Here is a 53,112-nt window from a genome sequence, read left to right as displayed (position 1 = left end):
GAGGTAATCTTTAGAGTTATAACATTTATACTAATTAAAAATTAATTTATTAATTTTTAATTAGTATAAATGTTATAACTCTAAAGATTACCTCAAGTTTGTGTATTTTTACTTTTATATTTAGAGGTTCCTTGTGTTCTATTTATTTTTTTTAATTCCTCTAAAGGATTACTATGCGCAGAGTTTAAGTCAATTTATACACTATAAAAAGCTAAGACTTTTTTTATTTTTTAATAATAGTTTTTATTATAATTTAACATTTTGTTATATAAAAATTTTAAGCATCCAAATACTTTTAAAAAAAATTTCAAATATTTCTTTTGATTCATGCTGGGATACATTATGTACTTATAAGCTTTATTAGCACTCATTATTTTTTAAATTATTAAATTATATTTAAACTTATGTTACAAATTTATCTCCACCTATAATTTCTATTAAATTTGGGTGGAATATTCTTTGTTATTTTTTTGCTAAAACCTCTGGTAATACAGACATTATTACGATTATTCCAATAATCTATATTGAACACAATATAATACAATATTAATATTGTATTATATTGATATTGAGTTATATTTAATATTAAATTATAGTTAATATTGTATTATATTAACTATTAGATTAAAGTAAGGAGAATATTTATTATGAAATACAATATAATTGTAAGCATGCTTGCTTTTCTATTTTTAATTGCTTGCAATCCAGATTTTAACACCAATCAAAAAGATGTGAGGTCTTACTATAGTAAAAAGAGATTAAAATCTAATATAAAAAATTTAAAATCCGACCAAAAAGGACTAAACCCTAAAACAGAAGTAGACCAAAATAAAGAAGTAGACCAAAATAAAGAAGTAGACCAAAATAAAGAAGTAGACCAAAATAAAGAAGTAGACCAAAATCAAAGAACAAAAAACATACTGCTTGATGATTTAAGAAATTTAATAGAAAAAGTTAATAAAGATAGAAAAAAATATATAAAAAGATCAGAAGAAGAGCCTTCAGACCAATATGGAATATTGGCTTTCAAAGAACTGTCTTGGAAAGACACAAAAGAAAACGCAAATGCTAATATCGAGAGAGCTAAAATATATAGACAACGAACTTATTCTGTCTTAAATGATATTGATACTAATGAATTTAAGAAATTTTCAGAAATTATAATATTATCAAAACAAACACAAAGTTTACTTAACTCCTTTAACTCGTTTGGAGCTACTATTGAAGACACATTTGTTTTTTTATTAAATCCCAACAAAAAAGATAATATAGAAAAACTAGAAATTTCAGATTTAGAGAATCTTAAAAATTCGATTGAAAAACTCTTATCTATAAAAACAATGATCTCAAAAACTTTAACCCAATTATTATTGGATTATGAAAATAATAATAATTCTATACAAACAGATAGCTCAAAGCTTAACTCTTATGTAGCTACAATTTCTAATCAAATTGAAGAACAAAATAAAGAAGCAATAACGCTAAAAAATGACATATTTTCAATAGAGAATTTCTAAGTCATATTAAAATTATTAACAATGCATAAGCCTATCTTTATTAAAGATAGGCTTTATTTTTGACTAAGATTACAAAAAACTTTTGAACTATGGTTTACATAAATTTTAATTTAAAATAAGTAAACTACTTTTTCTATAATTTTTAATTTAATAATAGTGATTAGAAATAGATTTATATTATTCTTAAAATATACTTTAAAAGGGGTATATTTTAAAAATTTATTAGCATAATGATAAATGCTTAATAAAATTAATATGATTTCTAAAGTTTGTTTAATAAATAAAAAGATACTAAACACTATAAAGTCAATCAATCCCCAGTTTATCTTTTAATAAGTCTAATTTTTTAGAGTCCATACTAAGCTTACTTAAATCCAAAGCATTGATAATTGCTATTATCTCTTCACGAGAAAATCTCTTTCCTTTCAAACAATGATTTTCAAAACTGTTATAAGAGATAGGAACAATTTCTTTTACTATACTTATTAATGCTTTAGCATATTCGCGCATTTCTTTTGGTGAATTTTCTTTAATTTCTTTTGGATTGTCTAAAGCTAATCTCAATTTAATAAAATGGAAAAGATTGTTTAAATCAATTTGCCAATACCATTCAGTATATAAACTTAAGGGCAAAACTATCCTTGAAAGTTCTTTTGGAATATTAGAATTAACCATATCTTGATAAAGTTTATAAGAATATTTTTGATGATTCTTTACTTTAGCTGAAAAACTGCTTTCCAAAGAATCCAATTCTCCTTTAGGTTGACCATTGCTAGAAATTTGATACTCCAAATCTTCCTCCAAGGGAACATAAAATTCCTCTCTTGCCAAGCTGTAGCATCCAGAAACTTCATTAATTCTTGCTGTTCTATGCCTCATCCATTGCCTTGCAATAAATATTGGGGCTTTAACATGGAATGTGAAAACCACCTGCTCCAATGGACTTGTATGCCCATTTCTTATTAAATAATCAATAAGTTCCTCATCTTTCCTTTTAACGCTATCTCCTCGATAAGAAATTCTTGCGGCCTCAACTATTCTTTTATCATCTCCCATAAAATCAACAAGCTTTAAAAACCCATTGTCCAAAACTTTGTACTCTTTACTCAAAAATTGATACTCCTTGCTTAAAAGATAAATTTATTAACTTTTTTCAGAATGAAAATATTTAGAATGCGAACATTATATCATAAAAACAGCCTTAATAGGGGCTTAATTTTATTGCAAAAATAGAAAATAAAAAAAGGCAGAAACTAATATAATTAGCCTCAAACCTTTTCCTTTAACCTTTAATTATTTATAAAATAAATAATTAACTATCTCATATATAAAGAAATGGTCATTACTTTTGTAAGATCTCTTGCACCCTGAGCTACCTTAACAACATTAGAAATAGCCTTTGCAACATCTTTTTTTGCTACTGCTTGATCTTTATTTGACGGATTAAACCCATTAACGGTGTTTAGAACTTTTTGAGCCTCTTGAACTGTTTTATCTAAAGCTTTTTCAGAAGCCATTAAAATTTCTTTAACTTGTTCTACTTTGGCAGATTCTTCTTTTGTCAATTCTAATTTCTTATTACTTGGAGATTTATTTGACATTATTTGCTTTTCTATTATAAACATTGCTTCTCCTGCAACAGAAACAGCTTTTTGAGTTTCTTGAACGGCCTTTTTGGACATTTCAACAACCCTGTTTGCATCCTCAGCAACTATACCGGAACACTTAGCTACAATTGTTGCTTCTTCTGATGCAACAACAGCTCCCTTAGCAACGTCAGAGATTAAAGACATTGAACCTACAAACTTTTTCACTACACCCGCATCATTTGATTCTACCAGCTCAAGAGATGACTCTCTAACTTCTTCTAATTTACTAGAAACATCCTCTGTCACCTTATTAATAATCTCTAGAGCTTGATTAACTTGATCTTTTTGATCTAATTTTTTATCACCATCTTGACTCGATTTTTCACCACCATCTTGATCTGATTTTTTATCACCATCTTGACTTGGTTGATCTAAAACGTTGGATTGGGACTGAAGAATATTTACATTGTTAGAATCTGCAAACACATTTAAATTTACAAATCCAAACAATAATCCATTAATTATTAAATTACTAAATATTTTCATTGTTAATTCTCCTTATTTAAAATAATTTATTTTAAATATTTTAAAACATAACTAAATTAGAATCAATACATATTTGTATATAAACAAATAATTAATCTTTTTAATTAAAAAATAATTTTAAAATAAAGGCTTATAATAAAGATTAAAAAACTTAAATTTTACATTAAAATGGGGAGAACGGTGTTATTTTATAATCGTTAGATTTTTATTATAAAATAACACATGAAAAATATACTGCAACTATTAGTAAAAATAAAGCTACTAACAAAAATTTTTAAAATTAATATAACTTCAAAATACAACATTAACATCAATGTTGATTGCATTACCAACAAGTTAAAACCCCTAGCTAAAAATTTTAATTTTTTTTAAAAAAAATTATTTTAAAAGGTTAATTTATTATCTTTTATTTTAAATAAATAAAACAAGCATTGAAAATTAAACGAATTGAAATATATTTATATTAGAAATATTGAACTTGCCAAATGAGATTAACGATTTTAAAGGATTACGTCTTGAAAAAAAACATAATTTATAAAGTATTAAAGCTACTTAAAATAACTTTACTGGCCTCATGTTCTTTTTATTCTGAATCAAACGACACAGAAGCAATAGAAGAATTGCAATCAAACTACATTGAATCTAGTACAGATAGCATTGCTAATGAAAAAAATCTTGAAAAGATTTTAAATCTAGAACAATACCAATTCCCAAAAAATGAAAAAGAAAATGTAATTAAAAAAATTATACAAAGATTTAATGAAAACGAAAAATACATTAATCAAATAGGACCTATTGTAGCAATATTTTCTCAAAAAATACATAAAGATATTCAAAAAACAGAGCCTATTGACCAATTCGGAATAAATAAACAAAACTTCCAAGAAAAACAAGACTTAAATATTGATTATATGTTATCAAATAATCTGTTTAGAAGATTATTTTATTCATCCCTAAATTATGATGAAGATAAAATAAAAAAATTAGTCAAAATCCTTGCAAAATTATCAAGTTCAAATGGCTACCATTACCGTCTTATTGGCTTATTTCTTTGGACAGGAGTTAAAATCCAAGAAGCATTTGAAAAAGCTATTAATCTTTTAAATAAAGATGCACAAAGACGCTTATTGTTCAATTTTAAAACAAAAACGGTAAAAGATGTTCAAAAAAATTTTGAAAAATTAATACAAAAAAGAAATGCCTGGATAACAACCATAGAAACCCTTCTTAGAGAATATAACATGTATCCAAATGTTAGAGCTGACAGCATAGTTTTATCAGAATTCGTACGCAATGGATACGAGGATAAGCTTAGTTCAGATGAAAGTATGCAAATTATATTAATAGACATTAGAACACTACTAAGAGCCTGTTGTGACCACATACACTACTAGCTAGTGGTGTATGTGTAATAAAAAAATTCCAAAAAAGTTGTTTTTGATATTAAATGGTGTTATTATTTAATAACAATTATAATATGATAATTGTACTGTATTGTATTAAAGTTAATAACTTTTGATTTTAATTTATAAGGAGAGTATTTTGATAAACACCAAACTAAATATAATTAAACTTAGTATAATCACATCAATACTACCCTTAATCTTCATCTCCTGTACACCCGATAATCAAGTCAATCCCGACCTAAAAAACAACACCAATCCAGAAATTGCACAACGTTTTAAAGATAAATTTCAAGAATTTACAGAACCTGTGAATTCATATCAAGAATATCAAGACCTCAAAATTGAAATTGAAAAACATCGAGGAAATACAACCTCAAAATTAAAAGCACTGCAAAAGCATATGGAAAATCAAAAAAAGAAAGAAACCGAAGAGGTTGCTAAAGTTGATGCAGAAATAGCTAAAATTAGCACACAATCTGATTTCATAAAAACTTTTACTACTAATTCAAATTATGCTACTTCCGATACAGACCGACTATTAATGAAAAGAATGATTTACTCATCTTTGTATTACAACACAACAAGAGTAAAAAAATTATACGAAATTCTTGAAAAACTTAATGCAAGCTCCCAACACAAAGACATAATTACAAACTTACTTTATCAAATAGCACTGGGTATTCAGATGAGACTAGACAATCATTTAGAAACAATAACAAAAGATGAACTACCCCTTCCAAACCAAACAAAATCCGAAAAAGAAGAAGAACTACTAGAATCTACAAGTAATGACTTAAAGAAAAAAGACAATGTTGGAAAAGCTCTAAATAAGACTATTAACGATTACAACAGAGATTTTAACAAAATTAAAACTGATGTAGAAAAACTAGCAAACTACATGAATAAACAATTCCCAAGACATGATTTTAAATAAATCATCAATGACTAATTAAAACAAAAAATAATATGTTGCACTTGATATTTTTTAAAAGAGAAGTTAATTCTTCTCTTTTTTTTTATTTACTTAATCTAAACCCTAGCTGAACACAACAATGTCAAATAATATTAAATAATACTTGTTATTTGACATAACAATACTATATTTACAATATTATTATGTATTAAAGTTAATAAGTATTGACTTTAATTTATAAGGAAAATATTTTGACAAACACTAAACTAAATATAATTAAGCTTAGTATCATTACAGCGATATTAACTTTAATTTTAATATCATGCGCACCCGTTACTAAAATCGATCCCAATCTAAAAGAAAACACCCATAATTTTGAAAATGCATCTCAAGAATCTCAAGATCTTGGGCCTTTAAAAAAAACGAACCAAGAACTCGAGCCTTCAAATCAAAAATCTAGAAAAACTATAATCTCAGAATTAGAGGCGATTGGTAATACACTAAAAGATCAAGACAAGCAAGACAATGTACAAATAGCTAAAATTGCTGCAGAAAAATATGATTTTCTAGATACTTTTAAAGCTGATCCTGATGAAATTATTGAAAAAGATACTCAACTAAAAATAAAAAAAATAATTTACTCATCTTTAAATTACGAAACACAAAAAATAGAGATATTAAAAGAAATTCTTGAAAAACTTAAAACAAATCCTCAACACAAAAAGATAGTTGAAACATTTATTTATCATTTATCATGGCCTATTCAATTTAAAATAGACGATTGCTTAGAAACAATAAATAAACAATTACACATTCTAGATAAAGAAAATTCTGAAATGCTGCTAATTTATTTAAATGACAGATTAAAGCTAAAACAAAGATTTGCAAAAACTTTAAAAGCAACTATTGATGATTACAATAACGATGTTGGAAACATTAAAACCAATGAGGAAGAACTAGCAAACCATATGGATGCAAATTACAAAGACTTTGGTTCTTTAAATCCCATTGATGACTAAAAAACAAAAAATAGTATGTTGAGCTTAATATTTTTATATTTTGAAAAAATGATTTAATATTAACTAATATTGATTATTGACTTTAATTAAAAGGATAGCATTTTGAAAAAAATTAAACTAAATATAATTAAGCTTAATATTATTACAGCGATATTAACTTTAATTTGCGCCTCATGCGCACCAGATAATCATATCGATCCCTACCTAAACAGCAGTAATGATATAGAAAAAATGATCCAAGATTATGAAAATAGATCTCGTGAATTTGAAAATAGATCTCGTGAATTTAAAAATCTGGGATTTTCAGACCCAAGATATCAAGAGCTCAAGCTTAAAATTGAAAAAGAAAAAGCTAAAAAAAGTAAAGAACCAAAATTAAAAGCACCTAAAGCTAGTACAAAGAGTCAAGCAAAAGGGAAAATCAGAAAAAAATAGCTAAATACTGAGCTTGCAAATTTGATTAAGTCAATAATCGACAGAGGATAAATTTTTGTTTAAAATCCTCTAGAAATTGCTGTTCTTGACATATATAAAGAAAAGATGATCTTATCGACTTTAATAGCAAAGAAAAATTAAAAGATATTAAAAATAAAATTAATAAAATTCTAGCAATGAAACAACATATGACAACATATTAAAGCCGGACTCAAATGAAATTTACGATTTAATAATAGAAATTGAAAAGGACTTTCAAGAAAACTTATAAAGATATCACAATAAAAAAAGAACAAAAGGCGCTGCTCTTTTTTATTTATACCTGTTGATTATTTTTTAATTTGAACTAAGTTTTTATTAATTAGTAATTAATTTTAAATTTTAATTAATTTTGATTATTAAAATTCATTAAAAAGAAACCGAGGAATAATATTTTGAAAATTAAGTCATTAATATATTTAAAGTTCATGGTCTTGCTTTTATTTTCTTGTACAGTTGATGCTAATCTAACCGAAGACTATAAAACCAAAGTAAAAGAACTTCTCAATAGAACAACAAATGATAAAGCAAAAACAAATATTAACACAAACCCAAATGCTGTACAAAGTCACACAAACACTAATAAAGTAGCTGGGTTACAAAAACAACCACAAGCAGCAAAAGCTAAACAGCCGCAAATCTTGCAAAATCAAGCAAATCAAGCTCAAGCAAGTCAAGCAAGTCAAGCAAATCTGAGACACTTATTAAATCTAGTAAATTCACCACAAGGAAATCTAAAAAATACACAGGTGAAAATACAAGTCACACCGCCAAAACAAATAGCACAACTAGCACAACTAGCAGCACCTGCTCAATCAGTTAAAAATGTGCAAAAAAGTATAAAAATAAATACAAAAACTCAACGCAAAAGAATCCAAAAATTACCACCAAGACAAGAATATGCCTTTAATGATGATTACAATTTGCGTCAAGCAATAAACTATACAAATTTTGGCTTACAGAAAAACAATAATTCTTCTACAGCTTATGACAAAGTTCAACTAGGCCTTAATCAAAGATCTTTTAGCAATCATTCACAAACATTAAAAAATGACCTTATTAGAAAGGTAAATGCAGAAAAAACTAAAACAAACAACAATAATGGATTTAGAGAACCTTACGATCAATTTAAAATGAAAGATTTTGCATTTGATCTACTGGATGTTATTTCAAAAACTTCGGTTTACGATAGAAGTTACGCGCCACAGCTTAACTCTAACACACCAGAAGCAGAAAATGAAAGATATAAATTCTATGCGATTTTGAATTTTGATCAATCCAAAGCCGAACAATTTGGATCAATAATGGAAATCCTTTACGGTGAAGATCAAAATCACAGCTTAATCAGATCATTAATAATATCAGGACTTGGAATACAAATTTCTTTCGAACTTGCACTAGAAGAAATAGAAAGTAAAATTGAAATCTTTAGCCAAAAGCTATTAAACAATACAATTGACAGCTTTAATTTTGACATTCAGATGCAAGAACTTAGCTTGAAGCTTAATTCAATATTAACTGAAAGAAAAGAATGGTCAAAACACGTTGACTCCCTTATTGCAAATGTAAACTCCAATGCGAGCCTAAAAAATCCTCAATCTTTGGCACAATACATTGAAAACAGGTACTTAGATAAAATGCAAAATGCTCGCCAAACTGTTCTTGATCTATACCTTAGCATAACGGAACTTAAATAGTTTATTTAAAAAACGAAAATAAAATTTTTTATAACTATTTTAAAAAAAAGAAGAGAATCTATCTCTTCTTTTTTTATTGTTCAATTTAAAATTTGAACTAAATTTAAATAATTAAGTATTAATTTTAAATAATTAAAATTACTTAAAATTTTTATTAAAGGATCAAATTTTGAATAAGAAAAAATTTTTAATATTTATAAAATTGGGGCTAATAGCATTTTTTTCTTGTAAGCTAAACTATGAAGATAGTCCAAGCAAAGTAGCAAGTTTTAAAGAAACAAAATTAGATGAATTAACCCTTAAAAAAGAAATAAACAAAGGGCTCAAAAGCACAACAAAAGACTTAAATGCTCTTAAAGGCAACAAAAGCAATAAAGTCAACAAAGATTTAATTGACAAACTCCTTGAAATCTTAAAAAAAGAAATGGCAATAATAAAAAGAGACAAACTCCAAACAGAAATACCTAGCCAATTTGGACTAGCAAATAACATGTTTGAACTAATCAATGTTTACAAAACAAACTCTGATGGGGTAAGACTACAAGAGAAAATGAACTCAAGCCTAGGGGAATCTCAAAAAATGAGGAGACAATTTTATTCATCACTAAGCTACAACACTACCGACATTTTTAATTTGGCAGAGATTGTAAAAAAGCTCTACAATAACCCAAAAGCCCACGACACAATAAAAACAATATCACGGGGCATACAAATTCAACAAAGATTTGAAGTTGCGCTTGAAGATTTATCAATTAACATGGAGACACTAAAAGAAAATACTTTTAGTAAAAAAACTTTAGAAGAAATTTATACTGTAATTGTTGATTTAGTAAAAACAAAAAAAGAATGGCTTAATACAATAGAAACACTAATTAAAAGTTCAAACGCAACCTTAGAGCTACAAAACAATATAGAAAAACTAAAAAATCACATAGAGCAGCTATATAAAGATAAAATAATTTCTCTTTGCTTGAAATCCGAACAATTATTAATTGCCCTAGACACATTATTTAAAAAAGATAATAATTAAAAAAAATTTTCAAAACAATAAAATCTTGAACCTAAAGAGAGCGTAAGCTCTCTTTTTTCTTATTTTTTTTTGTACAATAACAATTTTGAATTAAAGTTATTAATTGGGTAATTAAAATTATTAATTAATGATTAATTACTTAAAATTTTTATTGAAGGATAACATTTTGAAAAATAATAAATTAATTGCAATATTTTTATTGCATACATTAACTGTGCTAATTTTGCTCTCTTGCTCGCTAGAAGTCAAAGACAACACTGAAAATGAGGAAAATAAAAAAGCAAAGACAAAATCAGCCAAAAGCGCAAATGGCTCTCTAGGCATTAAAAAAATGTCTAAAAAAGCTAAAACTGGTGAGAAAGCAATGGACAATCTATTTGTTGCCATTAATACTCTAAAAAATCCGCCAAAAGTTACAGCTAATAATAAAAAAAAATCAAATTCATTAGCCTTAAAACAATCTAACAATGCCAATGCTCCAAAATTAGACCCTGAGTCTCAAGAGTTAATAAACAAAATATTAACCAGATCTGAGAGTATTATTAAAACAAGCGAAATTGATTCTAACAAAGGTGAGCCTGATGACCAATTTGGAATGAAAACAGAAATATTTAGTAAAATATTTTTCAATGCAGGTTCAACAGTTCCTTTTGACGAGAACGAATATTTAAATGAAAGAAGAATGCTTTACACATCCTTACATTTCGACGAAAACGTAATTACAAATTTTGGAGAAGTTTTATCAAATCTCAGTCAAGATTCAAACTACCGAAACTTAGTTAAAGAAACCCTTATAAACAGGGGATTTAGCATTCAATTAGCAATGGAAGAAATCAGTTCAAACATACTAGATGTAAAAGACAAGCTACAACAACTAAACAAACCTAATTTGAAATCACTCTTTTATGATTTCAATAAACTTCTAACACTTAAAGACAAATGGCTAAAAGATGTAGATGACATTATTAATGACTACAATACGAATCAAGAATTACAAACTAACATTTCAAAATTATATGAAAATATACGCTCAAAAAATTCAAGAGCTCAATTCGCAGAAATTCACGATTTAATTTTAAATTTAGTAAATACAACTACCAATATTCTTGCCCCAATTAAGTAATATTGGTCTGTGATCCAAAAGGAAGGAGAGATTGTTGACAATCCTCCCTTCTTTTTTATATTTAATTTTTCTAATAATTGTTTATTTGTATTCTAAATTAATCTAAAACTAGACTTTATTACTTTTTAATTGCCTTCATAGATTGTTTATTTGACTTCATAGGTTTTTCTTCTGGCATTGGAGCTGTAACTTTTGAATCTTCATCGCTAGCATTTTCCATTTCATCTGAAATTCTTGTAGTTTCGCAAGCAATAAATAATATCGCACTTAAAAACATAGCGTACATTAATTTTGTCATTATTTAATTCTCCTTGTTTAAAATTTATACTATATTAAAATAAAATTTTAAAATAATCAATATTAATTAGTTTTTTATTTCAAAAAAAAATATTATAAAATAAGTTATAAACTATTGATAAAATATGTATAAAATGATATCATATATAAATAAATTTGGACTGAGGAATAATTAAATATTTATGAGTGCAACTTTAAATATTTTAAAAAAGAATTTAAGCAATTCTAATATTACAAAAGATGATATGAATGCATTTAAAAATAATCTAATTTACAAAAGTAATTTTACAAAGCCTTTTAATCCTATTCTTTATGCACAATTTTATATCAGAACCTACAATGTAGATTCAAATGCAACAATTGAAATAAAATCAGAAGCACAATATTTAGACCAATACGATAAAATTGCACTCACAAAAGGTAAACTAAAATCAATAAGCATCTTGGCTCACAAAAATACTATGAACAAAAAAGGTTTGCAAAACCTGATTCAATTAAAAAATCATGAGGATTTTATTTATTTTTTTGAAAATAATTACATACGATGTTGTTTAAATTTCGAAGATAAGCAAAAAAGGGAAATCAATTTAATGCCTTTGTTTCATTACCACAGCTTGTTAAGCATAAACAAAGCAATCCTAAGCACAGAAAAATCAGGCAATTTACAATTTGGAAGCTCATTTTATGTATCAACCAATTACAGCTGGAAATATCTTAACTTTACCAAATTCCAAAAAAGCCTAAGCAAAATCAAAATTATCTATTCTCCTTATTCTAATAAAAAATATTACATTAAATTAAGTCAAAACATTTACGATACACTCAAAATATTAACCAATGCTTCAAGATTAAAAGAATTCATCAAATAGCTTAAATAAAATTTAATTTATTAAACACTTCCCACACACGTTTCAAAGAGGCGCTCCGCCGTGAGTCCTCTTTGTATAAATTTATAAAACTTTAAAAAAATTCATCTTTTAAAATGTGAGCTATACTTAAACTAACTACAAAGCTATGCCAAAATTATAGCTTGTTAAAGCAATATAAAATTAATACTACTTTTAACTACCTCCAAAGAAGTTCTTTTATTGCGTTGAAGAACTTCTTTTTGCAAAAATAAATACCTGCTATTTTTTAAAAATTTTAATCTAATATTGTTTAAAATAACTTATTAATAATCATTAATGGTGTATAATAAATACATAAAGGATAAGGAACAATAAATGGTTAAAAGGATAATTTTGATATTATTAGGATTTGCAATATTATCTTGCGATTTGTTTACAACTAAAAGCCCAAAAAATTCACGAACGGTTTTAGAGCCAAAAAATCCAGAACAAAAAACTAAAGAACAAAAACCTGCAGCAAAAATAATTCCCACAGTATCAATTCAAAGTGTAGAAATAAGACAATCAAATAACATCCCAACAAGCATTGAAAATTACTATAAACAAGCTTACCCTATTCAAACATTTTCTATTGATTTTAGCATTAATAGAGAAAAGGAATTCCAACAAACAGAAGATAAAATCTTATCTACACAAGGAGTAGTAGCATCTCTGAGCATCTTAATACAACAAAAATTGTTAGACTTTAAACAGCCAAAAAATTCCACTTTCAAAACATTTAAAGAAATTCAAAATATTGAGAATTTTTTCCAAAATCAAGATCTCTTATTTGTTTTAAACCTTAAACCTAAAAATGGTAAAAATATTATTAATATTATGCTCAATCCCCCAAACGACATCGGTAAACCCAAAAATCATGTTTTACTAGGCATTAAAGATATAATTAAAAATGGCATAGGTGAACAGAACTTAAATCCTATTTATAGATTTCAAATAAAAAACAACAAAGATTACCATTCAATAGACTACAACAAAATATCTATTACCGAAAACAGCGTAGAATTAGACCTATTACCGCACAATCAAATCTTTAAACTAAATAAAAATTTCACGCAAATCCTAGAAATACTAACAGACATAAATAAGCTAAAATCATTAATTCAAAAAGAATATATCTAAAAATATATTAAGCTTTAAAATTATATTTATTTAATTGATAAATATAATTTAATAATATATAATTACACTTAAATTGCTTAGGTTAGAGGAATGATTAAATGGTTAAAAAAATAATGTTTATTTCGTTTTTAGTATTTATGATGTCTTGCAACGCAATTGGTCGTGGGGTTTTAATAGATTCTATTCTTAATAAAGTGATAAAAGACTTTGCTAAAGAAGAAGAAGAAGAAGAAAAAGAAAATTCAAACTCAAAGCCCTCAATTAACGAAAATGCTGATGACGATTCTGAAGAAGAAGAAGAAGAAGACATCGAGTAGAGTAAATCAAACATTTTATTTGAAAACACTTTATTAGATTAATATTTAAAATTTTAAGCTCACATTTTAAATATATTAATATATTCAAAGGAACATCGATTACACCCGATGTTCTCCTTTATTAATAAATCTGAAAAATTTGAAGTATGCTATACACTTAGTACAAAGCAAATCCTTTGCATCAATACAAAGAGAAGAATGGTGCTGATGTTTTATTTAAAAAATAAAACCGCGCCACTACTTCGACACCAAATTACAAATAAACCAAAGGCTAAAAAGTATTAAATACTAATTTCTACAAAATAAAAAATGAAAATTTAAAAAATAATGGTATAAAATCTATGATACCCCCTTAAAATCCCCTTAATAGGGGATTTTTTATTTAAAATTAAAATCTAATAAATAATGTGGTATAATATTTGTCAATATTCTTTTTAAAAGGAGTGCAAGGCTTTGAAAAGAACACTTAGAAAATTTTCAAACAAATTCTTAGTACTTGCGTCATGGCTGCTGATTATTAGTTGTAATGCTAATATGAATGCAAATGACAAAAACAAAGCCTTAAACGAACATAAATTAACAAATATTTCAGAAGTTATTAAAAATAGCTTCCAAATTGAATTGGACTTTAAAAAAGAACTCGAAGCAAACACCAATCAAAATACACCCCCCATTTTAGAAATTGAAAAAATTGAGCCTGGAAAACAAGAATTTCTCTTAAAATCTGAATCTGGTGGCGAAAGCTTAATGCCGATAGAAACACCAGAAGAAACAAACATGGCAAAATCAGAAGAAGAAATTGCAAAAATACAAGAGAAATTGTTGTTAATCGGAGCTTCTGATGAAATTACAGAACAAGCACTAGACCCAAATATGCAAAAATCTTTACATCCAACTACAATAGAATTCAAAATTTCAAGAACCCCTGACGGACAAACAATACTTAATCCAATTGACCCAATTGAAAAAGAAGAGATTAATACTAATATGGAAGGTAAATTTTTTGACCCGAAAGAAGAAAATAACCCCTTAAAAGAAAATACAAAAACCCAAAATCAATTCCAAAACCAAAAGATATACCTTAGTAAAGGTGAAAACTTTATTGCAAAAGAATACGCAGAAGAAGTTAGAAAATCTCTAGATAAAGCACTAAATGCAATAAAAAATTTAGAAAAGTCTAAAGAGATTGAATTCGAGTTTGAAATTGAAATTGAAAATTTATCAAAGGCTCTGGGAAACTCTGCAAACACAACAGACAGCTTGACTGTAAACAATAATAATATAGAAAAAACAAAAAATAAATTGCTTGAAGATCTAGAAAAAAGTGAGCTTATTTTTGAAGAGATTAAAGATCCCCTGGGAACAAGCACCATTAAACAAGTAATAGACGCTGCTATCAATTGGAAAGAAAAAGAAAATTTAAGTCAAATAAACTGGGACTTAGGATCTAAGTTTCATCCAAACCCAAAGCTTTACAACAAACAAGTAGCTCAAATATATAAAGCTTTGGCTGAAAAATTTACTAAAGTAAAAAATGAGTATAAAAATACAAAAGAACAACTAAAAGTTCAACCTAAATTGACAACCGCCAACATCAAAAAAATAATTGACGCATCAAAAGAGTTTGCAACTCAAGTAAAAAATTTAATCTTACTAGTAGAAGACAATAATAATAATCCTATCACAATAAACCCTAAAGTAGTTGTGAATTATTGATTTTTGCGCACTACTTCAAGCAATAGGACCCGTTTTCCCAGTTGTAGTTGTTGGCAAACCACTACTATTAATGTAAGTCAGGGTACCAGAACTATGCATGTGATTTTCGAATTTAGTTCCATTAATCTTTAAATTGCCTTTAATTTCAATATCATCTACATCAATAACCAATTTTTTAGCTTTAACTTTTATATTTTCACCTAGCGTATTAAACTCTTGCAAGCTCAATTTAAGCTCATTAAGCTTAATACCAATTTTTTGGGGATTAAGAACGCTTAGAATGTAAAAATAATTTTTATCAAAATGATTATTGTCACTTTCTTGGAAAATATTAAAATTACTTTGAAGCAAAACCACTTCATCTTTTTCTGCTAGATCAAGATTAAAGTTAGATATATTTCTAGTATTAATCTCTAGCTCTTCGTACTCTTTAATAGTAACAACACCTGTTTGAGTTTCGCAATCAAAACTTTTAATAACACCTATTCTGCAAATAAAAACATTCTCAAAAAGATACTCCTTAAACGCACCAACAGAAGAACCCTTCAGGCTGCTTACCCCTACGCAAAAATCATTATTTTTCATAATACATTCCTTTTTTAACCCCCAGAATAAAGTTCAAGATTTAAAACACACTCTCTAGTACTGCTTAGTCTGGCACTGGTATTCTTAACCTTACAATTAACGTTGTTTCCGTGCCTGTCTTTAAAGCTTAGACTGTCTCCAATCCTAATACTGTGAGTAAACATTACTTGCGCCCGGTAAAAAACTAAACTGGAATTGGCAGAACTTGCAGAGTCTCTTTGGGGAACAAACAAAAGTCCATAATCTTCAAGTCTTTTGTACTGACCAGAAATAACTTGTCCAAAATTAGTAAAAATAAATTTTGAATCAACGTCTTGCCCAAGATTTCCAATGTCAACAACAACAGAATCAACGTACCCTTGTCGCATTAAGTGTTCTATTAATCCTTTTGGTGAGTTGCAAGCCAAGCTCTCGTTAATCACTCTTGATTTTTCAAGTCCATTCATGCAAAAAATTGCTTTATCCTTAAACACATAATTTATTACATCAGCAACAGTACTACCTTTGAAATTTTTATACTCAAATTTTCTCTCTAAAAAGGTAGCCTTGGACAAAAGATATAATTCACACTCAAAACTAAAATTTTCAGACCTACCAATTCTTTCAAAAGGTGCTCCTAAATAACCAGCCATAATAAATTGATAATCTTGCTGATGCGCAAACTTCTTATAATAAATTTTTACAATGTCTGAGGTATTAAAATCAGAAAAATTTACAGGCACATTAAAAATTTGAAGTTTGGTTTTTTTACCAATTATTAAATTATTCTCAGAATACGTATTTTGAATAACAATATTTAAATCGGGAGCACCATTTTGAGTGGCAATAACAACCCTGGGCCGCAAGCCTGCAAGTCTCCCGCCAATGCTATTTTTAGAATCAACTGCATTGTAAAATTCAATTTTAAAATCGTATTGAAAAATTAACATCTTTTTTAAATAAAACTCCTTTTTAAAATTAACAAACCAATAAATCAATATTGCCTTAGAAACTTAATTTTCTATTCTTGACTTAATTTATAATCAACATTACTGCTGATAAGCTTTTAAAGCAAATCAAAATAAAATATTCAAATTAAAGAATTTAGCTAAATTGATCTTCTTGAAGATCAAAAAACTCATCTTCACTTTGATCCTCCTCATTAACCCAATCGTCTCTGCTATCTAGCTTATTTAGATTCTCATCTAGATCCTCATTTGATTCTTCTAAATTTTCGCTGTATAACATATCTGGATTTTTGCTACCTTTACCAAGATCTTCACTTTCTAACTCATCTGAAAGCCTACTATCTGGGCTAATATCATACTTGTTTAAGATTCGTCTTTTATCACATTCTTTTGAATCTTGTGATTTTTTTGAAGCTCTAAAGTCTGAAAACTGTGATCTGGGCGGGCTGCTGGGGATACCCTTAAAAGACTTTAAACGACTCTGATCAGGATTTATTCTTCTTTGAATATTTTCATTAGATCTTGCATTCCTAAATTTAGCTTGAAAATAATTTTCTAGAAAAACAACTTTTTTAATGATTCTCTCTGCAATAAGTTTTGTATATTTTGGATTTTCAATCAAACTTTTATTTTTATAATTTTTTGTTAAATGTTTATATCTTCTTGAAATCTTAAGCAGTGGCAATTCAACTTCTTTTTGAAACCTACTCTTAGAGAGTCTGTTTTTTATTATTTTCTGCAAAGTATTAGAATAAACACTCAACTTATTAAGCTTAGTAAGTATTTCTTGACTTTTAATGCTGCCGGCTTTATCTTGAGATTTGGTTAAAATTCCATTATCAATATGGTGCATTAATACATATGCCAAATCTATGTCTTTTTTGTAGTTCCATTTTCTAAAATCAAATGGTCTTGCTACACTTGCATGAGTTGTTGAAACAATAAATAAAAAAAATATAAAAATAAGCTTAAAATGTCTCATTAATATTCTCCCAATATTAAAGCTATATTTACTTAATATTTTAACCTTTATATGTCAAAATACTAAACGTTTTGCAAATTTTTAATTGCAAGCTAACTTCTACCTCTTCTAGATACACTGTATCTTTAAGCTTTAATGAATTAATACTCACCACCTCATGAAATCCTACTGAAGGGCTGTACATACTGTAATAAACCCCTAAGTTAAACCTCTGTCTAAATTGCATTTTTATGAAATTGCTGTTAAATTCTAAAGCACTGTTCATAAAAGGGGTTTCTTTTAACACCCTTAGTAAAGTTTTGTCATAAATAGATGACAAAATCCCTTTGTTAATTGATATGATCTCAGGCCTTGTTGTAATGTTAAAGTTCACATATTCACTTTTTGTATTTGTAAAATCAATCACTGCACGGTCTGAACTTATGCTTGAGAGATTCTCTTCTATTAGATCATTCTTTATGAAAATAAAAAACAGTTGCGGAATGTACCCAAGCCCTTTAAAATCAAGTCTTGGAAAAAGTAAAACAAAATTTGAAATACTTGCTAAACTTGAAATTTGATTTACAACATCTTCTATTAACCTTGTAGTTTGTTTTGTGATCATTTTAAACCTCTTTTAATTTAAGGCATTCTAGAATCATCATCAATTCCTCTTGAACTTGATCCGCCATTATCCCTTATCACATTTGTCATGTGCTCAACCAAAGGTAAGTTTTCAAATGCCTGTACTAATATATTGCCAAGATTTGAAAAAGTATTTCTTAAAGGATCTAATACACTACTAGTAAAATCGTAACTTTTAGCCCATTCTAAAAGTTCTACAGTTTTTTCTAAAAGTGGATCTACTTTTTGCTCAGAAACACTGTTTATTATTTTATTGCTATTTAAAACTTCAGGATCACCGTTTAACTTACTCTTTAGAGACATTGTTGGTTTGTCTAAACTTAAAACTTCTTCTAAATCATTCTTGCTGCCTAGAAAATCATTTATTAGACTAATAGCTTTAAAATCATTTTTTGCGTGCCCTAAGTTTTTTAATTTCTGTGCAATCTCAACAATAAAAGAAAAATCATTTAACTTTGAATTTTGTGAACTTTGAAGAATATAAAGTTTTCTTAAAAAATCATTTCTTTCAAATTCTGTTTCAAAAGATCGCTGGCCTTTTAGTATTTCATTTGCACTTTCTCTATGACCATCTTCGCAAATAAGATTTTCAAGACTTAGTTGGGAAATTTTTTTGTCTTTCAAACTTTGAAATTCATTTAAAGACAACTTAAAATCATTAAAACCATTTTTTATACTTAAAAAATCAACTACCCCCAGGTCCTTTGACAGATTTCTTAAAAACATTAAATTTTCCCAAATAAGATTATTTTCGTCTTTGAAGCTTAATGGCTGTAAATCAGCCTTAACGCTAAGTGCAGTCTTGTCAAAATTGGAATTTAATACCAACTCTTTGGGTGCATTAGTTTGATCTTTACTAGAATTGTTAAAAAAATTTTGCTTAAAAGAATTTTTAATATTTTCAGTTTTAAAATATGAATATTGTTTGTTAAAATCTAAATCTAATTTATCTACTTCTGGCTTTACATAAAAATCAAGATTGTTACTTTTAAAATCTAAATTCTTAGCGCCCAAAATACTTTTATCTTTTGCAAAGTCCAAATCCTTTAAAGTACTCTTTAGTTTGTTTTTCTTAAAATCTAGGTCAAAGTACTCCTTAAAAGAACTACTTTTGCTTGCGGCATTAAAAGATTTAAAACTTGCTGATTTTTGTAGATTATCGTTTTTTAGCTTTTCAATGCTTTTTAGTCTTTCAAGACTTAGGGATAAAAAATCCTTACTACTTATTGGGCTTAAACTAACATTTAAAAAATCTTCCTTTTTAAAGCCTAAAAGTTCTTTTTTTAAATTATTCCTGGTGGCATTTCTATCAAGCACGCCTTCTAATTTAATTGTAAATTTATCCTCATTATTATTTTCTTCGTACATAAAAACCTTTACAACATGCCACTAAAGGACAAAACTCGTTCGTACATTTCCTTGTTAAGCTTTAAATTAGCCGCTCGGGTAACCTCTACAAGCTCTTTGTAGCTCATTTTTTTAATATCTTTGTATGTACAAATACCCATTACAATAGGAAAATAATATTTGTTAGATTCCTTTTTCAAATGATCTATGTATTTTAAATAACTAGTTGCAATCTCTGATTTATTCATTAGTACCTTCTTGCAGTAAAGGCTCAAGACTGTCTTGCAAAGAAGCTTCTTGATTTAAATTAGATGATAATTTGCTTGTAATTAAAAAATTATAACTCCAGCGCTCATCAATGTAGTCATACTTGATATAATCACCGTTTCTATCTTGAAAACTTTCTATGTAAACTAAACCGGGTTGTTTAAACCCTTCTATTGTTTCAAAAAGTGAATACTGCACTGAAAAAAGAATCGTGGGTAGAGCATACTTGTAAAGCTCAGAATATCTTCTCTCTTTGTCTAGAATCTCATAAAATTCATCTAAAAACCCTCTTGAGATCATTAATTTAGTTATTTCTTTTAATGTTTGCAAACCGTTGAGTTTGCTAATAAGTTCATCTCTTTCAACATCAAATCCCAAAACATTGTCCCATTCGTACATTGGAATATCCTTTAAAACGTATGTATATGTTTTGGCTCTGGTTAATATTTTTAACTTATATCTCATTTTAAATTCTTGTCCTTTATTAAAATTTAAATTCAATCAACTTGCTTTCTCAACATCACAATTGATTGCATGAATTGTAAACTTCACCGTATCATTATCAGATGAATACTTTCTAGTTGGAATTTCTGCAAAAAATGCACTATTTGAAATAATTTTCAATCCCATTTGATCATTAAACACTAATCTTTTTAATTTTTGAGATTTTGGGACATTCTCGTAAAATTGCTCGTTGCTTAACTTTGTTAAAAGCTTGTAATCAAGAGATCCTTTGCTTACTTCTAAATCAAAAATATGAACAACAGTTCTTGGGTCTCTAAAGCTTGGAATTGGAAAATTTCTGTCTTCTGTGCTTGCTTTAGCCATTATATTGGGCTCTGTACTGTACTCAACAGTACCTCTGTCTATTAAATTATCATTAAAGCTAAAAAATACTAAATCTAATGAATAATATTCTCTCATTATGATGCTCTCCTTAAATATTCATTTATCTCTTGTGCAGTAATTATTAAACTAACATTATTGAAACTGTCATTATACTTAAGCGCAACTTCTAAACTTAAACTCAAACCCTCAGAAGAGTTAATTTTAAGTTTTATCTCTTTGTAAGAGATAATAAGACCTCTTTCTTTAAGTTCATGGAAAAAACATTCAAGCCCTGCTGTGTATTCGTTTGGCAAATTCCCGCCCAAATTTAAAGCACTAAGTTTACTGTTAGATCTATTGTTCTTATTCCAAATCCTAATAAGTTCTTTGATTGCTTCATTTTTAATATAATAAAGCGTAAAAGCCTCATCAATTGGATCCCCCGAAAGACTAACACCTTCTTTGAAGGCAAAAATGCCATCATTGCCAGTTTCATTTAAAAGAGAATAAAAATTAATATTGGATTTTCTAAGAGAATCAATTATTAAATCATCATAAATAGGAGTAGAATTTAAAATCATCCCATAAGGATTAACAGCATGGAAAATACTTGCTTGATGCAAATACATCGCTGTAAACTTAAGATGCAAATTTTCATTGCCGCTGTAAACAGCAATAATATTTTTAAATTCACTCTTGTCTTTGCCTTTTAAAAAATTTGATAAATTATTTTCTTTAGTAGAAATTACAATAAAATTGCAAGCCTTTCTAATAGTTTCAAAATCGCTGCTAATAGCGTCTTCCGCTTCATTTACAAAGACTACAAACGGATGTAAATTGGATTTTAAAAAATCTTTAATCTCTTTAATCTGATTGTAAACATATAAATCAACTGATTTGAGTCCTTCTTGTCCAAAAAAATCGCCCATTGATTTTTGTAAAGCACTTACCTGATCACTTGCTATTTTTTTCTTAGAAGAATCAGACTCATGTACTTTTTGTATCTCAAGTTTTTTAAGTAACTCCTCAAAATTTGTAACACTTAATGCCAAGTATTTATTTTCTAAAACACTGCTTTTGTAGACTAAAAGCGGATTGTAATAATTAATTTTGTTGGTAATCAGTCTGTTCTTAACCAAGCTAACGCTTATTGTATCTTTTGGCATTTTTCCTCCTTTTTAAATTTCTTTTTTTTAATTTTTTTTTAATTTTTTAAAATTTATATTTCTTGTTTTATAACCTGTATATTTGCAAGAAAAATCTGATTTAAGCTAAAACACATATTACTGTGCATATTCGAAACACCAAGCAGTCCATCATTATTTAAATTACTAATCGAGCAGAGATAATAAGTTAAAAACAAACAATAACCCCCTTCAAGCTCTTTTATAAACTCAAACCTAAATTTATTCTCATATAAAAATTCCAAAAAGTGCTCGTAAACTTTGCACATACTCTCATAAGAGTCTCTGCAAGCTTTAAGTAAAGTAAAACTTAAAAAATAAAGCGAAAACCTTAATCTAAACTCATTAGATGTTTTACAAAAATTTTTACCCTTTAGATTTCTAGGAGTAAGCCCTTCAAAAGATTCACTTTTTAATACAATTAAATTACTAGCATTTGTGGCAAACTTTTCCAAATACGGGTGGTTGTAGGTGTTTAAAATTTCTAACTCTATTTCTTTAAGATCTAAATATTCTTTAAATTTCGTAAGTATTTGAATTAAAAACTGTACAGATTCGTTTAGTCCTACAATCATGCTCATCCTTTTATTTTTGTTTTTGAAAAATTAAATTTTTCAATGTTATTGGCAAAACTTTCAAATTTTTTAGCCTTAAAAGCACTTTTGTGCCGAAGATCTAGTTGTCTGCTAAGTAAATAATTTTTATAAAAAACTCTAAACTGATCTTTTATTTCAATAAGCCCTTTTTGAATAGATTTCCGAAAAGCTATTTTTATTCCTTTGTTTGAAAAAATATTAGAATAAAACTCTTTGTAAGCAGCCTTTGCCAGCTTAAAAGTAATATCTCTTTCAAGTTCTTCCGATTTGATATTAATGCTATTTTCTGCATTAAAAGAATAAGTATCTTTAAATCCAATTTTTAAACTCAACAGGAACTCCTTAAAACTAGCGTGTTGTAATTTAAACCTTCCTTGTAGCCTTTTTGAACTCCCAAAATTGAATAAAAATCATCATGAGCCTTAACCAAGTCTCCGTACTCAAACTTAAAACTCTCAAGAGTATACACTTTGGCATAGCTATTTTTATCAAAAATATTTACGCCTTCAATTTCAACCGCTTCTTCTGGACTTATTAGCAAAAACATTCCTCTAAAACCAACAGCATCAGAACTTTTAAATCTAGTTTCATAAGATGCATTAATTGGATCTTTGATTATTCTAAATTTGCAGAAAAAAAGATCTTGCGAATATGAACTTATAATATTACTTAAACTTGTATTAATCATCTCTAAAGATTTCATTTAATTACCCCTATTAAAGAGTTTTTTACTCTTAACTCTTCTATTAAGCTATCCAAGCATTTACAAAAATCACCCCCACAACTACTGCTGGCACTTAAAGTTGTGGGGAAATATTCTAATGATATCTCTTTAAATTTTTCAGATTTGATGTAATTTAAATTAAAACCTTTCAATCTGTTTCGTTTTTTTAATTCACAGCCAACAAAATAATAAATTAAAACAAACATTGTTGCATCATTTAAACTTTTAATTCTTATTCTTTTAAGAATTAAAATATTTTCAAGCAAATTCAAATATAACAAAAATTCTTTCATGCTAAGATCTTTAGCGTCAAGCATTAAAAGTTCAAGTATTTGGTCATATACTGGCTTTAAGCCTGATTCTAGATTCTCAGTGTCTAAAGTTTTTAACTTTACGCTTTGAATTTGATTCGAATCTATTTTACTTTCATTCATTTTTAGCTCAATTTTATTCTAAGAATTGAATTTTTTGTTGCCAAAATTGTTCCAATAGAAAAGTCAAGAAAACTCGTTCTAAAATTACTACTTGAAACTTCTGTGTATGAATTTAATACAGGCTGATGTCCGTCTTTTAAAAGCAGTAGTTTGCTGCTTCGTGGATATATTAAAATTTCATCGTCTAATAAATTTGTAGTCTCAAGTTCAATATTTGCATCATTATTAATTGCGCTTATGAAATCAAAAAGCATATCTTTGTATGAATAATTATTGTTTGGAAGTCTTTCTAGTAAACGACCTTTGATTTTGCTAGTTGTAAGTATTTTAAAAGGAACCCTTCTCTCATCTTCTAAATTAATCTTTCCAAGCTCATCATTTATTGATTTTATTTGATCCAATATGTTTGCATGTTTAATCGTTTTGTCTATTTGGTTTGGAAGATTCAAAAATCCATACATAGTTTCATTGTTAGACTCATCAACAAGAAGCGTTCTTTTACTACTTTTTGAGAGTGCAAGTCCCCCTTTTAAATAATGAGTGCTCATTAATTTTTGTATTTCAATTATTGCTCCTAGAAGTCCTTCTCTCATGTTAATGTTTGTATTTGCCTCTACGTTAACTTTTCCATCTGGTGCATAGTATGTAAATGCATACTGAAAAGGCAAATAATTAATTTTTACTATTTGTCTTTGAAACTTGATTGTTGAGACTGTATTAAAATCATTAACCTTTAGTGTAGGAACATCTGTTAAATTAGAATACCACTTGATAATTCTATCACTTCCAAGAGAAATATTACTACTCTCTATTTGGGGCGAATCTAAAAAATGATAATATTCCGGAATTGGGCATTCACTCACCAAAACATCCCTTACTGTGTCTACATACTCATCGTTATTTAATGTACTCCTGTCCATTTTAAATTCTCCTATTTTAAATTGCATCTTTTATTTGTTTGACCAAAAAAAGAACTCTAACACCAAAAACATCCTTTCTGTCTTTAAACTCTTCAACCGGTCCTAATGCTAAAGCATGAATAACTGTTGCATTCTCTAAAGCTTTTTCTAAAAACCCTTCACTGTTTATTATTAATTTATCTTCTGCTTTAATTGTTTTGTCCTTAGCAATCAAAACACATTCAAAACTACAACTCATTGGGACAACCGTACCGGTTTTTGAAAAATCATCAAAGTCAACACAAACTCCATAAAGATCACTACCGCCACCTCTTGCTATTTGTAAATGTGGGCCGTTAACAATAAGCTTCACCCCGCATTTGTAACAAAAATCTTGAGCTTGATAATTTTCAAACTTATCAGCAGAAGAGTTTTTAAGAATGCCTTTTTGAGCAAAATAAAACCCTTCATCTTGAAATTTACTGCCCTCAAACACGGGGTAACTGTTAGCATTAACACTTTGCAATTTATCTAAAACATTTTTTTGAGTTTGATTTTTTTTTAAACTCTCAAGCTGACTCTCAAGTTCTACTTTTGATGCTTTTAGTTTTTCTATCTCTTTTTGAAAATCAATTGATTCACTCATTAATAAATATCTCCTTTTTTAAATTATTTTTTTATTAAAAGCTTAAATTACAAAAATTTAAGCTAATACTTTTTTATTACAATAAAATTCACGCTTAAGCTCTTCCCACTCATTAAGCATTGCTTCTCTTAAATCATTATATGTGCCAAAAAAAGCATTTTTGTTTCTTAAATTATTTTCCTGATTTGCATTTACTCTTTGAAAATCTATTGTTTTGTATGAATTTTTTATATTCTTATTCTGCTCAATATTAGTCTTTGCAACCCTTATTAGTATTGAGAGAGAAGATGAATCAATCTCATCAAGGTTATTAGTGCCAGCTATTGCTAAAATTTGAGTCGCTTTTACATACTTCCTAATAAGCTCTAAAGCTTGCCCTTTTACAACCTCTTTAAAAGAATACCCTTTTGATAAAAGATTTTCTGTATTGTACTCAAAACTTAAATTATCATTTGCAAGTTTATTTATCTCAACAGATTCTCTTAAGTTGTTGTGAGAAAAATTATTTGAATCATCATTACCACTTTTAAGATTTTTATATTCTAAAAACTCCCTAATTAAAGCATTACTAGAAACTTCATTGTCTGTATTTAACTTTTTAAAATCTTCTTGGGCGCTTTTGCTCTTGTAATCTATACCCTCAGAAAACTCTTTTTCCATAATTACCCCTTTTAAATAACTAAACTTAATTGTTCTTTTAAATTTTCTCTTGCCTTATGACTTAGATTTTCATTTTTAATTAAATCTAAATATTTTATATAAACATCAAGAAGCAAATTGTCTCTCTCAAGTCTTTGCTCGTAGCTTAACACTTCAAGTTCATTAAACTTCATATTTAATCTGTAATATTTGTTAAGCTTAAGATTGCATGCATTAGCAACAGATTCTTGTACACCTTTTAAATAATCGTAATAATTGCTTTTGTCTCCCTTGCCACTACTGCCTAAGCCTTTTACCTGCTCATTAAAACTTCTAGTAAGTGGCTCTTTAGTATCAGCACCAATTTTTGCTTTAACAAGTTCAAATGCGTCTTTTAAAAACTCTAAATCATACTTTATTACTTCTAAATGAGCATTCTCCGATGCTGTATAAAAAATTCCATCGTTGTTTAGCGCGCTTTTAATCTTGCCAAGCTCTCTGTTAAGCTGCTCAGAAACACTACTTAATGCTGAGAAGCTTTTGTTTGGCTCTTGACCTTTAAAAAAGGTAGAAAATATTTTGCCTTTATTATTGTTTGCTAAAACACTAATTTCTTCTTTTGCAAGCTCTAAAGACTCAACAAGTCCCACTAAATGTTCGTCTTTGTAAAACAAAAAATTATAGTTTCTTATTCTTTTTTCTATTTCTAAATAAATTTGTTCCAAAAGACAAATATTAAGAAGCAAACTTTGTGTATAAGCTGGTTCGTGTGATCCTAAAACATAATCATAATTTTCATAAATTATTACTCTACTTTTATCTATTTTTACAATACTTGCCTTCTTACCCTTGCCATCTAAGTCTTTTGAAGTGGAAAGGTATTCTATATACTCAGATTCTCTTTTGTTAATAATTTTTTGAAAATCTAAATATTTAAAACCTGTGGGCAGTTCACTGTTAACCTTTTTACTTAAATCTTCATCTTCTCCTTTGGGTTTTACCAAAATATAGCCTGCTCCATTAAATCTATAGCTTATCATTGCCTCAAGAAGAGCCTCTTTTAATTCCACCTTTAAGCCCAAAAGAGATTCTCTACTTTCTTTTAAACAAGAAGTTTCAAGTAAACTTAAATTAATTCCATTTTTAAGAGCATCTTCTGCAGAACTTTCTATGTAATTCCTAAAAAAAATTGAATATTTGTAAACATCAATAGGATTAATTTGGGACTGTTTGCTTTTTATTTCCATTTTAAATTCATTAATCATTTTTTTAAATATCATTATACATTATTATATCAAAAACCGTTTTTTATGCAAATCGTTATTATTTAATATTTATTATCAAATAATATTTATAAACAAAATTTAAATATTAAAATTCATTTAAAATTTTATAAAAAACCAATATGTTTTAAAGTATTTATGCTAATATTAATTTAAGAATATAAGTAAAACTTACAAAATATTCTGCTTACTGTTACGCGCATTGTTAAAAGGTAAACATTATAAAATAACATTAAAAAGAATATTAAATTAATACTTTATCCAATCCCAATAAATATTAAAAAGGTAGAGAGCCGGCTCTCTACCTTTTAATATTTAAACATGTCTGTAAATTAAATCATCACAACCTAAATGAAAAAAAATAAAATTTGCTTGCCTTCTATTCCCCGTTGCGCAATAACAGATGTTGCCAAAAGGGATGCTCTGATTGCTTTTATTAAGGCTTTGTCTGCTTGAAATGTAGATTTAATAACAAAAAGTAGCCCAAAAAGAAATTCTCTTTTCTCTAAATTTGAGATACTGCTAATCTCTTCTTCTGCTGATTTAATTCCTTCTTCTTCATCATACAGAAAATCAATTTCCTTTAACCCTATTGATTCAATCTCGCTTACTGTATGTGAATCACAATTGACTATCGTCCAATAAAATATTTTTAATATCTTGTCAACAATGTTAATTGTTATAGGAATATCAAAATCAGAAGGAATTTTATCAAATTCTAAAAGTAAATGGTTATTTAGTTTTTTAGCCAGCTCAATCGTATAAACAAGTCTTGATTTTGACTTTTGAAGCCTTAAATAAGCATCATCCAAATTGCTTGTCTTTAAAATTTTATTTAAATTAGTCTCTATTGTTAAGGAAAATTTGATAACTTGAGTTGACAATTCTTTGGCAAATTTAACATCATTAAATTTAAAATCCTGAAAATTGCCCTTTGTGTTGTTATTATTATCACCCATAACCTAAAGACAGAATCTTACAAAAGTTTTTTAAAGTCGATTTCAAAAAACAAAAAAGACAAGTTCACACTAGAACCTGCCTTTATTGTAAATAATATCTCAAATACTTAAACATTCCCATCATTTTTCAAATTTTTCAATTCGTTGTTACTATCGCTTTCAGTAAACACCCTTTTAATTACTTTAAAAATCTCTTCATTGCATTTCTCAGGTTTTTGACTATTCTCATCATCTTTGTTCTTGTACGCTTCAGTGCCAAATGCATCAGCTACCTTTTGGAAAAATAAACTTAAAGCTCCGCCTTTGCTCTTTTTAATTTTGTAACAAACATATTCATTAAAACTTAAAGACTGCTGATCAGGAGATCTTTTCTTGTTTGCATCCACTGATTTAGTGACAATACCACAAATATTATTAAAAGAATCTACAAACTCTTTTTGTCTGTTAACATCCTTAGAAAGCCAATCAAAAAATTCTTTATAGGATTTTTCATACTCAGCTTTTAAATTTTCTTCTCTACCATTAGCATCCATTGCGTCTTTTAAAAAGCTTTTTAAAGCCTCTAGCCTTTCAGACTCCTGTGATGTTAAAGTAGGCCCCCCTTTGGGAATCGGATCTTTAGCTAACAAATTATCGCCAACAACAATACGGTTGTTATCCGCATCAGAATCAGAAGCAATTTCTGTAAATGATTTAACACCAGTACTAAACTGCTTACAAGAAAATAATAATATTAATAATATAGGTACAACATTTATCCTTTTCATTAAAACCTCCAATAAAATATCTCGACACTATAGTTCATTTTTTAGAATTCTCAAGACATACAAAAAATTAATCTTATTTGTTATCTATTTGTATTTGTTTAAAAAGAAAATTAAACCTTAAATTTTTATTCCATTTAAAAGTCTTAAAAAGCTAAATAAAGGTTCAAATTTTTTTTGGAAAAAACAAAGAGAGATATATACTTGTTTATTGTTATAAATCAACAATTCATTGAAAACTTCTTTAAAACTACAAATAGGGCTTTAAGGCCCTATTTGTAGTTTTAAACCCAATAATAAAAACTAATACATCAACAGTCTTTTGAATTTACTATTTAGACTGTTTTGATTTTTTATTAAAACTTTTCATACTCTAGAATACATCTTTTAAAACTGAAAACATTTAAATTGATACGCAAACAAAAAGCCTTTTAAGGCTTAACAAAAGCAGAAATTGTATTTTTAAAAAAATTTTGCAATATAATTTGCTATAAAATAAATTAATTATTGAAAAAAAAGGAAAAAGTATGATCAAAAAAAAAACATTATTTTTGATGCTGGTCATCATAGTTGTAATCTCGTGCACAGTTTATAAAGCACAAGATGATCTTATCTTTGGAGTTGGAATTGGAAACGAACCAACATCACTTGATCCACAATTCTGCAGCGACAGATTAGGCCAGCTAATTATAAACGAATTATTTATTGGACTTTTAAGAGGTGATCCCAAAACGGGCGGGTACAGGCCGGGTCTTGCAAAAAGCTGGGACATTTCTCACGACAACACTTGCTATACATTCCATTTAAGAGACGACATTTATTGGAGTGACGGCGTTAAAATAACAGCAGATACTGTGAGAAGCTCATACATAATGGCCTTAGAAAGTGAGGAGAATATACCAAATATTAACCTATTAGCAGAAAAAATAAAAAATGCAAAAGAATTCTACACAACAAAATTAAATGCAGATGAAGTTGGAATACGGGTAATTAATGAAAAAACCTTAGAAATAACTCTTTCTCATCCAACAATATATTTTCTTGATATGCTTACACACCCAATATTTATACCTATTCCTACTCATGTTGTTAAAAAGTTCGGAAATAAATGGACAAGCCCCGAAAACATAGTTACAAGCGGGCCTTTTAAACTAAACAGAAGAACTTTAAACGAAGAAATATCTCTTGAAAAAAATAAAAAATTTTATGATGCCAAAAACATTGCTATTAATGAGATTAATTTTGTTACTGTAAACGACGCTCGCAGAATTTATAGCATGTACGAACACAACGAGATTGATGCTATTTTTAACAGCATACCTTTAAACCTTATTAATGAGCTTATTTTAAGAGAAGACTTTTATTCAGCCGACATTAGCCGAGTTGGATTTTTTTCATTAAATACAACTGTCAAGCCTCTTGACAACGTAAAAGTAAGAGAAGCATTATCTCTTGCAGTTGACAGAGAAACATTAGCCTACAGAGTGCTTGATAATAATTTTAAAGCATCAAGAAGAATAAGCCCCAACCTTAACAATTATAATTACGGAAAAAAATTAAAACTATACAACCCACGAAAAGCAGAAAAACTTTTAGCTGAAGCTGGATATCCAGATGGTAAAAAATTTCCAACCCTTACAATACAATACAATAACAATGACCTTGAAAAAGAAGTTGCAATTTTTATTCAAGGCCAATGGAAAAAAGTTTTAAATATTGATATAGAAATTGAACCTGTAGCATGGAATACTCACATATCAAACATTCTAAAAGGACAGTATGAGATCTCAGTAAGGTCCTTGCAAGGAGATTATTTAGATCCCATGGCATACTTTGATATGTTTACAACTAAAAACTCACATCTTTCATCTTACGGATATTCAAATTCTGAGCTTGATGAGCTGCTTGGTAAATCTGAGTTTGAAGTGGATGAAAAAATCAGACTAGAACTACTTAAAAAGATTGAAGAAATAATAATTGAAAAGGATTATCCAATAATTCCAATATACAGTGTTGTGGGAAACTATCTTTTTAGAAACGATAAATGGACAGGGTGGAATACAAACAATTCAGAAAGATTTGCCCTATCAGAAATAAAACCTTTAGAAGAATAAATGATTTTTTATAAATAGAGTCATTAATTTTGACTCTATTTATAAAGTTCTTTAAAAGATATAAGTTAATACGGTTTATTTTTTTAATTTGCTCGACTAAGCATAAGGGAAAGTACACAAATAAAATTAATAAATAATAAATTAAAGCTTATTTTTGCATTAATGCTAAAGAACTCTCTTTTAAAGAAGTTAAATCCTCTAAAACCTTATTAAAGTCAATACTGCTGCTAAGAATGTAATTGCATATTTCTCTTAATTTTTCATCTATATCTGAATATTTTTGGTTTAAAAGTCGCAATTCTGGCTGTGGATCAAGAACGGCATAATTGCTCCCGCCTAGCATGCTAAGCTTACTTAAGCTATTACTACTTTTTTCCATTAACCCGTGCTGTACATTTAGAATCTCTAATATTTTGTTTAAAAGATTAATTTTTTGTTCACTAAATTCGCTAAAGAAATTGCTAACTTTAATCTCACTATAATTAGAGATTCTAGAGCTTAGTCTATCAGTAAGGCTTTTAAATTTCCTTTGAATTTTTAAAATAGCACTCTCTCTTTCAGCTAAAGAAAGTTCAGCAAAATTTAAATCGTATTTATTAAGGTTTCTCTTCTTCATATTAGAAAAATCATTTAAATAACAAAATTTACTGCTATTGCCAATACATACATAAATATAAATTTATCTCTTCATGTATATTCTCCTTAATTAAAATTCAATTTATTTCAAAAACTATAAAATAGTTTAAGTATCTAACAAACACACATCTTTTACATCAATCCATCGACCAATTCAAATATATCGCTTAATATTAAAATTACTTTAAAATTTTTAATAAATTTAATAATTTAATTTTTTCTATTTAATTTAATTCCTTCTGTTTCTACGATATCGCTCTCTAGCTCTTAATTTAAGTTTTTCTCTGTTCTTTAGATAATATTCTCTGTTATAATTAGAGGCTCTCTCTTTATTTTCAGATAATGAATTCTTATTGTGAGTATTATTAAAAGAACTACAACCAAAAAGACATATTATAAAAAAAAAATGGCCATTCTCATATTTCTCTCTCCTTGAAATATATTTGAATAGATAAAAAAATATCTGAAATATCTGATTGGTCTTTTTTAAATTATCGAAATTATTAAATAATACATTTTTAAAATAAACTTCTTTAAATTTTCTTAAATTAAATACATTCTATTTAGTTTTAGGGTCAATAAAATTATCAAATTCGTTTGTTAACTTTTCGAAATCCTCTACTGTGTAATTAAGCTGTTTTAGCTTAGATTCAAAATCACTTTTTAAAGCAGCCTTATTAGCACTTTCCTTTTCTGCCTCTTTAGAGTCTATATATTCAAATGCAATTGAAAATAAGTTTAAAACAACATCTCTTTTAGAATCGTCAAATTGATTAAAATATTCATCAACTCTAGCTATTTTTTTAGGGTCATTGTCAAGTCTACTCTTAATAGTCTTTAAAATTTTTGATTTTTGTTCGTCTGTAAGTTTTGATCCAGACTTCAAATCACAACTAAAAATAAAAATTAAAGCTGAGAATAAACATATATAAAAAAATCTACTTTTCATATCCGCTCCTTTAAAATAAAAATTTATAGAAATTCAATTATAAATTATATCAATAACATTTTCCAAACAATTAAATTTAAAAATAATTTTTCAAAACTTTTAAAAGATTAAATATTGATTTTGTTTTTTTATAAAAAATTGTATTATTTAAAAATAAATTTTAATCGCTTTAAATTTATCTAATTTTGTCCTACTTTTAAGACAAAGTAAACTTAACCCAAAGTCAACACAAAACATAAAAAATTTCTAATATTTATAATCACAAGCTTAAATTGGCTACTAAAAATTTAGATCAAATCATAAATATTTAAACTTACCAAAATGAAATAATTTTTCTTTATAATTTAGCGTTAAAAGAAGATAGGCATTTGCAAGAGAATCAAGTGCATCATCTTTTGTTTTGCCATCTCCTTTGTAGCTGTAAATATCAGCTATAACATTTTTACTGATTATTTTTAAAAATTCTATTTTTCGGCTTTCAAACAAAGGAATAAGAGCACATATTCTTTTGAATTTACTGCTTAAGGGTTTTATTGGAGCAACTTTAAAATAATTAATACTTTTATTTCTTAAAAAAAGAATGGTTTTGGTCAAAATTCCATCTCCTTTCGTACTATCTCTCTCCTCAATATAAACAGTATTTACATTAAAGCTTTCTATTAAAACTTGAATAGAACCAAGCATTAAACTATCACTTACTGGTTTTTGGTCCTGATAAATATATGCATAAAACTTATCAAAAGTGCGTTCTAAAACACAAATAGCTGTATTGTCACCACCTACTGAGAATGCAGGATCAATGTACATTATTGGGTTTTTAAATTCATAATCCTGATTGAAAATCATTTCATTAAATAATGCAGATTCATTTAAAATCCACTCTCCATAAAGCACTCTAGCCTTATAAGCAGGAATATGCTTGTAAAGTTTTTCCTGAGTTTGAATAAAATCTGTTGAATTTAAAGGATTATCATACGTTGTGAAATTATATGTTTTAAAAACATCTGTATTTTCAATATAATCTGTTTTAAAATAATGTGCTGGGCTTTCTGGATTTGTATCAAAAATAATAATTGATTTGCCTTTTCTAAGCCTTTTTATTACTTCAAGCAAAGTTTCTTTGTGAATTACTGTTGCTTCATTTACATAAATTATTGCACTATTACCACCACGAATCTTAGAAAAAGAATCCCTGTTTCTACCCCCGTAGATATTAAGCTCAAGTCCTGCTATTTTACAAAAAGATTCACCGCTTTTCTTTTTCTGATAATCAACCCCTAAAAACCCACAAATTTTTTCTATTTGCTTTATAGTATTTGTCATTAACAAGCTAATAGAATTACCTATAATAAAATTATTAGTATCTCTCTCATATAAAGATTTGTTTTCAATAAGCTTTTTAATAAGTAAATATGAGGCTAAAAACGTCTTGCCACTTGCAATTCCACCACTAAATATTACTTTTGAATAATCGTGACTTTCTATGTCAAAAAGCACTTCTTTTTGCTTAGTAGTTAAACATTTGTTTTCAAAATCTTTAAAACAAATATTGGTTGATTTTGGCTTAATATAATCCAAAATATTAAGATTAAACTTATTTTTAAACTTTCTCTGAAGATTGAAAAATATTAAGGATTTTGAAAATTTCAAATTTTACTCCAATTTTAAATTCTTACTACTTAAAACAGATTTAAGCTTAACAAGAGCATCATAATCTTCCCTAATGCAAATATTAATAATCTCTTTTTCAAGATCTTCTCTCTTTTTGATCTTGGCATCAAGCTCCACTTCAAGACTTTCATTGCCCTTTAAACCTCTTTTTTTATTAGTGTCAATCTCACTTTGAAGCTTACTAATTTTTAAATCTAAAATTGATGCATCTTTTTTTATAGACCTCAAACTAAGATTTTTATACCTGCGATGAGAATCAATAAAAGAACAAACTATTTCATAAAATACCCTTTCAGCCTCGTTTTTAGCATTTTCTAGCTCACAAGCCTTTCTTGTAACAAGTAGCATTAAATTATCAAAATTATCCTCATTAGCCGGTACTCTAGAAATACCCTCTACTGCCAAATCACTAGAAGAAGAGCTCTTTTTACAAACAGAATCATTGGATTTAAAATATTTGTTTCGGGCTTTTGCTACAAAAGATTCACCAACACCTAAAATTTGAGCAATGTCTAAATCTTTTAAACCTTTTTTAAATAAAAAAATATATTCTTCTTTTCTATTTTTAAATATCATTATTTTATTTTAATTAAGTTTTTTTAAAAACTCAAGAAAAATTAAATAGTTTTTATTGGAAATAATTAATTTAACGATATATATTTTTAATTAGAATTAAATTAATAAAAATAAATGGTAAAGGAGAAAGAAAATACTTCAAATAAATTATATTTTGCTACCCTCGCTAATATTATCCTGCAATGTGGATAGAGGGTTTACTCAAAAACAAAAAACGAGAATCAAAAAAATAGTTGTTGCCGAACAAAATGAAGCATTAAAAAGCTTAATAGAAGCTGCTGGTGACAACACATCTAATAAAAGTTTACTAGACATAATCATTAAAGGAAAAAATAAAATAGTTTCTGGAGCACATAAAACAGGAAGATTTTTTAAAGGCTTAAAAGACGCTGTTATGCCCACCAAACCTGCTTCTCCTGCTCCCGCTACTCCCACTCCTTAAATGAAATAGTATTCAAAATAGTCAAAAGAGAAGCCAATAAATTGCGGGAGCATGGCTTCTCTTTTATTTTTAAGACCTAAACTCTTTTAGATCTTTGATTTAATCTACAAAATAACTAATTATCAATATTTTGACAAACTGTCACTAGATCTTAAAATCAAAAACTAGCTTACAAAAGTTAGCTTGTAATTCCAAACAATAGTATTGCTATATTTGAATAAAACAAACTTAGGATTCCTAATAAAAATAAACTTCAAACCAATACGCTTTAAAATAACATTTTTGCTTTAATGCAAATCCAAAAAACTATGTTAATTTTATTAACCAATGCGTTTTATTTTATTTCAAATAAAATGATCTAAAATTTAGGTTTTAATATTAATTATTTTTATCAAAGGAGGTAACAAGATTGAAAAAATTTAATTTAACAATTTTAGCTTTGTTTGTTTCTATGTTGATAGCCTGTAATTTCGGATTACCGGGAGACACAAAGATAGCTATTGAATCATCTTCTAGGGATGTAAAAAACAAAATTTTACAAATAAAAAAAGACGCGGGCTTAAAAGGTGTAAATTTTGAAGCTTTTACAGACAGCGAAACTGGTTCTAAAGTATCAAGCGGGGGATCAGTCATAAGAGAAGCAAAAGTTCAAGCTATTAATGAGGCAAAAAAGTTCTTTAAGACAATAGAAGAAGAAGCTTTAAAACTTAAAGAAAATGGAAATAGCAGTCAATTTTTGGCTATGTTTGATATAATGCTTGAAGTTGCAGAATCATTAGAAGCTATTGGAATAAAAGGAGTAAAAAACTCCGCTTCAGAAGAAGCTGAGAGTAATCCGATAAACACATTTGAAAGATTGCTTGAAGCCAAGATGAAAATAGAAAATAAACTAGAAGATATTAAGGAAAAACAAAAAATTAATAACGGAGATAAAAAAGTAATAAAAGCAAATAAAAGAAGTAAATCTTAAAATATTGTAATTAGAATGGGCTAAAAATGAGATTTTAGTTCGTCCTAATATTTACAATTTAATATTTATTAATGCTTTTATTAAAGTTTAAATTCAAAAAAAGGATATCATATGACTAAATGTAATAAAATTTTAATAAAACTAGCTTTACTTGTTAGCCTTTTTATAGCGTGCGGTTTAACAGGAGAAACTAAAATTAGATTAGAATCATCGGTTAAAGACATTACAGATGAAATAGATGAAATTAAAAAAGAGGGTGCTAGTCAAGGTATAAAATACGAAAACTTCAAAGAAAAAGCAACGGGCAGTAAAGTAGCAGAAAGTACATTCATATATAACTCAAAACTACGAGCTGTTAAAGTAGCAGAAGCATTCTTTACAGCAATAGAAGAAGAAGCTAATAAACTTAAAGAGAGTGGGGGTAGCAGCCAATTCTTAGCAATGTTTGACTTAATGCTTAAAGTCTCAAAACCACTAGAAGATGTGGGAATCCAAAACATGGAAAAAAACACCTTGATGGGCACCGAAAAAAATCCTGCAAATACAGCTGAAAGGGTAATTGAGATTGCAAAAAATTTGAAAAAAAAATTGCAAGAAGTTAAAAGAAAAAACGAAAACGCCCTTAAAAACCACGAGGAAAAACAGAATAAAGCCAATAGTTCTTCAACATCAACATAGTTTTTATTACCTATAGCTTAAAACATACAGCCAAGCAATAAAAATTTTATATTGCTTGGCCCAATAAGCTTAATATAATTTAGTAAACATTTCCCTTTTAAAACACAAAATCGAATACTCTTTTTGATATTATTTCAAAATTTTTTCCTTTAGCCTTTAAATCAAGGCTATCGTAAAGTACCTTATTGTTGTCCATTACAATAAAATGACCAAAATCCTGATCTTTTAACTTAATCTCTGTTATTTCAAACTCTCTACCAGCTACAGGCAAATAAAGTGAACTTTCATACCTAACCTTAGAAAATATTTTATAACAACTAAGAATTTTACATGGATTTAAAATATAACAATCATTTCTAATGTAGCCTAGTTTTAAAAACCTAAGGTAATTCAAATTAATATCTTTTGCCTTGAAATCAAAGCCTGTTAAAATAAATATCCAATAGTGTAGAGATAAAAAATAACACCCAAACTTTTGAATGTCTTTTAAAAGCTCTTTATTGCTTTGCAATATTTTTTCAATAAACATTTTTTAATTCTCCTAAAACATTAAATTGAAATAAAAGGCTTAAAGCAAACTGTAATTACGCTCACAATTTGCTTTTCACATATTTTGAAAAAACAATTTTTAAATATATTTTTTAAATAATTAAGCATGCCTAATCAATAAGAAATTTTTAGAATCTAAAAGCTTAATAAGAAAATATTTGGTTTAAGAACGACCTTTAACATTACTAAACCTGAGCCACTCAAACTAATTGTTTTTAATGGCGAAAGTATTAATAAAAACTTGTAGTACTCTTTCCTTTTAATCTTATTAAGCCTTTTCATCTTAACCCCTAATATAAGTTTTTTACTAATATTATAGTATAAAAAAATTTATGTTTTGTAAATACTTTTTAAAATTTTTCTAAAATTGCTGTTAAAAAATAAAATTTTTAAGTCAAAAATTAAAGGGTTTATTGAAATTTCTTTAAGAAGAACTTCCAATAAACCCTTTAAGGTAACAGGTCCTTATATTAAGAGCGACACATTGCGTGTCAGTCTGTACCTATAAAGTATACACTAACTTTTTAAGTTTTGCAAATAAATATTTTATTTTCGTTTATTTCTTGAAGTTTTAAATTCTTCAATTATTTTTAATAAAAAATCTTTTTCCTCAAAAAAAATTTTTTCTAAAAGAAAGCTTGTAAGTTTAGCATTTTTTTTATAAAAAGAATAAGATTCTTCCTTTTTGAGTTGAAATCTCAATGGTTTTATTGGGTTTTGGTTAGATTTTTTCAAACTTGGACTTTCTTTTGTTTTAAGCAAACAAATGGTTTCATTGATTCCATTTCTAACCACATACTTCTCTTCAATTAAACCTTCTTCTATTGCTGTTGCTATTTTTAGATATTTATATGTTTGGGTCCGAGCAAGTCTGTAGTCTTTTGCAAAATCATCAAAACTAGAATAGTTGTCAAGTTTATAATATTCTTTATCTTTAATTTCTTTTAGAACCTTCATTGCTTCCAGTTTGCAATAAATTTCTTTTTGAAAATTGATGTTTAATTTTTCTTTAAGCTTATTATAATGAATAAGTGCTTGTTCTTCTTCGTTAACACCCTCAGATAAATTCCTTTTATTTATCTTTATCTCCACTTGTACTTCTCCTTTACAATTGAGTACACTTAGTGTACGTAACCTGATTTATTTAAAAACATGTTAAGCGTATTTTGGTACTCCATTATGTAATCCTTCGTCAAATCAAATTTGTCGTTTTTTGCTATTCTTTTGTTCAAATCTTCTCTCTCAGATATTGTCCCTAAGAAATTACTATTTTTCTCTAAAACCTTTAAGAGTTCTTTATGAGTGTTATTTTTTTTAAATTTAGTATTTATTAAATACATTGGCAAAGTTAATAATAGCTTGTTCATAAAAAAAGTAAACAAATCTAAACTTTCAACAGCCCATTTTTCTGCTGTTATTGGGATGATTATATAGTTACTGCACACAAGAGCATTCGTTAAAGTAAAATCCAAACTGGGATTTGTATCAAGTATTATATAATCATAATGATTACTAAGTAGCTTTAACTGTTCTTTTAATTTAAATTCTTTATATGGAATAGATTCCGAATTAAACTTATGCAATGTTAAATAACTTGGAATCAAATCTAAATTTTCGTTAATTGTTATTAATGCATTATCTATATGTAAATTTGATATTAGTACTTCGTATATATTTCTGTTTATTAAATCCACATTGTTATCTTTAATTTTATTGAAAAAATAACTTGTTGTTGAAGCTTGGGTGTCAATATCTATTAAAAGAACTTTACATTTAATTGAAAGTAGTGTAGAAAAAATTAAACTTGTTGTGCTTTTGCCAACACCGCCTTTTATGCTTGCAATGGTTATTACTTTTGTCTCTTTTTTATCCATTCAGGAATAATTCCCCCCTTTGATAATTTTTTGTTATAGAAAGTATAAAGCTCTGTTTCTAATTCTAAAATAATGTTTAAAAGTGTATTGTAATAGGGACTGTTGACTCTATCTTTTTTGAGCAAAATATGAAGACCGTTTAAATAACAAAAAACCGAACCTTTTTTGAACTTAAATTCAATATATTCACATTTTCGCAAAGTATATGTTTCTTTTTTATTGAAATTTTTTACAATAAACGCTTTATCAAGCTTTCTTATTCCATAGTAAATTCCTAAAAATTCATCATCTTCTCTTAAAGAGAATAGATGAAACATACTTATTTCTTCTATATTAAAGATTCCTCTTAAAGAGAGGAAAAACTTAGTGGGCTCATTTTTGCTTATTCCAAATGTATAAAAGTCATTAAAGATTTTAGTATGGTAGATTTTTCTACCTTTAATCTCCTCAATCTTAGAAAAGACATTGGCCTTTTTTTCTTTTTTGAATTTTGATTTGTTGTCTGTGTTTAATTTTAATTCTTTTTGTTTTTGCTTTAATCGTTCAAGTAAAGCCGTCATTTTTTTCCTTTTTCCTTAATAGTAAAGCTAAACTATACATTTTTTTAGCTCACTATTTTAATCAGATTATTATAGTAGGAATTGTCAAATACCTTACTATATTTAAGATTAGGCTCATTCTCAATGAATTTCTCTAAAGTAGAAATTAGTTTATCATTATCTACTTTATGCCTTAACTGTTCTAATAATATACTAAAAATATTGTTTTTTATACTTTTTAATTTTTCCATTTTGTCCTGGACTTTGGAAATTTCTGTTTTTGCTTTTTTTATCAGCTTATCTAAGTCTGGATATTTTTTATATTCTATTATGAAATGCGGTTTTGTTTTATAGATCTCATATGTTTTGCTAAAAAATTTCTCGAGGTCTTCCTTTTTATATTGCTGATTTTCTAACTCTTTTACTTTTTCTGCAAGAATTTTTCTTAAAATTCCTGTTTTGTTCTTATATTTTTCATTTGTTTTTTTTATTTTGCTTATTAACTTTTTGTATCCGTTGTTTTTGAAAAATTTGCATAAATATCCTGGATTGTTTGTGTTTTCTTTTATCACATTCGAAAGGTGCTTTTCAATTTTTTTAGGATCTATTTCTTTAAGTTCGTTTTCAATGTGTTTCAAGTTTCTCAGATGATAAATTTTGATCTTATTTGTTGTTTTTAAATCCATTATTAGAGATGGAATTTTTGTTTTGAAGTCACATTTACTTAGATATTTTTTTAATATTTCCTTATTTGTTGTTTTTTGAGAATTTATGTATATATTTCTATATTCTTTTATATTATTATTTTTATTATTTATACACTCCCATTTAACACTACTATTTATTTGATTGAATTTTTTTATTCTTTGCATAAATTCATTAATTTTATTAGTTGTTTTTTCCTTGAAGTATGTGTTAATTATTAAGTAGCATTTTTCTTTTTCATATTTAAGTTTATAATAAGTTTCACTTCCGGAATTTTTTCCCAAATGTTTACAGTAGTTTAGTGTGACTTTGAATTTTTTCTCTAGTATATATAAATAGTTTTGCAGTGTTTTTAGTTTTATAAGTTTTTGTTTATTTCTTTCAAGGTTTTTATTTAGAAAATAAAGTATGTTTTTTTGTGTATATTTTTTTAAATTTAAGTTTATAAAGTTGAGAGTAGAGATTAATACAATCAAGTTGTGCTGGAAGTTTTTTGTAGTTTGTTTTGCCTTCTTTGTAGTGTTTGGTGATTTTTGATTCGATGTTTTCAATTTTATACTCCTAATATAAGTAATTTCTTTAATTCTAAATTAATTAATAGTACAGTTTCATAAAAAAGTAAAGTATTTTTATATAAAAAATATAAAAAAAGTATATTTACTATATATATTTGTTAAATATACTTTACAAAAGTAAGTTTTTGTAATAAAATACAATAAAGAATAGACTTATATTAAGAGTAAATTATTTTTACGTGTTAATTTTTATTTAAAATAGTGAGCTTATTAGCGATGGGTTTAATTTTTTAAGAATTTAGATTGTGTTATTTATATTATCCTTCATTCAAGAATCAGGCTTGAGTGAAGGAATTAGCCCAATTGGGTTTCTTAATTTTATCCCCAAGTATTTAATTAGAATTTTTTTATTTTGAAGGCTTAGGCTTAAATTTTGATTTGTGTTTTATTATTTATTTTTAAAAGAGAAAAAGTCCCCTAAGAGACTTTTTCTAGAAGTAACAAATTGAAAAATATATAAATTCAATTTTTAGGTTATAATAAACAATCTCCTACATTGGCCAATGCCTTTGTAGGATGTTTATTTATATATTATTTTAAAGCACCTTTAAGTTCATCAAGACTCTTAAGTTCACTTGGTTTGCCTTCAAGCTTAGAGCCTGCTGAGTCATAGTTTTGAACTGTAATTGTACCATCGGTTAAGAATACCAAATCTTTAGTTTTTTTGCTGTCAGCAGTAATTGTTAAGGTACTAGTACTGTCTTCCCATTTTGCTGTTTTTTTAGTAGAACCAGAATCAGTATCATCTAAAAAGAGTTGAATTTTCCCTGTTTTATCAATTTCTCTTCTTAATGTAACAGTACCTTCTGTGATTTTCACTGTTGTTTTTCCGCCTACAAGATTTCCTTCTAATTTAATACCGTTTTTGAGAGTTTCTACTGCTTTTGTAGCATTTTCAGCATCTGTCATTTGTGAGTATTCAAGTATAGTTCCGTTTGATCTTGTTAATTTTTGTGAGTCTAATTTATTAGCTTTGAAATTTTCTTCTGTTAATGACCCCTGTTTTTTAACAACTTTGCTTGAAACTTTTTTGTTGCTTGAATCAAATGTTTCTACAGTTACTGAATTTAGATCGTCAGAAATTGATATTGTCATTTTAGTCTTGTCAGCTTTTAAACCTTCAAGTTTTCCAGATCCATTCTTTTTATCAGAAGTTCCTTTAAGCTCAACCCCGTCAACCTCTGCTCTTAAATCATATTTACCAGCTGCATTTTTTTCTTTGCTTACGAAAATGGTGTAACCATTAAATAGAGACACTGTGTCTTCTGTTGATGTAGGAAGAACTTGCTTAGAGTCTTTTGATGATGAGTCTTTGCCAGAGTCTACAATTTCTTGATCATTATTTTGAGTTTTTGGCTCAGCACCTTTTTGTGCACATGCTAGTAAAGCTAATACTAATGCAAATCCTATTAAGTATTGTCTCATAAATTCTCCTTATTTTAAAGCGTTTTTAAGTTCATCAAGTGTTTTAATTTCAACTGCTGTACCTTCTAAATTGGTGCCTGCAGAGTCATAGTTTTGTACTGTTATTGTGTCTTCTTTTGTAAATACAAGGCTTTTTGTATTTTTGTTGTTAACAGCAATTGTTAAAGTTGAAGTTTTTGCATCCCATTTTCCAGTTTTCTTAGTAGCTTGAGTAGTTGAAGTGTCATTAATTTCAACTGTTACTTCGCCAGAGTTTGGAATGTGCTTACTTAGAGTAACTGTTCCTTCTTTAACTTCCAATGTTGTTTTATCAGCAGCTAGAGTTCCTTCAAGAGTAAAGTCTTTTAAAACTTCTTTAGCTTTTCCAGTTCCATCGCTTTTTATTTCTGTGTATTCAAGTCTGGTTCCGTTTTCTCTTGTTATTGTTTTTTCGGACAATTCACCTTTTTCATTGAATTTTTCTACTGTTGAAGACTTGTCTTTGGAATTTACTTTTCTTGACACTAATGTTTTACCATCTTCTTTGAAAGTTTCAAATGTGGTTTTGTTTAGATCATCAGAAATTGTTAATTTTACTTTACTTTTGTCATCTTTCACGCCTTCAAGCATTCCAGATCCATTGTTTTTATCAGAAGTTCCTTTAAGCTCAACTTTGTCTACTGTTGCCATTAGACTGTATTTACCATCTTTATCTTTTTCTTTGCTTACAAGAACTTTCATTTCGCCAGGTAAATCTACTGAAGCGCTATTTTTTTCATCAAGGCTGCTAACATTTTGCTTACATGCTATTAATGCTAATATTAGACCTATTCCCAATAAATATTTTTTCATAATATATTCTCCTTTTTATATTATATTAATATAACTTAATACAAGTATAATTATAGTATAAGATTAATAAATAACAAATAGAAAATTAAAAAAAAATAAAATGATAATAGAATCTTATTAGTTAAAGGCTAAATGTGTACTTTTTATTAAAATAAAAAGTCCCACAATTGGGACTTTAGGAAAAAAGAAAAATTAAATGACTTTAAGGTATGCTTTTTGAGTATTTTTTGTAAATTTTGATTGCTATTGGTTTTATTTTGTCAATGTGATTTTTTAAATTAGCAATGTTTGTTTTGATTGATTTTAAATTTTGATCTTTTTCTAATTTACTGCTGTCAAAAAGTTTAAACTCAGGATAATTTTTGTCATTTACTTTTTGTTTGGTCTTCACAAGGAATGTTTGTAAGTACATAATATAGCTTGAAAGATGTGCTTCATATAAGCTTAAAGCTTTTAATGTTTGCTCTTTTGGGAATAAGGGTTCTTCTGGAAGGCTTGCTATTGTAGAGCACGAAAAGATTATAAGCGTGTTTAATAAAAATAAAAAAGGGAAATTTTTAATTTTCAATTTTATCTCCTTTTAAGTCTTTTTTGTTATGGCTTTTTTGCAAATCTTCTGGAGTTCCTTTTATTTGTTCTTGGATTTGTTCTTGGAGCGCTTTAGTTTTTATTGTCATTAGTTCATTTCTTTCTTCTCTTAAACGCTCAATAATACTTATATCTCTTTCATCATTAATGCTTGATATAAGTTGAGTGATTTTATTATTAACATTTTCAATGTCATTTAATATTTTTATTGATTCTTCCTTTTCAAGGGTGTCTATTTTATCTTTGTAGATACTCATTATTAGGTTGTAAAGATTGAGTCCTAAATATATTCCCTTTTCTACTTTGATTTCTGTTGGAGAATCACTACTTTTTAGAAAATCATATAAGTTGTTTAAAGCCTCAATACCAGAGTTAATATTTATTTTACTGCTCATTTTGTTTCCTTTTTATTTGTATTTTTTAAAAGCTTTTTTATAATAAGGTTTAGATTTTCTCTAATCTGAGGCTTTACTGCTAAAATCATCGGCAAGATTGCCAGCACAATAAATCCTCCTAATATAATGAGTTTTGTATTGTCAATTGTTGACAAAAAAATAAGTATTGTATCCATAAATATCTCCTTTTAATTTATTTTATGCTTTGTATAGTATTGGCATCGTTTCGCCCATGTTTATACTGCCTGATCCAACGTAGTACCAACCATTGTAAATTGGTACTTTAAGTGTGAGCATGTTTTGCGAAGAAAATGAGGCAATTAATATTTTGGCAGAGCTTCTTGAAAATTGAAGGTAAAATTGTTTATCGTGATCTTCTGTCGAGCTTGAATACCTAATTTCTGCGTTTATTTGTAAATAAATGTATTCTTCTTTGTGCGATTCGTCAATGATAATTGATATACTGCTTTTGTTTTTAAGTACAATGGTTGTGGCTTTATTTTTATATTGAAATTCTAATATCGAAGTGTCATCAATTATTGTATGTTGTCCCCCAAAGCCGTGTGGTTTTCCTTGCCACCAAATGGGAGTGTTTACAATTTGTGGGATTCCGTTTTGATAACAGCTTACAATTTGTTCATTTTTTACATCAAAAGTTTTTTTAGGTATTGATTTGAAAGAGTTTAGAAATGTATCTTTAAAATTACTTATTTGTAAATAGTTGATTAGGTCACTTTTGAGTTGATTTATTTCAGATTTTTCTGCAAGAACTTCTTTTAAACTTTCAATTAAAATTTCAAATTGAATAAGCTCAAGATCCTTTGTAGTTGAATTGTAAATTGAAATTTTATTTGAAGACAATTTTGTGTCTGTGTGCTTTAAGCTTGAAATAAATGTAGACTTAATTTTTCTAAAAACAGTATCAAAATCTATGTCCTCAGGTGATGTGCTTAGCTTTAAAAGCTCAGAGATTACTTTTATGTAAATTTTTTTTATATATTCTTTGTTTTCTAAAAGCTCATTGCTAATTACGTCTTTTATTGCTTTTTTAAAGCACTGAAATTCGCTGTTGTAAAAGGTATCATTTTGTATTTGTTCTAGGAGATGTTTGTATGTGATTGCACAAGTATCTTCTACTATGTCGTCAATAGGAATAAGATCACTTTGATTAACTTTCGTTTTTCTATTTAAATCTTTGATTTGTACGCTCTCTTGTGGTTCGTTAGTATTCATAAATTCTCCTTTTTAATTTCTTTAGTTTTAAATTATTTAAATTTAGTAGATCAGAAAAAATAATCTACTTTGCAAAATTTTTTATTCTTGTACTTTTTATTTCTATTTGTTCTTTGTCTATGATTTTTACTATCCTTCCTACAGGGATTAATATTTTAATAAACTCGTATACCGAATTTTTGTAATCTTTGGGCATATAGTTAGAAGCCAGAGCTTTTTTAAATCCAAGGTGTTTTACAGTTATTTTTTTAAGTTTATTTTGATTTTTTGCTGCAATATTAAATTCAATCGGGGACTTAATGTTTCCAAGTAATTTTATTATTATCTCACCTGGAGTGTCTTCGTTTGACCTGACTTCTACGTTTGCATGTAAAAATGCCCTAAAAAGGACAATAAAGCTCTCATCAGTGCCAATAGATTTGATTGCAAAAATAATGGCACTCAAAGAGTTAACAAGATTTTTGTCTAACTCCTTTTTAAAGTGAAATGCGTTAAATATTGAAAGCATTAGCAATGCAATAAATTTGGAGTTAATGCTTTCTTGAACATTTATTGTTCTGAAGTTTTCAAGAAGCTCTTTTAGTTCTCTTAGTATCTCCTTTTTATAATCAAGCTCATTGTAAATGAACTTTTCAATTTGGGTATTTTCTAAAAATTTTGGTATCTCTTTGTTCATTTTTATTCTCTGTTAATAAGTAGTCTTTTGTTTGTATCAAAAATAATAATTTCATTCTCTTTAGTGTTTTCGTCTTTATTAAATGTAAAATCGCTATCACTAAGGTCTGTAATTTTTTTTGTGACATCGCTTTTAATGCAAGTTCCAATTTTTAGCTCTTTTATTCCCCTGATAATGCTAACTGGTGCAATAAAGTCTTGATATCTAAGAGATGTGCCCATTTCAGTGTATTTTTCGTTTAATATTTTATTGTAAATGTCTCTAATTTGAGCATCTATTTCTTTGTAGATTGCATCTTTTGCTTCTGTTTTGTAGATTGCTTTAAGATATACATATTTTTTTTCACCCAAGCTGAATTTGTATATTTTTTTTTGATTATGTTTGTTTAAAAATTCGATCTCAATATTACCTTTAAAAACAGTTCCGCTTGGTGCTGTGTAGTATATTGATTCCCAAATATTTTGCTTAGTTTCAATTTTAATTTGTTTTTTTTCTTTGTCTGTAAAGCAATCGTCTTCTAATATTAAGTAAAGGTTAATTGTTCCAGGACCACTTGAAATACTTACGTGCTTAACCCCTTCAACATTTAAAAGAGCTTTTCTTATTGCTTCGTATGTTGAGCTTTTGGGTGTGCTTAAGTCTTCTTTGAGCGCATTAAAATAGCTTCCATTTTCTGTGATTTTGGAAAAAAGTTCTTTTAAGACTTCTGAGATTTGTTTATCAATGCTTGAGCTTGGAAAGTTTATTATGTCGTAAATAGAATTATCTTGAATGTTTATTCCATATTTTGTTCTCAAAATATGTTTTTTTTCATTTTGAATTTCTTCTATTGTTTTTTCTAATATTCCTAAGTTTTTATCAAAAATTATACTCATATTTTAAAATCCATTTTTAAAGTGTCTTTTCCCAAAAAGAAAAATTTTATTGTTATTGTTTTGTTTTGAATGCTTGGCTTTACATTAATAAGATCTATTTTAAGTTCTTTTGAAAGGTTTAAAAAAAAATTTTTAATAGATTCTAGTTTATTGGCTTTACAAAGTTTAAAGTAAAAGTTGAAATCAAATCCATAATTTGGATTTTCTTTCAGGCTGCCTTTTGGCGTCTTAAGATAAAAAAATAAACGTTGTTTTTGTTCTTCAATGTTTTCTATTAATTTAAGATCGTTGTTAAATACTATATTAAATTTTTCGTCAATTTTAATTTCCATTTTTAACTACCAAGGTCATTTTAACATATTTTATTTGATATTTCTATAAAGTTTTACAAAATGTTTATTATTTTAAATGTTGAGATATATTATAATTTATATTTTTTTTAAAAAAATTCACTTATTTTTTTAATTTAAATATTGATTTAATCACAGTGTGGGAGACGGTATGAGAAAAATTTTATTATTTGTTATTTTATTATTTTTTTCTTGTAAAGAATTTAATTATTCTGATTTTAGGAAAAGATCTTCAAAGGTGTTGAATTCTTCTGATGGCTCAATAAATGGAGCACCTAAAATGTCTTTTGTGGACTCTTTAAATGATGACCAAAAAGAAGCTTTGTTTTTTCTTGAACAGGTGATTCTTGATAGTAGTCCAGACAAGTTTAATCAAATTTTTAATTTGAATAAGGAGAAAATAAAAGAAATGCTTGCTACTGTTGTTAAGTGCTTAAAAGCAAAAAGAAATGCCAAAATGGCTCTTGAACGTTCAAATGATGCAAATGCTGCTAATGCTAAGAGGCAATTGTTGCAGGTTGAAGAAGCTTACATAAATAATTTGAGACAATCTTTTTTAACTACTCAAGACATTGAAGAAGCTTGTAATTTTGTGAAAAACTATGATGCATCCGCTTCGTTTTAACTTGTGTTAATTGATTGTTTGATTAACTCTTCTAAAGAAGAGTTAATCTTTCTATTTATATTTGTTTTTTTTGTTTTAAATATATGGCTTTTGTTATCTTTATTTAAAAGATAATAATTAAAACAATTTTAAGACTAATTCCTTTTGTAGTAAGAATTAAGGCGGAGCATACATTTAGTGTATAAAAGAGAGATATGCTTTTATTTAAACCTATAATTAAATAGAGGAAATTTAATTTATGAATAAAATGGGAATTGCAGCTGGTATTGGTTTTTTATTGCTTTTTAGTTGCAATAGTAAATCTTTAGAAGAAGATTTAAAAATTAGCATTTCCAGCAGTAAACAAAATTTAATAAGTAATCAAAAAAAATCTTTAGAGTCTAAAAGTAATAAGCTTAAAGATTCTAATTTAGGTAATTTAAAAAGCAAAAAGAATGACCCATCAAACCCCGGAGAATTTAAGGACTTTAAAAAGGATTTGCAAACTTTAAAAAATTCTAAAAATTTAATGTCACTTGGCTCAGATCATAAAGGCAGTGATTTGGATAGTTTAAATAATTCTAAGTCTGTTCAAAAAATGCCTTCAAATCGCGATATGGTTAAGTCAAAGCACAGTAAAGCTTTGCTGAAAAATACTAATAATGATGGGATTTGGATTCCTAATTTAAACTTAGAAGAGGACAAAAATTTTGAGTTTTTCAAGAAATCTTTGCAAAATGATGAACATAGGTATACTCTTGGCGGATGGCTTTTAAACAACGATGAAATGTTAGAAAAGTATAAGTACAGCGAAAAAGATATTAATCAATTTTTGATTGATATAGGAAAAAAGCGATGGGAAGATTTATCTTCTAAAATAAGTATTTTAGTGAGATTGATTGAAAATTATTCTGACAGAAGTGATAGAGAAGATGAAACTTCTCTTTTAGAAATGAATTTGTGTCAACAATTTTATTTAACCAAGATTAATGCTGGTGGTTCAAATTCAGACATTCTTGTTGCTCTTGAAAAGACAATCGATCAGCAAATTGGTAGTGTTAGCAAAGAGCTTCTTGAATTTAAAAATTTTTCTCTTGCTACAAAGGCAGAGCTTGATTGGCATTTTAATTGGAATCGCAGTTTAACAGACGAAGAAGAAGAAACTTTGCGACTTTGTGGGGTTTTGTTGCATGGAGATTTTGATTTTGAGAATCTTGACGATTTGTTTAAAAAACTTGGAAAAGAATATTCTAGGTTGATATTGAGAAAGCTAGAGGAAATAACATTAAATTATGATGTTAAAGGTTTCTTAAAAGAAATGGAGAAATCAAATAAATCTTTCAAACAAGTATTGGGCTCTATTAAGAATAAAAACAGAAAAATATTGATTCTTAAAGTTAGAAATACCCTTTTAGAAATTTTTAAGCTTTATTATACCAATATTGGTAAGAATAAAAAACTTTATGATTATATAGATCGCATTTTAAACAGTTTGAAAAAAGAGATTATCAGGCGTTAAATTTTTATTTTGATTTTTTTGTTAATTGATCTACATTTGCTTCTAATAATATAATTTAAATTTTTTAAATTATATGCAAATTTTTAAAGGGGGAGCGTTTTGAAAATAGTCATTGTATTCGTTGTGGTTTTAATTCTTGGTTGCCATTTAGATAATAATTCAAAAATGGAGAAAGAGAGTAGTGGACTTATTGGAGAAAATGCATCTAGGCTAAGTCAAAAAAAAGAAACTTTAGGTTTAATGAATTTTGGATCATTCTCAGATGATTCTGGTTTGGTGTCTGATTTTCAAAATTATGAGGCCTTAAAAGCGCTTGAAAATAAAAATAAATTTATTGATTACAACCAAATAGAGTTTTTAGAAGGAACAAAAGCAGTTTCTGCATTTTTTTTGTCGGTGTATGTTCGTTGGATAAAAATTAAAGCCAGAGATTTGTTTAATGAGTTTGGGAATTGTATTGAGGAGCTTAAGGGGATTAAGTATTCTTATCTTGTTACTCCTATTGATGGGAATTATGTTTCTTATGCTATGCCATTAATAATCTTTGAGACTACTAGCGAGAGTGATCCTTTTTATTCTGTTTCTGGATTTAGATTTATAAGTAAGGGAAGTGATATAAATTTTAATGAAAATAAAGGAGGGCTTTTTGGAGGAATTCCAATGTCTGAAAAGTCAGTTGAATCTGGACTTGTAACCGCATATCCTTTTGGATCTAAGAATGCTAAAAAAGTAGTTGAAGCTTTTACTGATCTATATAGTAATGGAGTTTGGAAGGATATGATTGCTGAGATTACCATTAAGTCTAAGCAATCTTCACAAAATAAAAAAGTTTACAAAATTTCACTTGATTCTAAGCTGTTTAATGTTACTATGAAAAAAATAATTGAAAAATATCCTAAAATAAAAAATGCTAGTTGTTTTAATTCTTTGATTAACTAAGAAGTTGTTTTAAAAGCTAGCGGTTAAAACCCACTAGCTTTTAACACCAGTTTTTATACTAGTTTTTATAAAATGGTTAATTTTAAACTTGGTTGATTATATGGCGTCTTTAAGGCTATTAAATATAGCTTTGGAATCTGTTTGATTGAAAATTCCATCGAATCCGCTAGCAAGTACGGCTTTGTAAGTATCTAACTTTTCAGGATCTTTTTCTTTTGTATCTTTATTTTCTTTAATTTTTGAGAGCATTTCTTTAATTTCATCTTCTTTTAGATCTGATAAAAACTTGTGTATAGATTCTTCTATTTTGCTTTCATCCATGCCAGTATTTTTAAAATGTAAACCAATATTTGGGTCTACTAGTTTTTCTTTTAATAATCCTGTTAAAAATGTTAGTGTTTCTTTTTCATCATAGTTTAAATTTAATTTGCTTATTAATTTTTCTAAAGGTGTTGTTTTACTAAATTCAATTCTATTGTCATCAACTAGATTTGATTTAGATTGTAATTTTTGAGATTCTTCATCCAGATCACTATTAAACTCGGCAGTATTAGTTTTTTTGGTACAATTAAACATAAATACTAATATGGTAAATATAATAATCGTTTTTTTCAAAATAGTCTCCTTAAAAGTAGTTTTAATTAATAATAAGATATATTATATCATTTTAAGATAATGTTTAGAACATTTTAATTAATAATTGTTATTATTGATTGTTAAAAATATTGTATCAATTGAGTATTGAGAACAATTTCTTAATTTGGTTGAATATTATACAAGTTTTTAATATTTTAATATTTTTTGTATTTTAAGAGTTTAAAAAATATTCTAAATTTAATTGATAAGCCTAAGAAGAGAGTACTTGTGTTAATGCCTTCTTCTTAGGCAAATTAATTTTTAATATTAAATTTAAAAAATTATTGTATTATTATTTTGTTAATAACTCTTTTTAAAAGATAGTTGAAATCCTCTTGTTACAATATCGAAATTGGGTTCAAAACCCGCAAGTTCAGCACTTAATCTTTTTTTAAGATTTTCATTGTACCAATTTGCAAATGTGAATGGAATAATAAGTGATGTTGCGTATGATGTTAAGATCATGCTTGCTCCTACCCCTATCAGTATGGATCCGGTTAATTGTGTTTCTCGAGCGTTAAGAATAATCCCAGTTCCACAAAGAATTGCTCCTAATAAATTAAATCCAAGTACTGATCCACCACCAATATAATCCCCTTGGGCAAAAGATCCTATCCCAAAAGGCAAGAATAAATTCAAAAGGAATGGCCCGATTGGATTTTTTTTTTCTTTATCATATTTATTGAAGCTTTCAATACCTTTTTCAATTCTATCTTGTTTATCGGTTTTAGCAAAGATTTGAATCGTCAAACTAAAAATTAATATTAATATGAAAATTTTTTTCATATTTTTATACCCCCTTCTTAATAGTAAGTTTTGATAAGTAAAATATTAGCGCAATTTGTAATAAATGAATACAAGCTTGTTGTAAGTAAAAAAAGTTGTTTTTTTAAGAATTAATTTTTAAATTGCATCTACTAGAAATTTTTTTGGTTAGTATAGGTGATTTTAGAAGTTTGTGGGTGAAATAAGTATAACGATGAGGCATAAGGGGTAAAAATGTAGGAAGCCTTTGTGAATTATTATGAAAATTTATTAAATAAGTTTGGATGATTAAAAGATTTTTTAATTAAAGAAAAGAATTAAAGCTTTAGATATGTTGTTGTGTGGTTATTAATAATAGTGTTGAAGGCCGCGCGATTTTCAAATTCATAAATATAGGGCTATAATATAAATTTCTTTAAAACTTTAATTTTATTATATTTATTATTAGTTAAGTTTAGATAATTATTATTTTTAATATTTGTGTTTTTTGTTATTGCTGTGTCCAACTGAATTTAGTTTTAGTATTATGTGTTCATTTTTATGATTAAAAATGGATTAAAGATCATTTCATTTAAAATTATTTCAAATTTTTTATGATTAACAATTGATTTTTAGGACA

Annotated in this window: 62 protein-coding genes; 19 read left to right on the top strand and 43 right to left on the bottom strand. The window is 27.2% G+C overall.

Annotated features, from left to right (window positions below; all coding sequences use genetic code 11):
- Positions 1-230: 230 nt before the first annotated feature.
- Entirely contained in the window at positions 231-329 is a 99-nt protein-coding gene (locus tag HNP68_RS04575) for a helix-turn-helix domain-containing protein (RefSeq protein ID WP_235684935.1), read from the bottom strand.
- A 318-nt stretch (positions 330-647) separates the two neighbouring features.
- Between HNP68_RS04575 and HNP68_RS04570 the strand changes: the two genes are divergently transcribed.
- Positions 648-1,517, top strand: coding sequence for a virulence associated lipoprotein (locus HNP68_RS04570; protein ID WP_183220972.1), 870 nt, complete (start codon positions 648-650; stop codon positions 1,515-1,517).
- 306 nt (positions 1,518-1,823) lie between these two features.
- On the opposite strand, the gene thyX is transcribed toward HNP68_RS04570, so the two are convergent.
- Both thyX and HNP68_RS04560 read right to left on the bottom strand, forming a co-directional pair.
- Positions 1,824-2,627 (bottom strand): FAD-dependent thymidylate synthase, encoded by an 804-nt coding sequence (gene thyX / locus HNP68_RS04565; RefSeq protein WP_183220971.1) that lies wholly within the window; start codon positions 2,625-2,627, stop codon positions 1,824-1,826.
- Positions 2,628-2,833: 206 nt separating this feature from the next.
- Complete coding sequence (locus tag HNP68_RS04560; RefSeq protein WP_183220970.1) at positions 2,834-3,652, bottom strand: OMS28 family porin; 819 nt, start codon at positions 3,650-3,652, stop codon at positions 2,834-2,836.
- 515 nt (positions 3,653-4,167) lie between these two features.
- Here HNP68_RS04560 and HNP68_RS04555 point away from each other — a divergent pair.
- The 7 genes from HNP68_RS04555 to HNP68_RS04525 all read left to right on the top strand — a co-directional run bounded on the left by HNP68_RS04555 (position 4,168) and on the right by HNP68_RS04525 (position 11,314).
- Positions 4,168-5,046 carry a complement regulator-acquiring protein gene (locus HNP68_RS04555; protein ID WP_183220968.1) on the top strand — a complete coding sequence of 293 codons (879 nt, stop codon included), beginning with the start codon at positions 4,168-4,170 and terminating at the stop codon, positions 5,044-5,046.
- 148 nt (positions 5,047-5,194) lie between these two features.
- Positions 5,195-5,992: a complement regulator-acquiring protein gene (locus HNP68_RS04550; protein ID WP_183220966.1), complete on the top strand. Its 798-nt coding sequence runs from the start codon at positions 5,195-5,197 to the stop codon at positions 5,990-5,992.
- Positions 5,993-6,222: 230 nt separating this feature from the next.
- Entirely contained in the window at positions 6,223-6,990 is a 768-nt protein-coding gene (locus HNP68_RS04545; protein ID WP_183220964.1) for a complement regulator-acquiring protein, read from the top strand.
- A gap of 102 nt (positions 6,991-7,092) precedes the next feature.
- Positions 7,093-7,425 carry a complement regulator-acquiring protein gene (locus tag HNP68_RS04540; RefSeq protein WP_183220963.1) on the top strand — a complete coding sequence of 111 codons (333 nt, stop codon included), beginning with the start codon at positions 7,093-7,095 and terminating at the stop codon, positions 7,423-7,425.
- A 434-nt stretch (positions 7,426-7,859) separates the two neighbouring features.
- Complete coding sequence (locus tag HNP68_RS04535) at positions 7,860-9,161, top strand: complement regulator-acquiring protein (RefSeq protein WP_183220961.1); 1,302 nt, start codon at positions 7,860-7,862, stop codon at positions 9,159-9,161.
- Between the two features lie 169 nt (positions 9,162-9,330).
- Positions 9,331-10,191 carry a complement regulator-acquiring protein gene (locus HNP68_RS04530; RefSeq protein WP_183220959.1) on the top strand — a complete coding sequence of 287 codons (861 nt, stop codon included), beginning with the start codon at positions 9,331-9,333 and terminating at the stop codon, positions 10,189-10,191.
- Between the two features lie 166 nt (positions 10,192-10,357).
- Positions 10,358-11,314, top strand: coding sequence for a complement regulator-acquiring protein (locus tag HNP68_RS04525; RefSeq protein ID WP_183220957.1), 957 nt, complete (start codon positions 10,358-10,360; stop codon positions 11,312-11,314).
- A 118-nt stretch (positions 11,315-11,432) separates the two neighbouring features.
- On the opposite strand, the gene HNP68_RS04520 is transcribed toward HNP68_RS04525, so the two are convergent.
- Complete coding sequence (locus HNP68_RS04520; RefSeq protein ID WP_183220949.1) at positions 11,433-11,612, bottom strand: Lp6.6 family lipoprotein; 180 nt, start codon at positions 11,610-11,612, stop codon at positions 11,433-11,435.
- 181 nt (positions 11,613-11,793) lie between these two features.
- Here HNP68_RS04520 and HNP68_RS04515 point away from each other — a divergent pair, with 181 nt between their 5' ends.
- From HNP68_RS04515 to HNP68_RS04500, 4 genes are all read left to right on the top strand, one after another.
- Positions 11,794-12,480, top strand: a complete 687-nt coding sequence (locus tag HNP68_RS04515; RefSeq protein WP_235684934.1) for a hypothetical protein — start codon at positions 11,794-11,796, stop codon at positions 12,478-12,480.
- 354 nt (positions 12,481-12,834) lie between these two features.
- Positions 12,835-13,638 (top strand): hypothetical protein, encoded by an 804-nt coding sequence (locus HNP68_RS04510; protein WP_183220939.1) that lies wholly within the window; start codon positions 12,835-12,837, stop codon positions 13,636-13,638.
- Between the two features lie 98 nt (positions 13,639-13,736).
- Positions 13,737-13,955 carry a hypothetical protein gene (locus HNP68_RS04505; protein ID WP_183220937.1) on the top strand — a complete coding sequence of 73 codons (219 nt, stop codon included), beginning with the start codon at positions 13,737-13,739 and terminating at the stop codon, positions 13,953-13,955.
- 453 nt (positions 13,956-14,408) lie between these two features.
- A complete protein-coding gene (locus tag HNP68_RS04500; RefSeq protein ID WP_183220935.1) occupies positions 14,409-15,671 on the top strand; it encodes a hypothetical protein in 1,263 nt (420 codons plus the stop codon).
- 15 nt (positions 15,672-15,686) lie between these two features.
- Here HNP68_RS04500 and HNP68_RS04495 read toward each other — a convergent pair whose 3' ends face one another.
- The 19 genes from HNP68_RS04495 to HNP68_RS04405 form a co-directional block, all read right to left on the bottom strand.
- Positions 15,687-16,256, bottom strand: coding sequence for a DUF777 family protein (locus HNP68_RS04495; protein ID WP_183220933.1), 570 nt, complete (start codon positions 16,254-16,256; stop codon positions 15,687-15,689).
- A gap of 14 nt (positions 16,257-16,270) precedes the next feature.
- Entirely contained in the window at positions 16,271-17,185 is a 915-nt protein-coding gene (locus HNP68_RS04490) for a DUF693 family protein (RefSeq protein WP_183220931.1), read from the bottom strand.
- Positions 17,186-17,339: 154 nt separating this feature from the next.
- Positions 17,340-18,185 carry a hypothetical protein gene (locus HNP68_RS04485; RefSeq protein ID WP_183220929.1) on the bottom strand — a complete coding sequence of 282 codons (846 nt, stop codon included), beginning with the start codon at positions 18,183-18,185 and terminating at the stop codon, positions 17,340-17,342.
- 40 nt (positions 18,186-18,225) lie between these two features.
- Positions 18,226-18,789: a DUF792 family protein gene (locus tag HNP68_RS04480; RefSeq protein WP_183220927.1), complete on the bottom strand. Its 564-nt coding sequence runs from the start codon at positions 18,787-18,789 to the stop codon at positions 18,226-18,228.
- Positions 18,790-18,806: 17 nt separating this feature from the next.
- Positions 18,807-20,177 carry a hypothetical protein gene (locus HNP68_RS04475; RefSeq protein ID WP_183220925.1) on the bottom strand — a complete coding sequence of 457 codons (1,371 nt, stop codon included), beginning with the start codon at positions 20,175-20,177 and terminating at the stop codon, positions 18,807-18,809.
- Positions 20,178-20,185: 8 nt separating this feature from the next.
- The gene (locus HNP68_RS04470; RefSeq protein ID WP_183220923.1) at positions 20,186-20,404 is read right to left on the bottom strand and encodes a DUF1322 family protein; all 219 of its coding nucleotides are present in this window, start codon (positions 20,402-20,404) and stop codon (positions 20,186-20,188) included.
- Complete coding sequence (locus HNP68_RS04465; RefSeq protein ID WP_183220921.1) at positions 20,397-20,888, bottom strand: DUF1473 family protein; 492 nt, start codon at positions 20,886-20,888, stop codon at positions 20,397-20,399. Before HNP68_RS04465 ends, HNP68_RS04470 begins: the two co-directional genes overlap by 8 nt.
- A 36-nt stretch (positions 20,889-20,924) precedes the next feature.
- Positions 20,925-21,347 carry a DUF1463 family protein gene (locus HNP68_RS04460; protein ID WP_183220919.1) on the bottom strand — a complete coding sequence of 141 codons (423 nt, stop codon included), beginning with the start codon at positions 21,345-21,347 and terminating at the stop codon, positions 20,925-20,927.
- Positions 21,347-22,417: a DUF787 family protein gene (locus HNP68_RS04455; protein ID WP_183220916.1), complete on the bottom strand. Its 1,071-nt coding sequence runs from the start codon at positions 22,415-22,417 to the stop codon at positions 21,347-21,349. Before HNP68_RS04455 ends, HNP68_RS04460 begins: the two co-directional genes overlap by 1 nt.
- Positions 22,418-22,470: 53 nt before the next feature.
- Entirely contained in the window at positions 22,471-23,010 is a 540-nt protein-coding gene (locus HNP68_RS04450) for a DUF764 family protein (RefSeq protein ID WP_183220914.1), read from the bottom strand.
- Between the two features lie 2 nt (positions 23,011-23,012).
- Positions 23,013-23,363: a hypothetical protein gene (locus HNP68_RS04445; protein ID WP_183220913.1), complete on the bottom strand. Its 351-nt coding sequence runs from the start codon at positions 23,361-23,363 to the stop codon at positions 23,013-23,015.
- A complete protein-coding gene (locus HNP68_RS04440; RefSeq protein WP_183220911.1) occupies positions 23,360-23,734 on the bottom strand; it encodes a DUF1506 family protein in 375 nt (124 codons plus the stop codon). The genes HNP68_RS04445 and HNP68_RS04440 overlap by 4 nt, the downstream gene beginning before the upstream one ends.
- Positions 23,731-24,189, bottom strand: a complete 459-nt coding sequence (locus HNP68_RS04435; protein WP_183220909.1) for a DUF3890 domain-containing protein — start codon at positions 24,187-24,189, stop codon at positions 23,731-23,733. Before HNP68_RS04435 ends, HNP68_RS04440 begins: the two co-directional genes overlap by 4 nt.
- A gap of 2 nt (positions 24,190-24,191) precedes the next feature.
- Positions 24,192-25,109: a hypothetical protein gene (locus tag HNP68_RS04430; protein ID WP_183220907.1), complete on the bottom strand. Its 918-nt coding sequence runs from the start codon at positions 25,107-25,109 to the stop codon at positions 24,192-24,194.
- A 16-nt stretch (positions 25,110-25,125) separates the two neighbouring features.
- Entirely contained in the window at positions 25,126-25,734 is a 609-nt protein-coding gene (locus HNP68_RS04425) for a DUF228 domain-containing protein (RefSeq protein WP_183220905.1), read from the bottom strand.
- Between the two features lie 57 nt (positions 25,735-25,791).
- Positions 25,792-26,394 (bottom strand): DUF1357 family protein, encoded by a 603-nt coding sequence (locus tag HNP68_RS04420; RefSeq protein WP_183220903.1) that lies wholly within the window; start codon positions 26,392-26,394, stop codon positions 25,792-25,794.
- Between the two features lie 11 nt (positions 26,395-26,405).
- Positions 26,406-27,638 (bottom strand): anti-CBASS protein Acb1 family protein, encoded by a 1,233-nt coding sequence (locus HNP68_RS04415; protein WP_183220901.1) that lies wholly within the window; start codon positions 27,636-27,638, stop codon positions 26,406-26,408.
- A gap of 365 nt (positions 27,639-28,003) precedes the next feature.
- Entirely contained in the window at positions 28,004-28,615 is a 612-nt protein-coding gene (locus HNP68_RS04410; RefSeq protein ID WP_183220899.1) for a hypothetical protein, read from the bottom strand.
- A 107-nt stretch (positions 28,616-28,722) separates the two neighbouring features.
- On the bottom strand, positions 28,723-29,382 hold the full coding sequence (locus HNP68_RS04405) for a hypothetical protein (protein WP_183220897.1): 660 nt from the start codon (positions 29,380-29,382) through the stop codon (positions 28,723-28,725).
- Between the two features lie 524 nt (positions 29,383-29,906).
- On the opposite strand from HNP68_RS04405, the gene HNP68_RS04400 reads away from it, so the two are divergent.
- Positions 29,907-31,493: a peptide ABC transporter substrate-binding protein gene (locus tag HNP68_RS04400; RefSeq protein ID WP_183220895.1), complete on the top strand. Its 1,587-nt coding sequence runs from the start codon at positions 29,907-29,909 to the stop codon at positions 31,491-31,493.
- 148 nt (positions 31,494-31,641) lie between these two features.
- Here HNP68_RS04400 and HNP68_RS04395 read toward each other — a convergent pair whose 3' ends face one another.
- The 4 genes from HNP68_RS04395 to HNP68_RS04380 all read right to left on the bottom strand — a co-directional run bounded on the left by HNP68_RS04395 (position 31,642) and on the right by HNP68_RS04380 (position 35,325).
- Positions 31,642-32,109 carry a hypothetical protein gene (locus tag HNP68_RS04395; RefSeq protein ID WP_183220893.1) on the bottom strand — a complete coding sequence of 156 codons (468 nt, stop codon included), beginning with the start codon at positions 32,107-32,109 and terminating at the stop codon, positions 31,642-31,644.
- Between the two features lie 579 nt (positions 32,110-32,688).
- The gene (locus tag HNP68_RS04390; protein WP_183220891.1) at positions 32,689-33,078 is read right to left on the bottom strand and encodes a hypothetical protein; all 390 of its coding nucleotides are present in this window, start codon (positions 33,076-33,078) and stop codon (positions 32,689-32,691) included.
- A 297-nt stretch (positions 33,079-33,375) separates the two neighbouring features.
- Complete coding sequence (locus tag HNP68_RS04385; protein WP_183220890.1) at positions 33,376-34,728, bottom strand: PBSX family phage terminase large subunit; 1,353 nt, start codon at positions 34,726-34,728, stop codon at positions 33,376-33,378.
- 3 nt (positions 34,729-34,731) lie between these two features.
- Positions 34,732-35,325, bottom strand: coding sequence for a DUF603 domain-containing protein (locus HNP68_RS04380; protein ID WP_183220889.1), 594 nt, complete (start codon positions 35,323-35,325; stop codon positions 34,732-34,734).
- Positions 35,326-35,509: 184 nt separating this feature from the next.
- On the opposite strand from HNP68_RS04380, the gene HNP68_RS04375 reads away from it, so the two are divergent.
- The 3 genes from HNP68_RS04375 (at position 35,510) to dbpA (ending at position 37,415) form a co-directional block, all read left to right on the top strand.
- Entirely contained in the window at positions 35,510-35,767 is a 258-nt protein-coding gene (locus HNP68_RS04375) for a hypothetical protein (RefSeq protein ID WP_301380136.1), read from the top strand.
- A 409-nt stretch (positions 35,768-36,176) separates the two neighbouring features.
- Positions 36,177-36,737, top strand: coding sequence for a decorin-binding protein DbpB (dbpB, locus tag HNP68_RS04370; RefSeq protein ID WP_183220887.1), 561 nt, complete (start codon positions 36,177-36,179; stop codon positions 36,735-36,737).
- Positions 36,738-36,848: 111 nt separating this feature from the next.
- The gene (dbpA, locus tag HNP68_RS04365) at positions 36,849-37,415 is read left to right on the top strand and encodes a decorin-binding protein DbpA (protein WP_183220886.1); all 567 of its coding nucleotides are present in this window, start codon (positions 36,849-36,851) and stop codon (positions 37,413-37,415) included.
- Positions 37,416-37,512: 97 nt separating this feature from the next.
- Here the strand turns inward: dbpA and HNP68_RS04360 are convergent, their stop codons facing one another.
- The 14 genes from HNP68_RS04360 to HNP68_RS04295 form a co-directional block, all read right to left on the bottom strand.
- Positions 37,513-37,944, bottom strand: a complete 432-nt coding sequence (locus HNP68_RS04360) for a DUF261 domain-containing protein (RefSeq protein ID WP_183220884.1) — start codon at positions 37,942-37,944, stop codon at positions 37,513-37,515.
- Between the two features lie 566 nt (positions 37,945-38,510).
- Complete coding sequence (locus HNP68_RS04355) at positions 38,511-39,056, bottom strand: chromosome replication/partitioning protein (RefSeq protein WP_183220882.1); 546 nt, start codon at positions 39,054-39,056, stop codon at positions 38,511-38,513.
- A 29-nt stretch (positions 39,057-39,085) separates the two neighbouring features.
- Positions 39,086-39,838, bottom strand: a complete 753-nt coding sequence (locus HNP68_RS04350; protein WP_183220880.1) for a ParA family protein — start codon at positions 39,836-39,838, stop codon at positions 39,086-39,088.
- Positions 39,814-40,398 carry a DUF226 domain-containing protein gene (locus tag HNP68_RS04345; RefSeq protein WP_183220878.1) on the bottom strand — a complete coding sequence of 195 codons (585 nt, stop codon included), beginning with the start codon at positions 40,396-40,398 and terminating at the stop codon, positions 39,814-39,816. The genes HNP68_RS04350 and HNP68_RS04345 overlap by 25 nt, the downstream gene beginning before the upstream one ends.
- 44 nt (positions 40,399-40,442) lie before the next feature.
- Positions 40,443-41,633 (bottom strand): plasmid maintenance protein, encoded by a 1,191-nt coding sequence (locus HNP68_RS04340; protein WP_183220876.1) that lies wholly within the window; start codon positions 41,631-41,633, stop codon positions 40,443-40,445.
- A 555-nt stretch (positions 41,634-42,188) separates the two neighbouring features.
- Positions 42,189-43,082, bottom strand: a complete 894-nt coding sequence (gene ospB / locus HNP68_RS04335; protein ID WP_183220874.1) for an outer surface lipoprotein OspB — start codon at positions 43,080-43,082, stop codon at positions 42,189-42,191.
- 9 nt (positions 43,083-43,091) lie between these two features.
- Positions 43,092-43,913 (bottom strand): outer surface lipoprotein OspA, encoded by an 822-nt coding sequence (gene ospA / locus HNP68_RS04330; protein ID WP_183220872.1) that lies wholly within the window; start codon positions 43,911-43,913, stop codon positions 43,092-43,094.
- Positions 43,914-44,115: 202 nt separating this feature from the next.
- The gene (locus tag HNP68_RS04325) at positions 44,116-44,481 is read right to left on the bottom strand and encodes a BBA14 family lipoprotein (RefSeq protein ID WP_183220863.1); all 366 of its coding nucleotides are present in this window, start codon (positions 44,479-44,481) and stop codon (positions 44,116-44,118) included.
- Positions 44,471-44,896 (bottom strand): BlyB family putative holin accessory protein, encoded by a 426-nt coding sequence (locus tag HNP68_RS04320; RefSeq protein WP_183220861.1) that lies wholly within the window; start codon positions 44,894-44,896, stop codon positions 44,471-44,473. The genes HNP68_RS04325 and HNP68_RS04320 overlap by 11 nt, the downstream gene beginning before the upstream one ends.
- On the bottom strand, positions 44,893-45,072 hold the full coding sequence (locus HNP68_RS04315; protein ID WP_183220858.1) for a BlyA family holin: 180 nt from the start codon (positions 45,070-45,072) through the stop codon (positions 44,893-44,895). Before HNP68_RS04315 ends, HNP68_RS04320 begins: the two co-directional genes overlap by 4 nt.
- 22 nt (positions 45,073-45,094) lie before the next feature.
- Positions 45,095-46,129, bottom strand: a complete 1,035-nt coding sequence (locus HNP68_RS04310) for a DUF685 domain-containing protein (protein WP_183220856.1) — start codon at positions 46,127-46,129, stop codon at positions 45,095-45,097.
- A 64-nt stretch (positions 46,130-46,193) separates the two neighbouring features.
- Positions 46,194-46,805 (bottom strand): DUF735 family protein, encoded by a 612-nt coding sequence (locus HNP68_RS04305; RefSeq protein WP_183220854.1) that lies wholly within the window; start codon positions 46,803-46,805, stop codon positions 46,194-46,196.
- Between the two features lie 2 nt (positions 46,806-46,807).
- Complete coding sequence (locus HNP68_RS04300; RefSeq protein WP_183220852.1) at positions 46,808-47,680, bottom strand: DUF276 domain-containing protein; 873 nt, start codon at positions 47,678-47,680, stop codon at positions 46,808-46,810.
- Positions 47,677-48,012 carry a contractile injection system sheath initiator gene (locus HNP68_RS04295; protein ID WP_183220850.1) on the bottom strand — a complete coding sequence of 112 codons (336 nt, stop codon included), beginning with the start codon at positions 48,010-48,012 and terminating at the stop codon, positions 47,677-47,679. Before HNP68_RS04295 ends, HNP68_RS04300 begins: the two co-directional genes overlap by 4 nt.
- Before the next feature lie 169 nt (positions 48,013-48,181).
- Here HNP68_RS04295 and HNP68_RS04290 point away from each other — a divergent pair, with 169 nt between their 5' ends.
- From HNP68_RS04290 to HNP68_RS04280, 3 genes are all read left to right on the top strand, one after another.
- Positions 48,182-48,655 carry a BBA07 family lipoprotein gene (locus HNP68_RS04290; protein WP_183220848.1) on the top strand — a complete coding sequence of 158 codons (474 nt, stop codon included), beginning with the start codon at positions 48,182-48,184 and terminating at the stop codon, positions 48,653-48,655.
- Between the two features lie 238 nt (positions 48,656-48,893).
- The gene (locus HNP68_RS04285) at positions 48,894-50,153 is read left to right on the top strand and encodes a hypothetical protein (RefSeq protein WP_183220846.1); all 1,260 of its coding nucleotides are present in this window, start codon (positions 48,894-48,896) and stop codon (positions 50,151-50,153) included.
- A gap of 99 nt (positions 50,154-50,252) precedes the next feature.
- The gene (locus tag HNP68_RS04280) at positions 50,253-51,092 is read left to right on the top strand and encodes a S2/P23 family protein (RefSeq protein ID WP_183220845.1); all 840 of its coding nucleotides are present in this window, start codon (positions 50,253-50,255) and stop codon (positions 51,090-51,092) included.
- 96 nt (positions 51,093-51,188) lie between these two features.
- Here HNP68_RS04280 and HNP68_RS04275 read toward each other — a convergent pair whose 3' ends face one another.
- Positions 51,189-51,707 carry a BBA03 family outer surface lipoprotein gene (locus tag HNP68_RS04275; RefSeq protein ID WP_183220843.1) on the bottom strand — a complete coding sequence of 173 codons (519 nt, stop codon included), beginning with the start codon at positions 51,705-51,707 and terminating at the stop codon, positions 51,189-51,191.
- Between the two features lie 321 nt (positions 51,708-52,028).
- Positions 52,029-52,514, bottom strand: a complete 486-nt coding sequence (locus HNP68_RS04270; protein WP_183220841.1) for a P13 family porin — start codon at positions 52,512-52,514, stop codon at positions 52,029-52,031.
- Positions 52,515-53,112: the final 598 nt, after the last annotated feature.

The organism is Borreliella yangtzensis (genome assembly GCF_014201775.1).
GTDB classification, from domain to species: Bacteria; Spirochaetota; Spirochaetia; order Borreliales; family Borreliaceae; genus Borreliella; species Borreliella yangtzensis.
This window is presented reverse-complemented; position numbering and strand designations above follow the sequence as displayed.

Excerpts from the sequence above, each read along its gene's own strand:
- HNP68_RS04390 (WP_183220891.1), bottom strand. The coding sequence starts at position 33,078 with ATGAAAAGTAGATTTTTTTATATATGTTTATTCTCAGCTTTAATTTTT.
- HNP68_RS04315 (WP_183220858.1), bottom strand. The coding sequence starts at position 45,072 with ATGGATACAATACTTATTTTTTTGTCAACAATTGACAATACAAAACTC.
- HNP68_RS04485 (WP_183220929.1), bottom strand. The coding sequence starts at position 18,185 with ATGAGACATTTTAAGCTTATTTTTATATTTTTTTTATTTATTGTTTCA.
- HNP68_RS04410 (WP_183220899.1), bottom strand. The coding sequence starts at position 28,615 with ATGGGTGATAATAATAACAACACAAAGGGCAATTTTCAGGATTTTAAA.
- HNP68_RS04520 (WP_183220949.1), bottom strand. The coding sequence starts at position 11,612 with ATGACAAAATTAATGTACGCTATGTTTTTAAGTGCGATATTATTTATT.
- HNP68_RS04435 (WP_183220909.1), bottom strand. The coding sequence starts at position 24,189 with ATGAATGAAAGTAAAATAGATTCGAATCAAATTCAAAGCGTAAAGTTA.
- HNP68_RS04560 (WP_183220970.1), bottom strand. The coding sequence starts at position 3,652 with ATGAAAATATTTAGTAATTTAATAATTAATGGATTATTGTTTGGATTT.
- HNP68_RS04430 (WP_183220907.1), bottom strand. The coding sequence starts at position 25,109 with ATGGACAGGAGTACATTAAATAACGATGAGTATGTAGACACAGTAAGG.
- HNP68_RS04490 (WP_183220931.1), bottom strand. The coding sequence starts at position 17,185 with ATGTTAATTTTTCAATACGATTTTAAAATTGAATTTTACAATGCAGTT.
- ospA (WP_183220872.1), bottom strand. The coding sequence starts at position 43,913 with ATGAAAAAATATTTATTGGGAATAGGTCTAATATTAGCATTAATAGCA.
- HNP68_RS04465 (WP_183220921.1), bottom strand. The coding sequence starts at position 20,888 with ATGAGATATAAGTTAAAAATATTAACCAGAGCCAAAACATATACATAC.
- HNP68_RS04420 (WP_183220903.1), bottom strand. The coding sequence starts at position 26,394 with ATGGAAAAAGAGTTTTCTGAGGGTATAGATTACAAGAGCAAAAGCGCC.
- dbpA (WP_183220886.1), top strand. The coding sequence starts at position 36,849 with ATGACTAAATGTAATAAAATTTTAATAAAACTAGCTTTACTTGTTAGC.
- HNP68_RS04350 (WP_183220880.1), bottom strand. The coding sequence starts at position 39,838 with ATGGATAAAAAAGAGACAAAAGTAATAACCATTGCAAGCATAAAAGGC.
- HNP68_RS04470 (WP_183220923.1), bottom strand. The coding sequence starts at position 20,404 with ATGAATAAATCAGAGATTGCAACTAGTTATTTAAAATACATAGATCAT.
- HNP68_RS04300 (WP_183220852.1), bottom strand. The coding sequence starts at position 47,680 with ATGAGTATAATTTTTGATAAAAACTTAGGAATATTAGAAAAAACAATA.
- HNP68_RS04460 (WP_183220919.1), bottom strand. The coding sequence starts at position 21,347 with ATGAGAGAATATTATTCATTAGATTTAGTATTTTTTAGCTTTAATGAT.
- HNP68_RS04305 (WP_183220854.1), bottom strand. The coding sequence starts at position 46,805 with ATGAACAAAGAGATACCAAAATTTTTAGAAAATACCCAAATTGAAAAG.
- HNP68_RS04570 (WP_183220972.1), top strand. The coding sequence starts at position 648 with ATGAAATACAATATAATTGTAAGCATGCTTGCTTTTCTATTTTTAATT.
- HNP68_RS04285 (WP_183220846.1), top strand. The coding sequence starts at position 48,894 with ATGAATAAAATGGGAATTGCAGCTGGTATTGGTTTTTTATTGCTTTTT.
- HNP68_RS04495 (WP_183220933.1), bottom strand. The coding sequence starts at position 16,256 with ATGAAAAATAATGATTTTTGCGTAGGGGTAAGCAGCCTGAAGGGTTCT.
- HNP68_RS04415 (WP_183220901.1), bottom strand. The coding sequence starts at position 27,638 with ATGATTAATGAATTTAAAATGGAAATAAAAAGCAAACAGTCCCAAATT.
- HNP68_RS04515 (WP_235684934.1), top strand. The coding sequence starts at position 11,794 with ATGAGTGCAACTTTAAATATTTTAAAAAAGAATTTAAGCAATTCTAAT.
- HNP68_RS04425 (WP_183220905.1), bottom strand. The coding sequence starts at position 25,734 with ATGAGTGAATCAATTGATTTTCAAAAAGAGATAGAAAAACTAAAAGCA.
- HNP68_RS04480 (WP_183220927.1), bottom strand. The coding sequence starts at position 18,789 with ATGATCACAAAACAAACTACAAGGTTAATAGAAGATGTTGTAAATCAA.
- HNP68_RS04290 (WP_183220848.1), top strand. The coding sequence starts at position 48,182 with ATGAGAAAAATTTTATTATTTGTTATTTTATTATTTTTTTCTTGTAAA.
- HNP68_RS04380 (WP_183220889.1), bottom strand. The coding sequence starts at position 35,325 with ATGATATTTAAAAATAGAAAAGAAGAATATATTTTTTTATTTAAAAAA.
- HNP68_RS04310 (WP_183220856.1), bottom strand. The coding sequence starts at position 46,129 with ATGAATACTAACGAACCACAAGAGAGCGTACAAATCAAAGATTTAAAT.
- HNP68_RS04440 (WP_183220911.1), bottom strand. The coding sequence starts at position 23,734 with ATGAAATCTTTAGAGATGATTAATACAAGTTTAAGTAATATTATAAGT.
- HNP68_RS04270 (WP_183220841.1), bottom strand. The coding sequence starts at position 52,514 with ATGAAAAAAATTTTCATATTAATATTAATTTTTAGTTTGACGATTCAA.
- HNP68_RS04405 (WP_183220897.1), bottom strand. The coding sequence starts at position 29,382 with ATGAAAAGGATAAATGTTGTACCTATATTATTAATATTATTATTTTCT.
- HNP68_RS04575 (WP_235684935.1), bottom strand. The coding sequence starts at position 329 with ATGAATCAAAAGAAATATTTGAAATTTTTTTTAAAAGTATTTGGATGC.
- HNP68_RS04505 (WP_183220937.1), top strand. The coding sequence starts at position 13,737 with ATGGTTAAAAAAATAATGTTTATTTCGTTTTTAGTATTTATGATGTCT.
- HNP68_RS04295 (WP_183220850.1), bottom strand. The coding sequence starts at position 48,012 with ATGGAAATTAAAATTGACGAAAAATTTAATATAGTATTTAACAACGAT.
- HNP68_RS04345 (WP_183220878.1), bottom strand. The coding sequence starts at position 40,398 with ATGACGGCTTTACTTGAACGATTAAAGCAAAAACAAAAAGAATTAAAA.
- HNP68_RS04320 (WP_183220861.1), bottom strand. The coding sequence starts at position 44,896 with ATGAGCAGTAAAATAAATATTAACTCTGGTATTGAGGCTTTAAACAAC.
- HNP68_RS04360 (WP_183220884.1), bottom strand. The coding sequence starts at position 37,944 with ATGTTTATTGAAAAAATATTGCAAAGCAATAAAGAGCTTTTAAAAGAC.
- HNP68_RS04455 (WP_183220916.1), bottom strand. The coding sequence starts at position 22,417 with ATGCCAAAAGATACAATAAGCGTTAGCTTGGTTAAGAACAGACTGATT.
- HNP68_RS04510 (WP_183220939.1), top strand. The coding sequence starts at position 12,835 with ATGGTTAAAAGGATAATTTTGATATTATTAGGATTTGCAATATTATCT.
- ospB (WP_183220874.1), bottom strand. The coding sequence starts at position 43,082 with ATGAGACAATACTTAATAGGATTTGCATTAGTATTAGCTTTACTAGCA.
- HNP68_RS04400 (WP_183220895.1), top strand. The coding sequence starts at position 29,907 with ATGATCAAAAAAAAAACATTATTTTTGATGCTGGTCATCATAGTTGTA.
- HNP68_RS04450 (WP_183220914.1), bottom strand. The coding sequence starts at position 23,010 with ATGATTGTAGGACTAAACGAATCTGTACAGTTTTTAATTCAAATACTT.
- HNP68_RS04475 (WP_183220925.1), bottom strand. The coding sequence starts at position 20,177 with ATGTACGAAGAAAATAATAATGAGGATAAATTTACAATTAAATTAGAA.
- HNP68_RS04395 (WP_183220893.1), bottom strand. The coding sequence starts at position 32,109 with ATGAAGAAGAGAAACCTTAATAAATACGATTTAAATTTTGCTGAACTT.